Raw genomic sequence first — 56,081 nt, forward strand, 5'->3', positions numbered from 1 at the left:
GCCGATCGCGTCCGCCGACGACCTCGCCGACGCGCCTTTCCTTTGGTACACCGAGGACGCGCTGTGCGCCCCCACGCTGGAAACGCTGTTCCGGGCCGTGCCCGCGGCCCGCCCGAAATACCGGGCCGACACCATCTCCGGCCAGATCTGCGCCGCCCGCCAGGGGCTGGGATTCGCCTTTCTGCCGTCGTGGATCGGCGACCGCACCGCCGGGCTGCGGCCGGTCGAGACGTTTCCGCATGCGGTGCCGCACAGCTATTGGCTGCTTGTTCCGCACGCGCTCGCCCGGCTGGCCCGCGTGCGCGCCATGGCGGCGGCCATCGACGGGCTGGTCCGGGAACGCGCCCTTCTCGACTGTCCATGATAAACCGGCGGCGGGTAACAGCTGCTCGCTCCTCCTCCCCCGCCAACGCGCCCTCCTCCACTGTCCTCAATAGACCGACGACCAACCCTGTGCGAATCTGCACAGCACTGCGGAAAACTGGTCGTTGATCGCCGCCGAACCCGCTGTTTTCCTGGTGTCACCGCACTTCCACCGACCACAGAACGGTGAGAACCATGGCGCAGGCAACGACGCGGCGCACCCCCTCGGCACGCATGGTCGCGCTCGGCAGTTTCATCGGAACCACCATCGAGTGGTACGACTTCTTCCTCTACGGCAGCGCCGCGGCGCTCGTATTCGGCCCGCTCTTCTACCCCGGCGCCGACCCTTCGCTCGGGCTGATCGCCGCGTTCGGCACCTACGCGGTCGGGTTCCTGGCCCGACCGCTCGGCGCGCTCGTGGGCGGGCACGTCGGCGACCGGATCGGGCGCAAGGCGATGCTCGTCGCCTCGCTGCTGATCATGGGCTGCGCCACCGCGCTGGTCGGGCTGCTTCCGACGTACGCCTCGATCGGCGTCGCCGCGCCGGTGCTGCTCGTGTTCCTGCGGCTCGCCCAGGGCTTCGGCGTCGGCGGCGAATGGGGTGGCGCGGCGCTGGTCTCGGTCGAAAGCGCGCCCTCCGGACGGCGCGGGTTCTACGGCAGCTTCACCCAGATCGGCGTCTCCGCGGGCATGCTCATGGCGGCCGGCGCGTTCACCCTCGGCCGGACGCTGCTCACCACCGAGCAGTTCCTCTCGTGGGGCTGGCGCGTCCCGTTCCTCGCCAGCGGCGCGCTCGTCGCGGTCGGCCTGCTGATCCGCGCGAAACTCGCCGAGCCCGAGTCGTTCGTCCGGATGAAACAGGAGAACCGGCTTCCTGAACGCCCGCTCGCCGAGTTGATGCGGACGCAGCGCCGTCCGGTCTGGCTCACCGCGGGCATGCGGCTGTCCCAGAACGCGCTCTACTACCTGTACACGACCTTCGGCATCGCCTACATCGCCCGCTCCGCCGACGACGAGGTCGGCCTCCGGGCGGTGCTGGTGGCGTCGGCGCTGAGCCTCGTCACCGTCCCGGCGTGGGCGTGGCTCTCCGACCGCTACGGCCGCCGCCCGCTGTACCTCTTCGGCACTGTCACGAGCGCGGTGTTCATCGCACCGTTCTTTCTCTTGGCGGACACCGGGAATCCGCTGTTGGTCACCGTCGGCATGGTCGTCGGGATCAACCTGTTCCACGACGCCATGTACGGGCCGCAGGCCGCGTTCTTCGCCGAGATGTTCCCGGCGGGCGTGCGCTACAGCGGCGCGTCGATGGGCTACCAGTTCGGCTCCGTGCTGTCCGGCGGCCTCGCCCCGCTGATCGCCAGCAGCCTGCTCGTCGCGAACAACGGCAGGCCGTGGCTCGTCGTCGGCTACTGCCTGGTGCTCAGCGTCATCACCGGCGTCTGCGCGTACCTCGCGCCCGAAACCTTCCGCACCAGCACGGAACACCCCGCTGTCGCTGCTGGACCCCGCGACCGCACGAGCGAAATGGGAGAACTCCGATGACTCAGACCGCCCCCGCCCCCAACGGAATCGACCGCGACGCACTCGCCGCCACCGTCGAGGCCGTCCGGCAGCAGCCCGAACTCGCCCAGGTCACCTTCGCCCTCAACGCGGACTGGCAGCACGGCTGCCACCAGCGCGCCACCACCGGCGACCTCCGCCAGGCCGGTGCCGTGGTGCCGGGCCGGACCGCCCGCTACGTCCTGGAATCCGACGAGCCCGCCGCGCTGCTCGGCACCGACCTCGCGGCCAGCCCCGCCGAGTACATCCTCCAGGCGCTGGCCGGGTGTTACTCGGTCACCTTCGCCGCCAACGCGACCGCCCGCGGTATCGAACTGTCCTCGCTGCGTCTCGAGCTGGAGGCGGACTTCGACCTCCAGGCGTTCCTCGGCCTCGACGACGACGCCCGGCCGGGCGCCCGCCAGATCCGCGTGACCGTACACGCCGCCTCGCCCACCGCGACCCGGGAGGAACTCGCCGAACTGACCGCCGCGGTACAGCGCCGGTCGCCGATCCGCGACACCCTCGCCGGCCCGGTGGAGGTCACCACGACGCTGGCGGAATCATGAGCGTCCCGCTCACCCTCGCCCATCTCGTCTGGCGGATGAAGCACGTCCACCCCGGATCCGAGGTCGTCGCCGACGGCACCCGGCTCCGGTTCGCCGAGCTCGCCGACGCGATCGCCCGGATGGCGGCGGGCCTGCACCGGCGGTACGGGATCCGCCAGGGCGACCGCGTCGCGGTGCTGTCGTTCAACACCCTCGAACACCTCCAGCTGATGTACGCGGTCCCGCTCCTCGGCGCGACACTCACCAGCCTGAACCTCCGGCTCGACAGCGCGGCGATGGTCGCACGGGCCGATGGCTCGCGGACCGATCTGCTGGTGGTCGGCCAGGAAGCGCTCGACCATCGCTCGGTCGGACCGGCGGTCCGGGCGGCGGCCGCCGAACTCGCCGGCCACGGGATCACGGTCGCCGCTGCAGCAGAACTCGCCGCGGATGTCGAAACCGAACTGCCGGACCTGCGCGAGGACGTCACCTCGTTCCGCTTCCACACCAGCGGGACGACCGGTCCGGCCAAGAGCTACGAGGTGACGCATCGGGACGTCGTACTGCACGCGCTCAGCCAGAGCGCGGCCGACGCCTCCGGGCTGCGGGCCGGGGACCGGGTGCTGCCGCTGGTGCCGTTCTGCCACGTCAACGGGTGGGGCCTGCCGTTCGTCGCCGCGCTCACCGGTGCCTCGCTGGTGCTCCCCGGCCACGACCTCGCACCGGCGCGAATCGCCGCGATGCTGAGTGCCGAACGAGTCACGGTGGCCGCGGCGGTGCCGGCCGTGTGGTTCGACGTCTGCCGCCATCTCGCCGAACTGGGCACCGCGCCGCCGGCCGCGCTGCGCGAAGTCCTCACCGGCGGCAGCGCGGTCCCGCGTTCGGTCGTCGACCTGGTCCGGGACGTCCTCGGCGCCGGAGTCGCGACTGCCTGGGGCATGACCGAGACGCTCGCGGTCAGCACCTACGAACGCACCGACCCGAGCGTCCGCGCCGGAAGGTTCGTCCCGCTGCTGGAGGCACGGATCGACGGGAATTCCGGGTCGCCCGGCGAACAAGGGACGCTCCAGGTGCGCGGACCGTTCGTCGTCGGCGACCGGGACGGCTGGTTCGACACCGGCGATGTCGCGTCGCTCGACGAAGAAGGGCGGCTGGCGGTGCACGACCGCGCCAAGGACCTCATCAAGTCCGGCGGCGAATGGATCGTGTCCGCGCAGCTCGAACAACACCTCTGCACCCACCCTTCGGTGTCCGCCGCGGCCGTCGTGGCGCGCGCCGATCCCAAGTGGACGGAGCGGCCGGTGGCCGTGCTGGTGCCCCGGCAAGGCCGCCTGGTCGACGAAACCGAGCTGCGAGCCCATGTCGCCGAACGATTCCCGGCGTTCTGGGTGCCCGACGCGTTCACCTGCGTCGAGCGCCTGCCGCTGACTCCCGTGGGCAAAGTGGACAAACGCGCCCTGCGCGCCCGCCACGCCGACGGACCTGTCCTCTCCCCCGACACCCCTGGAGGCACCCGATGACAAGCTTCATCCGAACCGAACGTCGCGGCGAAACCGCCTGGATCTCCATTGACCGGCCGAAAAAGCTCAACGCCTTGTCCGTCGAGCTCATGCAGGAACTGACCGCGGCGCTGGACGAGGCCGAACAGGACGGCACGGTCAAGGTCGTCGTCCTGCGCGGCGGCGAGCGGGCGTTCAGCGTCGGCTACGACATCTCGCAGGAGGTCGAAGCGGGGATCTCGACGGCGGAGCAATGGCACGCCGGCCTGGAGAACAACATCGGGCTGACCATGAAGGTGTGGGGGCTCGGAAAGCCGGTCGTCGGCGCGGTGTCGGGCTGGTGCCTCGCCGGCGGCTGCGAGCTCGCGATGGCGTGCGACCTGCTCGTCGCCGCCGAGGACGCGCACTTCGGCGAACCCGAGATCCGCTTCGGGTCCGGTCCGGTGACCTTGCTGATGCCGTTCCTGCTCGGCCAGAAGGCGACCAACGAACTGCTGTACACCGGCGATGTGGTGGACGCTCGGCGCGCGCTCGAACTCGGCATGGTGAACCGCGTCGTGCCCGCCGCCGAGCTGGAGTCCACTGTGGACAAGCTCGCGCGGAAGATCGCCCTGACCCCGCTGTCCATTTTGCGCTACACCAAACGCGCGCTGACCCGAGCGTACGAGGCGATGGGACTGCGCGACGCCGTCGCCGCGAACCACGACATCGCGGCAGTGCTGAACTCAGCCTCGACGCCCGAGCGGGCGGAGTTCACCGAACTCGTCGCGACCCGCGGCCTCGGCGCGGCCCTCGCGTGGCGGGACCGCCGGTACGCCGACTTCGACTGATCCTGCCGGGTGCCCGTCCAGCACGGGCACCCGGCAACATCATCGCCCTCGCCTGGCGCCTGACAACACGGCGACCACCGTCGCGCGGGTCGGCAGCTCGTCGGGTCGTCCCGAATTCGAGGGACCATCGGCGTTCACGGAACCGGCCTGCGGCTTTGACGCACCCACCGCTCGCCCAACACCTCAGCGACCCCGCGCCGCAGACTCGCCGGAGCCACCCGCGTCGAACGGCCCAACCGCAGCAGAGCCTGCGGAAACCCAGCGAGCCGATAGTCCTCGCACAGCGCTGACCGGACCCCCGGCACCCGCAGCGGCTGGGTCAGAACCGCGCCAGCGAGGCCGAGGGTCACCCCTTCGAGCCAGCAGCGCTCCAGTGCGTAACCGGCCCGGATGTGGTCGATGCGCGCGTCGCCGGGCGACGTGAAAAGCAGCACCGTTTCGGCCTCGAGCCGTTCCCGCAGCAGGAACAGCTCCGGGGCGACGGGCGGCAGCGCGGCAAACCACGTTCCCGCCGCATCGCCCCGGAGCGCCCGGGCGGCGTGGCCGAAGAACCTCGCGAGCCGCTCCACCCCGTCGAGCCGGATCGCCTCCGCCCCGGTCGTCGCCGCGGCCGCCGCGACTCGGGCGGTCTGCTCCGCCCTGACCGGCAGCCCGGTGAACGCCCCGCGGTGACTCCGCCGCACCATGATCGCGCCGTACCGCCGAAGTTCCTGGTCCGTCGGCGGCAATGGCTCCGCCGCCTCGACCCGCGCGACGATGTCGGTCTGCTCCGGGTCCGGCAGCACGGTGATTTCCGCGCGCCTGCCGAGCACCCGGACCGCCAGCTCCAAGTTCGCGAGCGCCGTCCCGCAGGACATCGCCTGATCGCGCCGGGGCAGCGTGACGTCGACGCGCTCACGCAGCAGCACCGCACCGTCGATCAGCTCGACTCGCCAGGGCTGCGTGTCGTGCGCCGAGGGGAAACGCAAGACAGAACGGCCCAGCACCTCCGCCTCGGCGAGCGTCCACTCCCCGGTCGCTGTCTTTTCCATGGCGGCCACTCCTGTCATGGCGAACGACCCGAGCCAACCCCGGCTGCCGCTCTTCGCGCACCGGCCGCAAGCCACCGAGCGCAGGGACCAACGTCACCGGTTGCTTCCGGCGGCGCCTGGCCAGGTGACCTTCGGCCCTAGTCCGCCATTCGCCCGGCGCGCAGCCTGAAGCGGACCGCCGTTCGACGCGGCGGCGGAAACGAGCACCGATGACCGTCCAGCCCTTGACCACCGACCACGAATACCGTCTGATCTGCGGACTGACCGCCTATCTCGACGCGGTGAGCGCCGCGGCGGGCGTCGGCCCGGAATCCTGCACCATCGATCTCGATTCGCCGATGTCGGCCTATCTCGCGCTCGACGGTCACCTCTCCGTCCATCCCGGACGCGACACCGCGCTGCTGTGGGACGAACGGCACGGCTGGTCGTTCGCCATCGAAACCCATTCCGGCGAGGACCTGATCCTCGTGGCTTGCCTCGGCGGGGAGCTAGTCCCCTCTCCGGCCCGAGTCCGGGAATTCGTCCGCGCGGTCCGCGCCCGGACTCAGCACACGCCGCCGCCCGCGCCGCCAGACCTCAGCCAAGGGCGGGCCGACTTGATCGCCCTTCTTCTCGGCTACCGGCAGGAAAACCCGGCCCGCTAACGCGCGTGGCGCGGAGCGGCGTTCTCGCTGAAGTTCCCTTGCCAGCTGGCCCGCGCACCGGAATCGCCGATGCGGTACATGTCGTAGACGGCCGCACCGGCCGCCAAGACCGCGACCACCGCGACGGCTGCCGTGACTTTCGTCGACGCGGGTGCGAGATAAGTCCGGCGACCCGCGACGGGCGAATCGTCGGTATCCGCCGACAAACGGGTGTTTTCCCGCTCCCGCCACCACACCACAAGCGCGAGCACAGCGACCGGGATCGCGACCCAGAGCGCCGTGTCGCCCAGTTCGGTGTGGTCGCGCAGCAACGGTGTCTGCGCAACCCGGCGTTCGAGCCATTCCCCGGCGTTCGTGGTGATCGGGACCAGAATCACCACGACCACGGCCAGCACGGCGTTCGGACCGGCGAGCTTGCCGCGTGCTTTCGGCCAGACGCTGCTCAGCACCAGCAGCAGTGCGCTCAACGGCAGCAGCACGACGATCGCGTGCACGAGCAGGATGTGGGCCGGCAGGCCGTTGACGGTCGTCATGGCGTCCTTAACGTGGTGCGGGTTCGAGAGTGCGCGCTGAACACCCAGCGGCACGACGGTGAGGCTAAGCCAAGAATCCCGGCTTGTCCCCGCGTGGGCGAGGCGGTCACAGTGCGGGCCGGGCAAGCGGCTACAAGCTGCCGCACATCGGACAGCGCCCCAGCGACCGATACCCCCGGGGGCATAGCCAATGCCCCCGGGGGTATGGTGAGGACCGAGGAAAGGAGCCGCCATGGAGCTGGGTTTGTCCCGTACCTACCGAGACGCGGGTTTCGACGACGTGATGACCAAGACGCGAACCGCGCTCGCGGACGCCGGTTTCGGCGTGCTGACCGAGATCGACGTGCAGGCGACGATGCGCGAGAAGCTGGACGAGCGGATGGAGCGCTACACCATCCTCGGCGCGTGCAATCCCCCGCTCGCCCACCGCGCGCTGACCGCGACCCGCGAGATCGGATTGCTGTTGCCCTGCAACGTGGTGGTCCGCGAGAACGGGGCCGAGGGCACGGTCGTCGAGGCGATCAACCCCGCTGTCATGGCCGAGGTCGCGCCGGAGGCAGGCGTCGCCGAAGTCGCCGCGGAGGCTGCCGCGCGGCTCGAATCCGCACTCGACGCGCTCGATCGGGAGCTGACATGACCGACGTGGTGCTCTACGGCGACCCGGTCTGCCCGTTCGCCTGGCTCGCCTACCGCTGGCTCGCCGACACGGGCGCGGAATTCTCCGTGCGGCCGATGAGCCTCGCCGTGCTCAACGAGGGCAACACCGTCGAGGAAGGCCACCGTCAGCGGGTCGAGGACTCGCTGCACGCGGGCCGGGTCCGCGCCGCGATCGCGGACCCGGCCGCCGCCGCCCGGTTCCACGTCGCGCTCGGCCGCCGGATTCACGAGCAGCGGCAGCCGCTGGACAGCGCGCTGCTTCGCGCGGCCTTGCGCGACGCGGAATTGCCGGAAGACCTTGCCCAGCAAGCGAATTCCACCGACGCGGACCCGTCCGTCCGCCGTGCGCACCAGGAGAGCCAGGACGCGCTCGGCGAAACCGGCGGAAGCCCGATCACCGCGATCGACGGCCGGGCGTTCTTCGGCCCGGTGCTCACCGAACTGCCCGCACCGGCCGAGGGGCGCAGCTTGCTCGACGCCCTGCGCGCGACCGCCGCGGTCCCGGCGTTCGCCGAATTCCGCCGTCCGCGCACCGGCACCCCGACGATCCCGGAAGGATGACCATGTGCCGTCCCGTCGCGTGCCGCACCTGCGGCAAAACCACGTGGGCCGGATGCGGCCAGCACGTCGACCAGGTCAAGGCGACCGTCCTGGCCGGACAGTGGTGCCCGGGACATCCCGCCGAACCGCGTCCGCGCCGGTCGTGGCCGTGGCGCAAGAACCGTTCCTGACCACTCGTGACTTCCACCGGCCAACCAGGGAGAGAGCAGCCATGATCGGCGACCAGGACACCGTCACCCAGGTCCGCAACCGGCTCCGCCGCGCGCAGGGCCAGCTCGCCGGGGTCATCGCGATGATCGACGAGGGCCGCGACTGCAAGGACGTGGTCACTCAGCTCGCCGCGGTCTCCCGCGCGCTCGACCGCGCCGGGTTCAAGATCATCGCGAGCGGCCTGCGCGACTGCGTCTCCGCCGACAGCGAAGGCAACCAGGCCGCCATGACCGAGGAACAGCTGGAGAAGCTCTTCCTCACGCTCGCCTGATCCGGATCGCCGAGATCAGGAAGAAAATCCCGCCCAGCACCGCGTATCCGGCCACGGTCGCCAGCGACGGGTTCGGCGCGCCCGCGCTCAGAATGAAGTTCGCCCCGGCCAGCACCGAGATGCCGCCGCTGAGGATCATCGGCCACTGGCCGCCCATCCTCCGCCTGCCGACGGCGACGATCAGCTGGACAAGACCGGCCACCACCGCCCAGGCGCCCCAGACCCGCAGCACCGCCGGGACACCGGACGCGCTGGCGATCGCGAGGCCGATCCCCGCCAGCAGGCTGATCGCGAGGTTCACGTACAACCCGGCGGCACGGGACGAGCGCGCGTCCACGACCGCGGCGGCGACGTCGAACAGCGGATACGCGACGACCAGGACCACCCCGATCGGGCCGACAGCCGTCTTGGACGTGAGGAACAGCAGCACGGCCCAGACGACGGCGAAGGCGAACCGCACGAAGTACAGGCGACGCAACGCCGGAGCGGTTCCGGCGGGCGAGTCGACGATGGTCACGATGATCCTTCCGAGAGCCCAGAGAGATAGAACGTTCGTTCTCTCTGAAGCTTGTCGGCAACCGAGTGGCGGCGTCAACGCCCACCGGTCTTTCAGAAGTGTTACGGGCAATGCCAGGAACTCAAGGCGCAGCAGGTGCATTTCGAGGCGTGTTTGCCCAGTTCGGCGGGGTGGCCGGGCGGGATCTGGGATCAGCGGTCCGTGAAGGGCTCCTTGAGGGAATCTGATTCCCTCAAGGAGCCCTTCACGGACCTCAAGCATCAGTCGGATGATCGTTGATCGGGCAGTTCGGTGCCGTTGGCGTCTCGTGTGGACGGTCAGCGCGCGGAACCAGCACCGCTCAAGTTCCTGGCATTGAGTGTTACGGGCGCTCCGCGGCGCCGAGGCGATGTCGCAGGATGCCGTCGACGCCCTGGAGGAATGTGTCGCCGACCTCGGCCGAGTCCGTCAGGCAGCCCGAGGCCATCGCACCGTCGCGCAGCATCACGAAATGCCGTGCCGCGGGCTCTGGCGCGGACGTGCCGATCTCCGCGAGCAGGTCCGTGACTGTGCGGAGGAACCACTCTCGGTGCGCCAGGACAGCCTGGTGCACGGCATGTGCAGGGTCCGGATACTCCGCCGCGGCGTTGAGGAACGCGCAGCCCCGGAAGTGCGCCGACTGGATGCTCTCGGCGATCCACTCGGCGACGGCGCGCAGGGCGTCGGCCGCGGGCGGATTTCCCGCGAGGATCTTGCCGATCCCCTCGCGCTCCATCTCGGACACGCCCTGGAGATACGCGACGACGAGGTCTTCTTTGCCCGGGAAATGCCGGTACAGCGTGGCCCGGGTGACCTTCGCCTCCGCCACGATCCGGTCGACGCCCACCGAGTGGAGGCCCTCGGCGTAAAAGATCCGGGTGGCCGTCGCGAGCAGCCTCGACCTCGCCTCGGACACCCGGATCTTCTGCACCACAAACCCACGCTAGCAGAGAGAACGGTCTGTCTTATCAGGTCAGATGGTCGCCGATCTGGGCGAACACCGCCTCCAGAGGCGGCACCGGAACCGACGGCGACATCACGTGCGATCCGTAGTGGGCGATCACCAGTTCCCGTCCCGGACTGACCTGCAGCCGCTGCCCGTGGATGCCGCGCGCGCCGAACGTGCCGTGGCCGTCGCCGGGGACCCACCAGAAATTGTGGTACCCGATCGGCCGCGCGGCACCGGTCGGCAGAGCGCGCTGAGCGGGTCCCGGCGGCACGTTGGTCAGGTCGGCGACGATGCGTTCCGGCACGAGCTGCTGGTCACCGACCGTCCCGCCGCGGCGCAGCATCTCCCCTACCCGGGCCAGATCGCGCAAGGTGGCGCTGTAGCGGCCGCACGCGATCTCCGTCCCGGTGGAGTCCAGGCAGTACGCGCCGTCCTCGTCCGCACCCAGCCGGGCCCAGACCCGCTCGCTCCAGAGATCGGCGAGGCTGACCCCGGTGACGCGGCGAAGGGCTTCGGCGACGGCCTCGGTGTTCCCGTTGTCGTAGCGAAATACGGTTCCGGGCGGTGCGACGGCCCGTGCGGTGGCCAGATGTTCCTTGACGCTCGTCGGTCCGGTGAACCCGGCCGGACGAGGCACGATGCCGACCGCGGCGAAATACCGTTGCGCTTCAAGGGGTTTGCAGAACGGCCGACCGCCGTAGTCCATGACGGTGCCCATGTGCAGCAGGTGGTGGATCGTGGCGTCGCCGAATGCCGTGCCGCCGAGTTCGGGCGCGTAGTGGGACAACGGTTGATCGGCGTCAAGTGCGCCTTCGTCGATCAGCAGCGCGGCGAGCAGTCCGGTCCACGACTTCGCCACCGACGCGGACAGGTGCACGTCGTGGGGCCGCATGCCGTGGAAGTACCGCTCGTAGACGATCTTTCCCCGGTGCGCCACCAGGATCGCGTCGGTCTCCGCGGCGGCGAGGAATTCGGTCAGCTTGACGGCCGGGTCACCGGTCCTCGGGGTGACGAGCAGGTTGTCCAGGTCGTCGTGGTCCTCGGGCAGGTCCCAGCGCGGGCCCGCGCCGCGCCACACCCGCCGGGTCGGGCCGGTTTCCCTGGCGCGGGTCATGCCGAGGCGGACGAACGCCGGGTCGACGTAACCGCGGCTCCAGTACGCGTTGTCCACTGTGTACGGGTTGGTCACGGTTTCTCCTTGGCTGCGGCGAGTGCCGCGATGCGCCGGGCGTCGCGTTCCGGACGGACGAAGAACAGGGCGGCCAGCCCGCCCGCCATCATCAGGACTCCGGGAATGGAGAAGGCGGTCGCGAATCCGGCCGCCGGCCCGTCCGCGGCCTCGACCAGCCTGCCGGTGACGTAGGGCGCGAGAAGTCCGGCGATGGTGACCAGCGCGACGCTGACCGACAGCACCGCGCCGCGCTGGGCGGGCGGGCTGATTTCGCTGTTGACCGTCTGGCCGTTGGCGAAGGTGACGCCGTGGAAGCTGAACGCGACCGCGATGAGCACGATCCGCAGCGCGGGCTGCGTGACCGTCGGCAGCAGCACCATCGCCAAGCCCGCCAGGATCAGCACGCACCCGCCGAGAATGCCGCGGGCGATCCGGCTGGGCACGCCGAGATGCAGCAGCCACTGGGTGATCGCGCCGTGCGCGAAGGTCAGGATCAGCCCGGCCAGCCACGGAATCGTCGCGATCGCCGCCGCCTCGCCGGTGCTGTAGCCCAGCGCGGTTTCCAGGTAGGTGGGCAGCCAGGCGACCATCAGCGTGGAAGTCCAGTACGCGCCGAACGCTCCGGTGAACCCGCCGAGCCACGTCCCGGAGAGCAGGATCCGCCGGTACGGGACGCGGGCGGCCGGGACCGGGGCCGCACCGGCCGGGGCGCGGTCGACCGGGCCGTCGCGGCCGATCACCAGCCACAGCACGCACCACACGCAGCCGACCAGGAACATCGCCAGGAACGCGGCCCGCCAGCCGAAGTGCACGATCACCACGGTGAGCAGCGGGGTCGCGATCGCCCCGCCCAGCGCGCCGCCGCCGACGATCAGCGCGCTCGGGATGTTGCGTTTGGCGTTGGGGAACCAGCTGTGCGCGGCGTGCAGCGCCATCGGCTGCGCCGGTCCTTCGGCGGCGCCGAGCGCGATCCGGCTCACCAGCAACAGCCCGATCCCGCTCGCGGCGACAACCGAAACCTGCGTCACGGCCCAGACCAGCGCGAGCACCAGCAGGATCCACCGGGTCGAAATCCGGCTCGACGCGAGGCCGACCGCCAGCGCGCACACGCTGAACAGGAAGAAGAACGAACTCGACAGCAACCCGTACTGCGACGGGCTCAGCCCGAACTCGTGCATGATCGGGCGCGCGGCCAGCCCGAGGACGGTCTTGTCGCCGTAGTTGATCAGCATGAACAGCAGCAGCATGCCCACCACCGACCAGCGGCGCAGCCAAGTGCTCCCCGCGGCCCCGTCCGCCGGCGCGGCCGGACGCGGCCGGGTCCCGGCGGGCTTCACCGCTGCGTCCCGGACGGCTGGAGCAGGGCTTTGGCGATGCCGTTCTTCTGGATCTCCGACGATCCGGTCAGCACGCGGAACATCCGCAGCCGCCGGAACAGCCACTCCACCTCGGCCCCGCGCACGAGCCCGGCCTTGCCGTGGATCTGCACCGCCTCGTCCGCGATGCGGAAGGCGTTCTCCGCCACGAACAGTTTGCACATGAACGCCTCCGTGCTCGGCTTGCTCCCGGAGTCCAATTCGGACAGTGCGTCGTACGTCATCGCGCGGGCCGCGTAGTACGCGGTGGCCATGTCGGCGATCTTGTGCTGGATCGACTGCAGCGCCGCCAGCGGGCCGCCGAACACCTGGCGGGTGCGGGCGAATTCGATGGTGAGTTCCAGCGCGCGACGGGCGTGGCCGAGGACCGTCGGGCAGTGCAGCAGCCGGTTCGTGGTGACCCGGCCGAGCCCGATGCGCAGCCCGTCGCCGACGCGGCCGAGCAGCTGCTGCGGGCCGACGTAGCAGTTGTCGAGGATGATGTCGGACTCGACATGCTGGCCGGACATCGGAACCTCGCCGTCGGCGACCGTGCAGCCCGGCGAATCCAGGTCGACCAGGAAGGCCGAGTAGCTCTCGTCCTCCCCCGCCATCCGGGCGACCAGCACGGAGAAGTCCGCGATCGGGCCCGCCGAGGAGAACACCTTGTGGCCGCTGATCCGCCAGCCGTCGCCGTCCGGGGTCGCCGTGGTGCGCATGGCCCGCACGTCCGACCCGGCATTGGTTTCGGTGAGCGAGAAACAGCACGCGCGTTCCCCGCGGACCACCGGCAGCAGATACCGCTCGCGCTGTTCCTCGGTGGCCGTCGTGAAGATCGCGCCGGCGCGCAGCGGGCCGCCGAAGTCGCCGAGGACGCAGTGGTAGAGGATCCGGCCGGACGCGCCGACCTCCTCCTTGAGCGCAGCGAGTTCGGTGTAGCTCAGGTCGAGGCCGCCGTACTCGCTGGGCAGGTGGACGCCGTAGAAACCCAGTTCGCGACAGCGTTTCCACACCGGTTCGATCATGGCCCGGGTCAGCGGGGTCTCCGGGGTCAGCCCGAGCGTGGCCTCGTAGTCGGCGAGTTCGCCCGCCAGGTATTCGCGCAGCCGGCCGACGAGTTCCGCGAGCCGCGGGTTGTCGTCGTAGGCCGGGGTGAGGGTGAAGGACATGCGGGGCCTCCTCAGTGGACTTTCCGGGCTTCGCCCGCCCAATACCGGTCCCGCACCGCGCGCCGGTCGATCTTGCCGTTGCGGTTCACCGGGAGTTCGTCGGCGAAATCCACCGAGCGGGGTTTTTTGATGCGTGCCAACCGTTCCGCGCAGAACTCGATCAGTTCCTCGGCGGTCGCGTCGGAACGGCGGACGACAACCGCCTTCACCGCTTCGCCCCACTTCTCGTCGGGCACGCCCACCACGCACGCCTCGGAAACCGCAGGATGTTCGTAGAGCACGGATTCCACTTCGGTGCAGAAGATGTTGTAGCCGCCGGAAATGATCATGTCCTTCTTGCGGTCCACAATGAACAGATATCCGTCGGCACGCAGGTAGCCGATATCGCCGGTGTAGACCCAGCCGTCGCGGAACGTCTCCGCGGACAGATCCGGTTCGTGCCAGTACTCGGTCACGCAGTCCGGCCCGCGCACCACCACCTCGCCGAGCTCCCCGGCGGGTACCGGACGGCCCTCGTCGTCGACCACCCGGACCTCGGAGTCGAACAACGGCCGCCCGGCCGAGGACAGCAGCTCCGGGTCCTCCTCGATCCCCCGCACCACGTCGGCGCAGGTCAGCACCGTGACGCCGCTGGTGGTCTCGCCCTGGCCGTACCCCTGCATCACCACCGGGCCGAACGCCGCGACCGCGTCGCGCAACCGCTGCGGCGACACCGGCGCGCCGCCCACCCGCAGGCAGCGAAGCGAGGACAGGTCGAAGTCGCCCAGGCCGGGATGCGACAGCACCATGTTCAGCATCACCGGCACCAGGAACGTCGACGTGATCCGCTCCTTCTCGACCGCTTCCAGAAACTCCACCGCACCGAACCGCGGCAGCACCACCGCGGTCGCCCCGCGGGAAAAGGCCGCCAGCAAACCCATTCCGGTGGCGTGCGTGATCGGACCGGCCGCGAGATACCGCTCCGCCGCGGACGGCGCGCCTTCCGGGCTCATCAGCCGCTTGCGCATGTTCGCCAGCCGGTTCCCGTTCGTCTGCACCGCGGCCTTGAGCTTCCCGGTGGACCCGGAAGTGAAGTGCAGAACCGACGGGTCGTCCGCGCTCACCTCGACCGCGACCGGCTCCGGCGACCCCGCCGCCAGCACGTCGGCATAGGAGCGGGCATCCGGCGTGCGGCCGTCGTAGTCGATCAGCGCGCACGACGTCCCGACCGCCGCCTTCTGTGCCGCTTCGGCGTGCTCGGCGTCGACCAGCAGCACCCGCACGTCCGCGTCCGCCAGGATGTGCTCGACCTCGCCCGCGGACAGCCGCGCGCTGATCGGCACGCGCAGGAAACCGCCCTTGTAGCAAGCGATCTCGGTCTCGACCAGCTCCGCGCTGTTGCCGGAGAAGGTGGCGACCGCCTGCCCGGGCTCGACGCCGGACGCGAGCAGCGCGGACGCCAGCCGGTTGGTCCGCTCCTCCAGTTCGCGGTAGGACCACCGCCGCTCCCCGCACACCAGCGCCTGCTGATCGGGCCAGAACGTGCTGGCACGGGTGACATAGCTGCCCAGGTTCACGCCGACTCCCTGTTTTCCGTCAGATTGACCAATGCTGAACACTGTGTCTATTAACAGTCGCGGTGTCAACAGTTCGCTACACTCGGGCCGGCAACGACCGAAGGGGGCCCCTTGCCGACGACTGACCGACGGACCCGCCGCACCCGCGGGCTGCTCCGCGACGCGCTGGTGTCGCTGGTGCTCGAACGCGGATACGCCAACGTGACGGTGGAGGACATCACCGAACGGGCCGACCTGGGCCGCGCGACGTTCTACAGCCACTACCCCGACAAGGACGCCCTGCTGCGCCACGTCGTCACCGAACTCCAGGAGGAACTGGACGAACGGCTGCGCCCGCTGGTCCCGGCGTCCTCAGTGGGCTTCACCGGCAAACCGGCGCTGGAACTGTTCCGCCACGCCCGCGAGAACCGGGACCTGTACCTGCTCATCCTGCGCGGCGAGGGCGACGGCCGGGCGCTCCGGCAGTTCACCGACGCGCGCATCGACGCGGTGTGCTCGGTGTTCAAGTCCCGGGCCGACCACCACGATGTCAAGCCGCGCATCGACCTCGGCGTGCTGGCCAGGGCATGGGTCGGGGAACAGCTCGCCGTTCTGCGCTGGTGGCTGGAAACGGACCCGGCGCCGATGTCAGCGGAAGAGGCCACCGGGATGCTGCAGAACCTCTCGCTGCGCGGGCGTTACTGGGCGAACGGTTTCGAGGGAGACCCGCCGGATCCCGCGCCTACCGGGGCGGATTCGCCGCAGCGCTAAGGCTTTCAGCACCGCGCCGCGGTCGAGTACAGGTTCCGGTCGACGACGGGAAACTCGTCTCGACAGCACGAAACCCCAGGTCGCCGGTTCCGAAGACCTGGGGTTCGGCCACACCGCACGAGGAGCGAGGTCTGGCCCGGACCGCATCCGATCGCGTGATCAGAGCTTGTCGGTGAAGAACGGCACGACCGTCTTCAATGCTTCGCCAGCCCCGTTCGGGCGGTCGTACAGGTCGTAGTGCGAGGCGCCGTCAAGTTCGAGCAGAGTCTTGTCGGCGGACGCGGCCCGCTTGTAGATCTCGTGGCCGTCGCGGTACGCGCCGAACGCGCCCTGCTTGTTCTTGTCGCCGATCACGATCAGCAGGGGCTGGTCGAGCAGTTCCTCGGCCAGCTGGAACGCGTCCCAGCCCAGGGCGGCCGTGCCGTGTGCCGCTTCGAACAGGACGCAGCCGTGGTCTGCCTGGCCTCGGTCGGTGCGGTAATACTCGAACGCCTCGATGATGTCGATGTCGCCGGTCGCCTGCGCGGCCTCGGCCGTCTCGGGCAGGAAGCCGGCGACTGCGCTCTCTTCGCCGCGTGCCTCCGCGGTGCGCTGCTGGCCGATCGTCGCGAGCGACTTGAGGACGCCGCCGTTCTGGCTCGCCATCTCTCGCTGCAGGCGGCCGAAGTTGGCGCCCGTGACGGACACTACCGCCTTGAAGCGTTTCTCGGTCTTCGCTGCGGCGAGGGTGTAGCCGCCGCCTCCGCAGATGCCGAGCACGCCGATGCGGTCGACGTCGACGTACGGAAGGGTCGCCAGGTAGTCGACGACGCGGCTGAAGTCCTGGACACGCTGGGCGGGGTCCTCGAGGAACCGCGGTTCGCCGCCGCTCGCGCCCTGGAAGCTGGCGTCGAACGCGATGACCACGTTTCCGGCCTCCGCGAGGGCGGGGGCGTAGACGTTGCCGGAGGTCTGCTCCTTGCAGCTGCCGATCGGGTGGGCCACGACGATCGCGGGATAGGTCTCGGACTCGTCGAAGTCCGGCGGGAAGTGCAGGTCCGCGGCGATGTCCCAGTACATGTCGCGGTTGCGGAACTTGACGTGCTCGACGGTGGCCACGAAGCCTCCTCTGTCCGGCCCGGGGCGTTTCCCCGGTCTGACTTCCACACTCGCCCTCGGCACGGAGACGTACCAGTTCGGGTTCTTTCCTAGGAAGGATCTCTCCCAGGATCCATACGCGACCTGGCCTCGGCGGCAACCGGGGCACGCTTTTCCGCACCGGCGCACACCTCGCGAAAAACTACCTGGCACAGCGCCTTCCACTGAATCGCGCCGGGCCGGTTGACACGCACGCTCGCGGCACAGAGAGTAGGACTCTGCATTTTATATTTTACTTCTGACTGACACTCGGCCCCTCAAGGAAGAGCTATGGACCAGCCTCAGCAGACCGCCGGCGTCGAGCCGCCCCGCACCGTCGCGGCGTCCAAGAAGGACATGCGCCGCATCGCGATCGCCAGCAGCACCGGCACGGTGATCGAGTATTACGACTTCCTGATCTACGGGACCGCCTCCGCGCTGGTGTTCCCGCACGTGTTCTTCCCCGCTCTCGGACCCGCCGCGGGCACCGTGGCCGCGTTCGCCACCCAGGGCGTGGCTTTTCTCGGACGGCCGCTCGGCGCGATCCTGTTCGGACACTTCGGCGACCGGGTCGGCCGCAAGAAGACGTTGATCACCACGCTGTTCCTGATGGGGCTTTCGACCGTCCTCATCGGACTCATGCCGACCGCGGGCCAGATCGGCGTTGCCGCTCCCCTGCTGGTCTTGCTGTTGCGCGTCCTGCAAGGGCTCGCGGTCGGCGGCGAATGGGCGGGGGCGACGCTCCTGGCCGCGGAAAGCGCGCCCAAGGCCAAGCGCGGCTTCTACTCGATGTTCGGCTCGCTCGGCGGCGCGGTGGCGGTCGTGCTGGCCAACCTGACGTTCCTCATCGCCGGGCTCACCATGAGCAACGAGGACTTCATCAGCTACGGCTGGCGCATCCCGTTCGTGGCCAGCGTCGTGCTGATCGCCGTCGGCCTCGTCGTGCGGTTGAAGATCGAAGAGTCGCCCGTGTTCCGCCGCGAAGCCAGCCGGTCCGGCACCTCGTCCGCACCGCTCGCGGAAGCGTTCGGCAACCAGCCGCGCCAGATGCTGTTCGGGTCCGGGGTGCTGGTCATGGTCTTCGCTTTCTTCTACCTCAGCGGCAGTTTCCTCGCCTCCTACGGCACCGCCCACCTGCATCTCGCCAAGACCACCGTGCTTTCGATCGGCGTGCTCGCCGGCGTCGTGTGGTGCATCTCGATGATCCTCGGCGCGGTGCTCTCCGACCGGTTCGGCCGGCGGCGGGTCATCCTCGTCTCCACCTTCGTCTCGGTGGCGTGGGCACTCGCCCTGTTCCCGGTGCTGGACATCGGCACCGCCTTCTCCTACGGCGCCGGGGTCTGCCTGACGCTGGTCTTCGCCGGGCTCGTGTTCGGCCCGGTCAGCGCGTTCATGCCGGAACTGTTCATCACCCGCTACCGGTACACGGCGGCCGGATTCTGCTACAACGTCGCGGGCATCCTCGGCGGCGCGGTTCCGCCGCTGGTGGCCGCCCCGATCATCGGCGTCGCCGGATCCCTTGCGCTGGGCGGATTCCTCGCGGTGCTGGCCTTGATCAGCGCGGTGTGCACCCTCGGGCTCAAGGAAACCCGGCACTACGAAATGGACCGGGGCGAACTCGTCGCCGGATGAGTCGCTCAATACGGAGAAGTGCGGGGCTCCCGGCAGATCTGCCGGGAGCCCCGCACTATTTGCGACCTCAGTACGAGCGCGGCAGCCCCAGGACTTGCTGCGAGATGTAGTTCCGCACCATCTCCTGCGAGAACGGCGCGTTGCGCAGCAAGCGAACCTCCCGCCACAGCCGCTCGACGTGGTACTCCTTCGCGTACGCGTAGCCGCCAAGCGTCGAGAACGCTCGGTCGCAGGCCTCGAAACCGCCCTCAGCGCCCAGGTATTTCGCCGCCGCCGCTTCCGGGCCGCACGGCTTGCCTTCGTCGAACAGCCTCGCCGCCCGCATGACCATGCCTTCCGCGGCTTCCAGCCGGATCCACGAGTCCGCCAGCGGGTGCGCCACGGCCTGGTTCTGCCCGATCGGCCGGTCGAACACCACCCGGTTCTTCGCGTACTCAGTGGCGATGTCCAGCGCGGCCCGGCCGAGGCCGATGCCTTCCATGCCGACCACGATCCGCTCCGGGTTCAACCCGTCCAGCAGGTAGTAGAACCCCTTGTCCACCTCGCCCACCAACCGGTCCTCCGGCACGAACAGGTCGTCGATGAACAGCTCGTTCGTATCGATCGCGGCGCGGCCGAGCTTCTCGATCTCCCGGACGGTGATGCGATCCCGGTCCATGTCCGCGAAGAACAGCGACATCCCGTACAGCGGCTTGTCCTCCCGCCGCGGCGAGGTGCGCGCGAGCAGGAGGATCTTCTGCGCGTTCTGCGCGTTGGTGATGAAGACCTTCTTGCCGTTGATCTTCCACCCGCCGTCGACCTTCGTCGCCTTGGTCTTGATCCGCGACGTGTCCACCCCGGCGTCCGGCTCGGTCACCCCGAACGCCATCAGCAACTCCCCCGCCGCCAGCTGCGGCAGGTACTCGCGCTTCATCTCCTCCGAGCCGTACTTGACGATCGGAGCGGGCGGGAACACGTAGAAGTGGATCGCCGAACCACCGGCCATCCCGGCGCCGGACGCGGAGATCTCGCCCATCATCACCGCGGCTTCTTCCAGGCCGAGGCCGATGCCGCCGTACTCCTCCGGGATCATCGCGCCCAGCCAGCCGCCCGCCGCGAACGCCTTCACGAACTCCCACGGGTATTCGTGATTGCGGTCCTTGTCCAGCCAATAGTCGTGGTCGAACTTGCGGGCCAGCTCCCGCGTCGCCTTCCGGACGATCTCGACATTGCTTTCCGGGTCGGTCATTGCGCGTTCTCCTCCGCGAGTACCGGGATGTCTTCCAGCGGCGTGGCCGGGTCCAGCGACGACAGGTCGCCGACCGGCGCCCCGACGAACCGCGCCCGGATGGCGCGCCGCATGATCTTGCCGTTCTTGGTCTTGGGCAGCGTCGGCACGACGTAGACCTCCGGGGCGAACGACTTCCCCGCGTTCTCCAGCGCGACCTCGCGCAGATCTTCGGGTTCCGGACCGGCAGCGCGCAGCACCGCGAACGCCACCGCGCGCTGGCCGCGCAGTTCGTCCGGCGCGCCGATCACAGCGACCTCGGCGATCCGCTTGTCCCGCAGCAGCGCTGCCTCGATCTCCGCGGGTCCGACGCGGCGGCCGGCCAGCTTGAGCGTGTCGTCGGACCGGCCGTGGATCCGCCACTGCCCGCGTTCGTCCACACTGGACAGATCGCCGTGCACCCACACGTCCGGGAACCGGGCCCAATAGGTCTCGAGATAACGCTCGCGGTCGTGCCAGAACGCGTGCGTCATGCCGGGGAAAGTGTTGCGCACGGCCAGTTCGCCGATCGCGCCGGCCACCGGCCGGCCTTCGTCGTCGAGCACCGTCGCGTCCACCCCGGGCAGCGGTCCGGTGAACGCGGCCGCCTCGGCGGGCAGGAACGGGTAGCCGATCAGCAGTCCGCCGCCGACCTCGGTGCCGCCGCTGTAGTTGACGATCGGCACCCGGCGCTTGCCGACCTCGTCGAACAGCCACCACCAGGTCGGCTCGTCCCAGGCTTCGCCGGTGGAGACGAACGAGCGCAGAGTGGACAGCTCGTGCCGGGGCTTCTCGTGCGCGGCACGCAACGCGCGCGCCGCGGTGGGCGCGATGCCCTGCACGGTCACGCCGTTGCGCTCGACCACGTCCCACATCCGGTCCGGCGTGGGATGCGTCGGAAGGCCCTCGATCATCACGATGGTCGCGCCGAGCTGCAGCGGGCCGGTCATCAGCATCGGCCCGACCAGCCAGCCGAGGTCGGTGATCCAGCAGACCACGTCGTCGGCGTGCACGTCGAAGCCGTAGGCGAAATCGACCGCGGTCTTCACCGCGAACCCGCCGTGGGAATGCACGATCCCCTTCGGCCTGCCGGTCGTGCCCGACGTGTAGACGACGGTGAGCGGGTCGTTCGCCTCCGTCTGCGCGGTTTCGACCGGCACGGGCGAAGCGGCCAGCTCATCGAGGTAGGTGTCCCGCCCGGCCGTCATCGGCACGTCGATGCCGAGGTGGCGGACCACCACGACCGTGCGCACCGACGGCGCGTCCGCCAGTGCCGCGTCCGCGGTCGCCTTCAGCGGGACTTCCTTGCCCCGACGGGTCGTCCCGTCCGCGGTGATCAGCGCAACCGCCTCGGAATCCTGCAGCCGGGTGGCGAGCGCGTCCGCCGCGTACCCGCTGAACGTCGGCACCGCGATCGCGCCGAGCATGGCGATCGCCAGGAACGCCACGACCGCCTCGGGCACCACAGGCATGTACAGCACGACGCGATCGCCCCGGGCGACGCCGAGCGCGGCCAGGTTCGCCGCGAACCGGCGGACCTGCTCGTCCAGCTCGCCGAAGGTCAGCGTGCGCCGCTGCCCGGAATCGCCTTCGTAGACCACGGCGGTCTTGCCGGCGAGTTCGCCGCGGGCATGCCGGTGCGCGCACAGTTCGGCGACGTTGACCCGGCCCCCGGCGAACCAGCGAGGGAACGGTTTCCCCTCGGACTCGTCGAGCACCCGCTCGAACGGCTCCGCGAAGGCGACGTCCAGGTCCTCGACGACGGCGCGCCAGAACCACTCCGGGTCGGCGATCGCCCGCCGGTTCGCCTCGGACACGCCATCCGCGTCTCCGGGCAGGCCCCACTTCCGCACCGCGGCGAGGTAGCGGCTGCGGTCCCGCACCTCTTCCGGCGGCACCCAGGCGAAGCCCGTCTCGTCCTCGGCCATGTCCGGTCCCTTCCCGCTCAGCTCTGCGCGGCGGACGCCTCGGCGGCGGACCGCTTCAGCATCAGGCCCGCGCGCAGGGCGTCGCACACGATCTCGTCGCGCTGGTTGATGCCGAGGTGGCGGAACATCACGATGCCGGAATCGCCGCGGCTCTTGGACTCGCGCTTGCTGACGATCTCGGTCCGCACGTGGATCGTGTCCCCGTGGAACACCGGCTTCGGGAAGGTGATCTTCTCGAAGCCCAGGTTGCCCAGAGTCGTCCCCTGGGTCGTCTCCGGCACCGTCACCCCGGACACCAGGCCGAGAATGAACAGGCTGTTCACCAGCCGCTGGCCGTAAATGCTGTCCTTGCTGTACTCCGCGTCCAGATGCAGCGGAGCCAGATTCAGCGTCATGACGCTGAACAGCGTGTTGTCCGCCTCGGTGACAGTGCGGCGGGTCGGGTGGTCGATGACCATCCCCGGTTCGAACTCCTCGAAATACAGGCCTGCCATCCGGTGTCCTCTCCCCGCCGCGCGCGGAGCGCGGCTCCTGGTCGATCCTCTCGTAACAAATATAAAATATACTCTCGACTGGTCACCGTCTAGCCGCGTTGTGCATATCATATATTCTTGACGTCCGTCTGGGACGACCCGAGGAGGCGCCGATGCCTGATCGCCCGCGGCCCGCCGTGCCGCCCGGACCGGTCCGCTTCCGCACCGCCGACCTCGAGACCGCGCGCGAGCAGGTGACGCGCGCCTTCGCGAGCCACGACGTGCGGGTTTCGGACCGCGCGGGCATGCGGTTCCGGCTCGACCTCGCACCGTCGGCGCACCTCACGATCGGCCGGATGGCCTACGGCGCGGAAACCACGATCGTCGGTCCGCCGATGCGGCTGTGCTATCACGTCAACCTGCCCGCCACCGGCACGAGCACGGCGGAGCAGCGCGGCGCGCACCGGACGTTCGCGGCGGGCGAGGCCGGAGTGGCCTTCGTGCCGCAGTCCCCGGTCCTGGTGCGGTGGAGCGCGGATTCGTGGCAGTACCACGTCAAACTGCCGAAAGACCTGCTCGAGGCGCACGCGGCGAAACTGACCGGGCAACCGGTCCGCGAGGAGATCGACTTCGACCTCACGTTCTCCCTGCGGTCCAGCACCGCACAGGCGTTCCTCGCGACAGTGGGCTTCCTCTACGCCGAACTGAGCCGCGACGGCGGGCTCGCCACCGTTCCCGCCGCGTGCCACGAGTTCGAATCGGCGCTGATGACCCAGCTGCTCATGACCGTGCCCAGCAGCCTCAGCGCGAGGCTGCACAGCCGCCCCGCGCACACCCGGGGGTCGCGCATCCGGGAAATCGTCGACTATCTCGACCGAAATCCCGAGAAGCCCCTCACGACCGCGGACCTGGCCGCCATGGCCGCCGTCAGCCCCCGGGCGCTGCAGGCGGGTTTTCAAGAGGCGGTAGGCAAATCCCCGATGGCCTACCTCCGCGCGATCCGGCTCGACCGGGTGCACCGGGAGCTGCTGTCCGGCGCGGCGGACTCGGTCACAGACGTCGCGGCGCGCTGGGGCTTCTACCACCCCGGCCGGTTCGCGCAGCAGTATCGCGAGCGGTTCGGGATGCTGCCGTCGGAAACCGCCCGCCCGCGCTGCTGACGGGCGGTTTCCCGCGGTCAGGCCGACTGCGCCCGGGGTCGCGTCCACGCCGTCAGCAGCCGGTCCAGGTCCAGTACCGCGGCCTCGGGAGCGGACGGCTCGCGCGCCGGAGTCCGGCTGAACCGCGGGGCCGGACGCGGGTGGAGGACGTCGCCGACCCGGTCGAACACTGCCCGTTCGGCGTTGTGCGGATGCTGGGCCGCCTCGTCGAAGGTGAGCACCGGCGTGACGCACGCATCGGTCCCCGCGTAGATGCGAGCCCATTCGTCCCGGTCCTTCGCGGCGAACGCGGACGCGATGAGCGAGCGCAGCCGAGGCCAGGCCGTGCGGTCGTCCTGGTCGGGCCAATCGGTCGTGTCGACGCCGAGGCGGGAGACGAACTCCCGGTAGAAATCGGGCTCCAGCGCGCCGACCGCGACATACCGGCCGTCGGCGCAGCGGTAGGTGTCGTAGAACGGCGCGCCGGAATCGAGGTAGTTCGTACCGGGTTCGTCGGAGTAGCGGCCGGCCGCGCGCAGGCCCTGCAGTTTGGCGGTCAGCAAGGCGACGCCGTCGAGCATCGCCGCGTCGAGCACCTGGCCCCGGCCCGACGACCGCGTTTCGAGCAGTGCGCTCACGATGCCGAAGGCGGCGACGAGCGCCCCGCCCGCGTAGTCGCCGAGCAGGTTGACCGGCGGCCGCGGCGCCTCCCCTTCCCGGGCCATCGCGTGCAGCGCGCCGCTCTGGGCGACGTAATTGATGTCGTGGCCTGCCTGCTGCGCGAGCGGCCCGGACTGGCCATACCCGGTCAGGCGCGCGTACACCAGCGCGGGGTTCCCGGCCAGCAGGACCTCCGGCCCCAGCCCGAGGCGCTCGGCGACGCCGGGGCGGTACCCCTCGATGAACACGTCGGCCGCTTCGGCCAGCCGCCGCACCGCGCGCACGCCGTCGGCCGATTTGAGGTCAGCCTGGACGGTGCCGACGCCCCGGTTGGCGAGATCGTGCTCGGCGGCCATGCCCTCGGTCTGGCCGAGCGCGCGGCCGGACCGGCCGGCCGGACGCGCCACCCGCACGACCTCCGCGCCGAGATCGGCCAGCAGCATGCCCGCGAACGGCGTCGGGCCCATCCCGGCGAGCGCGACGGCTCGCACCCCGGCCAGCGGTCCGGGCGGCGCGGTCTCGGTCTTCATCGGCACTCCTCGGGGATCCACCTCGACATGATTGCATATTATGTATTCTTTGCCGGGCACGGCAAGGGTCGTCGCGCCCGCGGCACGCCAGCTCTCTTCACAACATCACATATAAAATGTTATATTTACCAGGTGACCATGGCCTTCTTCACCGCGGAGCCCGGCCCCGGCGGCGAACTCCTGCACCCGCTGCCCGAAGCACGCGCCAGCTGGGGCGGCGGCAGTCAGCTGCGCGGGATGGCGACCAGCGGGGCACTCGCCCGCGCCGCCGAGAGCGCGGTCGGCCAAGGAGTGTTCCGTCCTGCCCGATGGACGGTCGACCTGTTGCGCCCGGCTGGTTTCGTCCCTTCCGTCGCGCGCGCGGAGATCGTCCGTCGCGGCCGTCGGCTTTGCGTTGTCGAAGCGACGTTGTGGCAGGGAGACATTCTCGTCGGCAAGGCGTCCGGGCTGTTCCTCGCCGCGGGCTCCCCCGCCACCGGCACCGTATGGGCCCAGAGCGAACGCCCGTTGACACCTCTGCCGGACCTGCGTCCCGCGACCGAAGAACCGCGCGTGTTCCACAGCGAAGGCGTCGGCTGGACCGGATCGCCCGAGCCGCACCAGAACTCCGCGCGCAAGACGCTGTGGGTGTTCCCGCAGGAGATCGTGCGCGGCGAACGGCCCACCCCGTTTCAGCACGCGGCGACCGTGGCCGATCTGGTGAACCTCGTGACCAACTGGGGTGACACGGGCTTGGAATTCATCAACGCCGACCTGACGCTCACCCTCGGCCGCGTTCCCGCGGACGACCTGGAGCTGGGCCTCACCGCCGACCACCGCGTCGAGCACGACGGCGTGGCGGTCACGACCGCCGCGGTGTTCGACCGCCGAGGGCCGCTCGGCACGGTCAGCGGGACCGCGCTGCTCGCCGCCGCACCGGTCGATCCCCGGCAGGTCGGTGCGCCCGCGAGCCTGCCCGCCGTGCCATAATCGCCCGCAATCCATATATCATGTTCTTTACTGGACGGTTCTTCTACGGAGGTGGCCCGTGGCCGACGAACTGACCCGGCTGCGCGGCGGCGACCGCCGCCAGCAGCTGCCGGAGGAAGTCGCGACCTACGTCCGGGAACTGATCATGTCCGGGGACGTCAAACCGGGCGAATTCCTCCGCACCGAACCGATCGCCGAGGCGGTCGGGGTGAGCAACACGCCGGTGCGCGAGGGCCTGCTTTCCTTGCGCAGCGAGGGCTTCGTGGAACTCGTGCCGCGCCGCGGGTTCGTCGTCGCGCCAGTGTCGCGCCAGGACGTGCGCGACCTGTTCTGGGCCCAGGCCCAGTTCTCCGCGGAGCTGGCCGCGCGAGCCGCCAAGAAGATCACGCCGGATCAGCTTTCCCGGCTCGAAGCGATCAACGAGGACTTCGCGAAGGCCGCCGACGCCGGCGACCAGGACGCCATCACCCGCCTCGGCCACGAGTTCCACCGCCAGCTCAACCTCGCCGCCGACTCCCACCGGCTGACGCTGCTGCTCAGCTCGGTGGTCAAGCACCTGCCGAACCGCTTCTACGCCTCCATCGAAGGCCACGTCGAGCACACCCTCGCCGATCACGCGGAACTGCTGCAGGCGCTGCGCGGCAGGCACGTCCGCAAGGCGCGCACGATCGCCGAACGGCACATCCTCGACGGCGCGGACAACGTCGTGCGCATGCTCGAAGAACGCGGCCTCTGGGCCGACGACGAAACCGAATAGCCCGCACAAGACGGTGCCGGTTCCCCGCGCGGGAAACCGGCACCGTGCCCGATCAAGCGTTCGCCGCGATCGCCTCCGCCTGCGCGACGATCCCCTCCGCCGTCTTCACGTGCGCGATGTCCACGTGCTGCCCTTCGAAGTCCACCGCCGCGCTGCCCGTCGCCTCGGCCGCGCGGAAGGCGTCGATCAACCGGCGCGAGTGGTCGACCGCCTCGGGCGTCGGCGTGAACACCTCGTTGGCGATCGCCACGTGCGACGGGTGGATGCAGACCATGCCGCGGTAGCCGAGCTGTTTGTTGTCCAGGCAGAACTGGCGGGCGCCGTCGAGATCGCGGATGTCCTGCCATACCCCGGCGACCGGATGGTGCAGCCCGGCCGCGCGGGCGGCGAGCACGATCCGGCTGCGCAGGTAAAGCGTCTCCAGTCCGGCCGGAGTGAACTCGAAGCCCAGTTCACGGCCCACGTCGGCGCTCGGTCCGGTCGCGCCGAGCAGGCTGGACACCCGGGGCGTGGCGGCGGCGATCTCCTCGCAGTGCGCCATCGACGCCGCGGTCTCGTAGCTGACGATCAGCCCGACGCTCCCGGCAGGCAGCCCTTCGCGCGCTTCGAGATGCGTCACGACCGCGTCGATGCGGATCAGTTCCTCGGCGTCGAACACCTTCGGCAGGAACAGCCCGGCCAGTCCGGGCCGGACGACCGCTTCGAGGTCCGCGCCCTGAAGGCCGCTGACCGACGCGTTCGGCCGCACCCAGACGTCCGGGCGGACGCCCTGGGCGTGCAGGCGGTCGATCGTCTCCGCGACGACCGGGCGCGCGTCGTCCTTGCTCGCGACGGGCACGGAGTCCTCGAGGTCGAGGATCAGCGCGTCGGCGCCGGACGCGAGACCCTTGTCGGCCCACGAAGCCTTGTGGCCGGGCACGAAAAGCATGGAACGATACGGCTTCATCAGTGTTCTCCAGTTGTCGGTCAGGATTCGTACAGGACGCCGGCCGCGAACAGCTTTTCGACGTCCTCGGCCGCCAGCACCTCGCTGGCGACCGCACGGGAATCGGCGCCCACCTTCGGCGCGACGGAAGAGCGGTCCGGACGCGCGCCGTCGAACGTCCACGGCGGGCGGAGCAGCGCGAGGCCGTCCGGCCGGCGGTCGGCGATGTCCAAGTGCCGCACCTGCGGGTGGTCGAGGTAGCCGGTCATGGACAGCACCGGCGCGAACGGCACGTCGTGCTCGGTCAGCACGCGCTCCCAGTGCTCCTTGGGCTTGCGCGCGAACTCCGCCTCGACGATCGGGACCAGCTCGAAGTAGTTCGCCTCGCGCGGCCGGTATTCGGCGAACCGCGGGTCCTCCAGCAGGTCGGTGCGCTCCAGCGCGCGGCACAGCGACTGCCAGAACTTCTGCGACGACGACAGGTGCACCGCGAGGTACTCCCCCGTCGACGTGGGCACGCAGAAGTTCTGCGCCTGCGGATGCCTGCTCGTGCGGCTGGGGTCGCGGCCGAGTTCGAAGGCCTGGGTGATGCCGTCGGCGGTCAGGGTGCTGACCGCTTCCATGATCGAGGTTTCCATCCGCTGCGGCTGTCCGGTCTTCAGCCGTCCTACGAGCGCGGCGAGCACGCCGGCCGCCGTGGTCAGCCCGGTGACCAGGTCCGCGCTCAGCCCGCCCGCCAGCTGCGGCTGCCCGTCGTCGCTGAACAGCGAGTAGAGGCCGCCGAACGCGTGCCCGATCGTGTCGTAGGCGGGCCGGTCGGCCAGCGGCCCGGTGGCGCCGAACCCGGTCACCGAGCCGTAGACGAGGTCCGGGCGCAGCGCCCGGCAGTCCTCCGGGCCCAGGCCCATCGCGGCCAGTTTGCCGGGGCGGAGATTCTCCAGGACGACGTCGAAACGCGGCACCAGCGCCTTGACCAGCTCGACCCCTTCGGCGGTCTTGAGGTCGACCGACAGGCTGCGCTTGCCGGCGTTGTACTGCCGGAAGTAAGGGCTGCCGTCGTTCATCCGCCGCCGGAAGTCCTCGCCGTGGACCGGCTTCTCCACCTTGACGACCTCCGCGCCGAGGCCGCACAGCATCGAGGTGCCGAACGGGAGCGAGATGTAGCCCCCGATCTCCAGGATCCGGATGCCGTCGAGTGGCTTGTGCTGCATGTCGCCCGCCTTCGCTCAGGGGTGGGTCTAGATAATATTTTATATTATCTAGCGGTACGCGCGTCAACCCGCCGGACCGGTCGCCCGAAAACCTGGTCTAGATATTTTATATTACGTATGCTTCCGGAAGACTTCCCCGGAACGGCAAGGAGCGTGCCCTGATGCCCGCGCAACCCCCGCTGTGGCAAGGCCACTACGACAAGCTCTTCCTCGACGGCAAATGGGCGGCACCCGCGTCCGGCCAGGTTTTCGACGTGGTCTCCCCCTCGACCGAGGAGGTTCTCGCCCAGGTCGTCGAGGGCACCGAAGCGGACATCGACACCGCCGTCTCCGCCGCGCGGCAGGCGTTCGACCACGGCCCGTGGCCGCGGATGGCGCTCGACGAACGCATCGCCGTGCTGCGCAAGCTCAGCGCCGCGCTCGCCGAGCACGAAACCGACATCGCGCATCTGGTCAGCGCCGAGATGGGCTGCCCGATCTCGCTGTCGACGAAGATGCAGGCGATCGGCCCGCGGCTTCTCCTCGACGCGTTCCTCGATCTCGCGCCGGACTACCCGTGGCAGGACACCCGCCGCTCGGCGACCGGGCACGCGCTCGTCACGCGGGAGCCGGTCGGCGTGGTCGCCGCGATCGTGCCGTGGAACGCGCCGCTGCTGATCACGATGATCAAGCTGGCCCCCGCGCTGCTGGCCGGGTGCACCGTGGTGCTCAAACCGTCCCCGGAGACGCCGCTGGACGCCTACCTTCTCGGCCACCTGCTGGAACGGATCGGACTGCCCGACGGGGCGGTCAACATCGTTCCGGCGGGGCGGGAGGTCAGCGAATACCTGGTCCGGCACCGCGGCGTGGACAAGGTGTCGTTCACCGGTTCCACCGCGGCCGGACGCCGGATCGGCGCGCTGTGCGGGCAGGACCTGCGCCGGTGCACGCTCGAACTCGGCGGGAAGTCCGCGGCGGTGCTGCTCGGCGACGCCGACCTCGACGCCGCGATCGCCGCGGTCCGCGCCGTGTCGCTGCGCAACACCGGCCAGGTCTGCAGCAACAAGACCCGCATCGTCGTCGCCCGCTCGCGCCGGGACGAACTCCACGACCGGCTGGTGGACCTCGTCGCGTCGATGCCGGTCGGCGACCCGTTCGACCCGGCGACCGAGATCGGCCCGCTCGCCAGCGCGGCCCAGCGCACGCGCGTCGAGGGCTATCTGGCCGACGGCAAGGCGTCCGGCGCGTCGCTGCTGACCGGCGGCGGACGGCCGGAAGGGCTCGAGCGCGGCTGGTACGTCTCCCCCGCGGTCTTCGCCGACGTCGACCCGGACGCGAAGATCGCCCAGGAGGAGATCTTCGGCCCCGTCCTCACCGTCCACACCTTCGACACCGAGGACGAAGCGGTCGCCATCGCCAACAACTCCGACTACGGACTCAACGGGTCGGTGTTCTCCGCCGATCCGGAGCACGCGCTGGCCGTCGCCCGGCGGATCCGCACCGGCACCGTCGAGGTCAACGGCAACCCGGTCGGCTTCACCGCGCCGATCGGCGGGTTCAAAAACAGCGGCATCGGCCGCGAGGCGGGTCCGGAGGGCTTCGACGCCTACGTCGAACTCAAGTCCTACGGCCTGCCCCTCTCCTGAAAGGCACCCACAGTGAGCACCTTCTCGCCGGTCGAAGAAGCCGCCGCCCGGCTCGTGACCGACCTGACCTTCGAGGCGATCCCGGCCGAAGCACTCGCCGGGGCCCGCAGGCTGCTGCAGGACCAGCTCGCCCTGCAGGTCGGCAGCGCGGCCCTGCCGTGGAGCCAGGCCGTGCTCGACGTGACCCGGGCGTCCCACGCGCCGGGGACCGCGCACGTCGTCGCGAGCGGCGACGCGATGAGCGCGGCCGACGCGGCGTTCGTCAACGCGACGTTCGGACACGGCTTCGAGTACGACGACGCGCATCGCGCCAGCTCCGCGCATCCGGGCAGCTGCGTGGTCTCGGCGGCGCTGGCCGTCGGCGAAGAGCTCGGCGCGGACCTGCGCGACGTGCTCACCGCCGTCGTCGCGGGCTACGAGGTCTACACGCGGATCGGCACGCTCGCCAACCCGGACCTCCTGATCCGCGGGTTCCACCCGCACGGGCTCTTGTCCGCCTTCGGGGCCGCCGCGGTGGTCGCCAAGCTGCGCGGCTTCGACGTGGAGACCGCCGGGCACGCGCTGTCGATCGCGCTCAGCCACTCATCCGGCACCACCGAGTACACCTCCGGCGGCGGCTCCATCAAGCGCGTGCACTCCGGCATCGGCACCCGGAACGGCGTCCGCGCGGCAGAACTGGCGGCTGCCGGGATCACCGGTCCGACGACCTTCCTCACCGGAGGCAAAGGATTCTTCCGTGCTTTCGCTGGGCTGGACGTCGGCGACGAGGCGGCTGTCCACTTCGGACTCGACCGGACCTTCGAGGTGTCCCGGATCTGGCTCAAGCCCTACTGCTGCTGCGGCATCAACCACGCGTACGTCGATGGCGCGCGGCAGCTGACCGGGAATCCGGACCAGGTCGAGCATGTGCTGCTGGGCATCCAGACCGGAGGCGACGTCATCATCGGCAACCAGAACCGGCACGCCTACGCCCCGACGATCATCGAGCACCTGCAGTACAGCCTGCCGTTCCAGTTCGCGCTCTCGATGCTCGGCCGCGGCAACGGCTTCTCCACGCATCAGGCCTACCTGGCCGGTCAGCTGGACCTCGGCGAGCAAAGCGACGTCGCCGCATTGGCCCGCAAGGTGAAGATCGAGGTGCGACCGGACCTGGACGAGCAGTACGCCGGACGCTGGGTCGCGGACCTGACCGTGTCCTATCGGGACGGCACGACCGAGCACGTGTTCGTGGACAATCCCGTCGGCACCGCGGAAAACCCGATGTCCCAGGAAGACCTGGACGCGAAGTTCCACGACGTGCTCTCCTCGGCGCTGCCCGCGGACCGGCGAGCCGAACTGCTGCACGCGATCAAGGACGGCGACCTCGACCAGCCGGTCGCCGAATTCGCCAAGCTGCTGCGGGTCTGAAGCGACACGAAAGCGCCGACGGGTCTTCAAGAACCCGTCGGCGCTTTCGTGGTTTCAGAACTCGATGACCGCCTTGCCGCCGGTCTGCTTGTCGAACGCGGTGTAAGCCTCGACCACGTCGTCGAGCCGCCAGCGATCGGTGAAGACCCGGTCCGCCTCGACGCCGTGCCGGGCGATGAACCGCGCGCAGTCCGCCTGGCCCACCGGCGAGAACGTGTACGAGCCCATGACCGTGAGCTGCTTGCGGATCAGGTCCGGGCTGACGTCGAGCGTCACCGTCGAGCCTTCGCCGACAAACGCCACCGCGCCCCACTTCGCCGCCGACTTCACCGCCGCGGCCCGTGCGGGCGGCGCGCCGGAGCAGTCGAGCGCCTTGGTCACGCCCTTGCCGCCGGTCAGCTCCCGGATCGCCTCGACCGGATCGGCGGCGGTGGAGTCGATCGCGTGCGCCGCACCGAACTCCTTCGCCCGCGCCACCCGTTCCGCGGCGATGTCGACGGCGACGACCTCCGCGCCCATCGCGGCGGCGAGCTGCACGGCGGCCTGACCGACCGGGCCTTGGCCGAACACCGCCAGCGTGTCGCGCGCGTTCACTTCGAGCCGGGTCAGTGCGCCGTACGCGGTGCCGGTGCCGCACGAGATCGCGGCCCCGGCGGCGAAACTGAGCTCGTCGGGCAGCGGCACGAGCGTTCGCGCGGGAACCTTCAGGTAGTCCGCGTGCCCGCCGTGTGCGGTGGCGCCGTAGATGACGTTGCCGCGTTCGCACATCTGCGGCCAGCCGGTGCGGCACAGGTCGCAGAACCCGCAGCCGTCGTAGTGGTGGACCATCATCCGGTCCCCCACCCGCACCGCGCGCGGATCGACCGCCGAGCCGATCGCCGCGACGACGCCGCAGGGCTCGTGTCCGCCGATGAACCCGGCGCCGTCGCCGGCCATGCCGAACGCGGCCAGCGCCTGTCCGGCGGGAGCCCGGTAGAAGTGCAGGTCGCTGCCACACATGCCGGACGCCTTCATCTCCAGCACCACGTCGTCCGGGCCGGGTTCGGGATCGGCGAACTCCTGGATCTCGACGACCCGGTCGCCTTGGAAAATTGCTCCGCGCATGAGAATTCCGTTCTTGTCAATGCACCGCGGCGAACATGAGGCTTTCCTCGTCGGCTTCCTCCGGGGAGAACTCCGCGGCGATGCTGCCCGCTCGCGCCACGAGCACGCGGTCGGACAGCGCCTGGATTTCCGGCAGGTACGAGGAGATGACCACGACCGCGACCCCGTCGTCGGCCAGCGCCCGGATCATCGCGTGGATCTCGGGGATCGTGCCCAGGTCCACGCCGCGGGTCGGCTCGTCGATGATCGCGACCAGCGGCTTGCGGGTCAGTCCCTTGGCCAGCACGATCTTCTGCTGGTTCCCGCCGCTCAGCTCCTCGACGGTCGCCTTCGTCGGCTGCAGCGTGCGGACCTGGAACTGTTCGACAAACCGCTTCGCGACCGATTTGCGCGAGCCGGGCCGGAAGAAGAACGGCAGGCGCCGCGCACCACAGAGGTGCCCGAGGTAGATGTTGTCGGCGATGGTGAGATGGCTGAAGAAACCGGACGCTTTCCGGTCCTCGGTGATGTAGACGATCCCGGCTTTGCGTGCCTGCCGCGGCGTGCGGAACCGCACCGGCTCGCCGTTCAGCCGCACCCGGCCGCCGCGCAGCCGCCGTCGTTTCAGGATCCCGCTGACGATCATCGCGGTCTCGCTGCGTCCCGCGCCGACGAGACCGTAGATCCCGACGATTTCCCCGGCATAGGCGGAAAACGCCATGTTGCGCACGACCGGCAGCAGCGTCACGTCCTCGACCTGCAACGTCGGTGCCGGCTCGGGCGCGCGGTTCGGCTCCACCCGCCCCATCTCGACGGTGCGGCCGACCATCATCTTCACCACGCGGTCCCGGCTGAACTCCGGCCTCTCCAGGGTTCCCTGGACCACGCCGTCGCGCAGGACGGTGATCCGGTCGGCCTGTTCGAAGGCCTCGTCCAGCATGTGCGTGATGAAGATGACGCCGATCCCGCGCTTGCGCAGCTGCTGCATGGACAGGAACAGCTGAAGCCGTTCCTCCGGCGTCACCGAGGACGTCGGCTCGTCCAGGATCACCAGCTTCGCGTTGCGGTGCACCGCGCGGGCGATCTCCACCATCTGCTTCTGGCCGACGCCGAGCGCGCCGGCCGGAACGTCCGGGCGGATGTGGAAGTTGTGCGATTCCAGCAGCTCCCGCGCGACCACGTTCAGGTGCCCGAGGTTGTTGAACACCTTCTCGTCGCCCATGAACAGGTTCTGCGCGACGGTCATCGACTCGACCAGCGAGCCTTCCTGGTAGACCATCGCCACGCCGGCCTCGACCGATTCGCGCGGGGTGGTGAACGCCCGCGGCACGCCGTCGACCTCCAGCGTGCCCGAGTCGTGCGCGACGGCCCCGGAGACGATCTTGACCATCGTGGACTTCCCCGCGCCGTTCTCGCCGAGCAGCGCGTGGATTTCGCCCGGCCGCACGTCGAAGTCGACGCCGTCGAGCGCGTACGTTCCGCTGTAGCGCTTGCTGACGTTCGTCAGCCGCAACACCGTGCTCATGCGTCCTCCAGCCGCAGCAGGTTCCGGCCGCCGCGGGCGGCGGCGATCACGTGTCCGTTGTGGACGGTCAAGCCGGTGACGCCGTGCCGCGGGCTGTCGACCCGCGCGTGCGCGCTCTCGGCGACGCGGCCGGTGGAGTCCGTCCGGAACACCAGACCGCACGAGCGCGCCGGTGCCCAGCTTTTGACCACGCCGAGCACGCGCAGCTGCCCCATTTGCATCGTGTCGGTGAACGGGTCGCCCGCGCGCAGCCTCGGCACGAACCACTCCTCCGGGCTGATCTTCTCCGTCATCTCCGCCAGCAGCCCGGGTTCGTCCAGGAGCAGTTCGGTGACCCGGTTGCGGATGTAGGGCGCGGCGAACCACCAGTCGTCCCCGGCGACGTGCACCCGTCCCGGGTAGACCGGCAGATTCGCGCTCAGCACCCGGCCTCGTCCGCCCGGCGCGGAGCGCGCTTCGATGCGGTGGTCCAGGCTCAGCGACAGCAGCACTTCACCCGCCGCCACGCCGACGCCCGACGGCCAGGCGAGACGCTCCGCGACCACCTCCGCCCGCGCACCGTCGACCCGCACCAGCAACCCGGACCGGTCTCCGGAGACCAGCGCCCGGGACCATTCCGAAACCTTCGTCGAGCCGACAGTCGCCAGCAGCGCGGCCCCGTCGGTCGCGAGCGCGGTAACGCCGCCGGCGACCGGCGCGTCCGTGCAGAGATCCTCGGTTTCGCCGGACTGCGCCACCGAAACCAGGCCGCGCCCTTCGACCGCAGCGACGATCTGATCGTCTCGCACGGTCAGCGCCGTCACCGTGCCGCCGAACGAGACCAGCCGCGTCACTTCGTCCGCGCGCACGGCGAAGACGTCGTTGCCGCTGCTGAAAGCCAGCCCGGCGGCTGTCACGACGACGTCGTCCGGCTCGTACTCGCCCGCGGGCAACAGCTCGGCCGCACTGTCGAGGCGGAGGTTCGGCCGCAGCCCGGTGTCCATCGGGGGCACCGTGCGGGCGCGTCCCCAGTTCGGGTTGAGCCATTCCTTCACGGTGTCCAGTACCGGGCTCATCGCACTGCCTCCGCCGCCGCGCGCACGGCTGTCCCGGGGACCGCGGCGGGATCGATGTCGCCGATCTCGCTCGGGTCCAGCTCGAGCCGGCCGATCCGGTTGTTGCTGACGCCGCACAGGTACAGGTGGCCGTCGCGTTCCTTGACCGCGGTCACCATCGGGTAGTTCTCCATCGTCTCGTCCCACAGCACGGCGAGGATCTCGCCGCGGTCGCTGAACTTGACCGCGCAGGAGGTGTTGAGCTGCGGCACCACCCAGTTGTCGACCGCCGCCTCGCGGGTCATCCGCCGCCGCACCGCCGGATAGCGGCCCAGCAGGTCGGACATCTGCGTGCGCATGGCGCACAACGGCATCCAGTAATTGCCGTCGGAGGACCGGTTGATGTTGTCCGGGTAGCCGGGCAGGTTCTCCAGCACCGGTTCCAGCTGTCCCTTCTTGGGCCCGGCGATCCAGAGCCGGTCGACGCGGCACAGCCCGGTGCTGGCGATCAGGATCGATTCGCCGTCGTGGGCGGTGCAGATGCCGTTGGGGAACACGTAGTTGGACACCACGACCTCGGTTTTGCCGTCCGGCGTCACCCGGATCACCCGGCCGTTCGGCCGGAATTCCACCAGTTCCAGCAGGAAGTCGGCGGTGTTCGTGCGGGTGGAGAAGTCCGAGGCGTAGATCGAACCGTCCGGCGCGATGTCGAGGTCGTCGATCGCCCGCAGCCCCGAATCGTCGATCAGCGACAGCGGGCTGCGCTTGACCTTGTTCGCCACCAGCTCGGGCTCGCCGTCGGCGCCGATGCGGTAGATGCCCATGCCGCCGACCGCGACGACCAGCCGCCCTTCGGCGTCCCACGCGTGTCCGCACGGGAAGCCGCCGGTGCGCGAGAAGATCTCGCCTTCGGTGTCCTCCAGGCCGCGGAACCGCCACACCCAGCCGCGCTGGTCGCCGCAGTAGACGTTGCCCTCGGCGTCCACCGCACAGTCCTCCGCGCCGCGGATCTTGCCGAGCCCGACCGGTGGCGCGTCGGTCAGTCTGCGGTTGAGCGACCAGACCGTGCCCGGTTTCGTGACGTCGACCAGCGGACCGAGCCGCAGCCGTGCCGGGTCGATCTTCAGCTTCTCCACCGCGCGCTGCCGGTACTTGCCCCATTTGAGGTCCAGGACGGTGAACACGAGCAGCACCGCCGCGAGGATGACGGTGTAGTACGAGCCCTGCGCGCCGTCCGAGACAGTCGCCTGCTCGATGATCGTCACCACCGCGACGCCGACAGCCGCGCGGAGCACCGAACCGCGTCCGCCCTTGATGCTGACGCCGCCGAGCACCACCGCGGTCAGCGCGATGATCTCCCAGCTGTTGCCGACGTTCGGGTCGGTCCGGGCCAGCCGCGCCGACGTGAGGATCGCGGCCGTCCCGGCGAGCGCGCCGGACAGCACGTAGGTCCAGAACGTCACGGCGGTGACCGGGATCCCGTTGCGCCGCGCGGACCGGCGGTCCGAGCCGGTCGCGGTGACCCACCAGCCCCAGCGCGACCGCGTCAGCGCCAGGTGGACCACGATCAGCACCACCGCGAAGAGGAACCACGCGGTCGGGACGCCCAGCACCCGGCCCTCGCTGAGGAAGTCCCACACGAGCGACGGTTTCGTGACGCCGATCTGCGTGCTGTTCGCGTTCTGCAGCACCGAGGCCGCGCCGCCGAAGGCGATCAGCGTGACCAGGGTGGTGATGAACGGGCGCATCCGCAGGATCGCGATGAGGAACCCGTTCACCGCCCCGAGCACGGCACCCGCGACGATCGCCGCGGGCACGACCAGGGCGGTCGGCCACAGCCACACCCGGTCCGCGACCATCGCGCCCAGCCCGCAGAACCCGACCACCGAGCCGACCGAGAGGTCGATGCCGCCGCCGACCAGCACCACGGTCAGGCCGATCGCGAGCAGCCCGTACTCGGACACCTCGTCCAGCACGAGCGGCGCGTTGGCCGCCCCGACATTGGTCGTGGCGAGCACGTAAAAACACAGCGCGAGAGCCAGCACCAGCGGCACCGCGCCTTCCATCCACCGCTTCTCGAACAGCTCCGAGACGGTGCGGTAGCGGGCGATTCTTTCCGTCGGCCGGCCGCCGGTCATGCCGAAGGCGTCCAGCCCGCGCCGGAACGGAGACGTAGTCATCGGTCCCCGCTCACTTGCTCTGGTAGCACGCGATGGTGGTCTGGTCGATGTTCGCCTTGTCGACCACCGTGCTCGACACGTACCCGACCGGATGCGCGCTGCCCGGCTTCGCCCCGTTGGTGAGCAGGTTCTGCACCGCGACCGCACCGGCCGCGCCGATGCCCTGGACGTCGTAGGCGGCCGAAGCGGTCACCAGGCCTTGCTTGAGCGCGTTGCACCAGTCCGCGTCCGCGTCGAGCGTGTAGACGCCGACCGCGCCTGGTGCCACCTGGCCCCGGCCTTCCGCCGCCTTCACCGTCTGCCCGACGGTGATCGAGTTCAGGTCGAACGTCACCAGGAAACCGCACAGTTTCCCTTGGTGCTGCTGCAGAACCGATTCGGCCGCGGCCTGCGCCTGTGCGTTCTGGAACTGCGAGTGCGCGGTGAGCACCTGGTAGCCCTGCGCCTGGGCGACGTCCTTGATGCCCTGGCCCCAAAGGATCGACGCCGGGTCGTTGCCCGGGCCGTCGATCACCGACAGCGTCTTGGGCGCGTGCCGGGCGTCGCAATCGGAGATCGCGCGCTTGGCGATCGACTGCGCCGCGCCGTAGACGTCGACGCCGACGAACGAGTCGCCGAGCCGGGTGGAGGGCATGTTGAGCACCACGGTGTAGATGCCCGCCTTCTGCGCCCGGTCGATCGCGTTGTCGAGCAGGCCGAGATCCTGGTTCTGCAGCACGAGCACGTCGGCGGCCTTGCGCGCGATGAGGTCGTTGATCGTGCTGATCATCCGGTCGCTGCTGAAGTTCGAGTCGTAGACCTTGAACTCGGCCCCGAGGTTGTCGAACGTGCGCTGCATGGTGGTGCCCCAGTTCTCGGTGAGCTTGTAGCCCTTGTAGAGAATCGGGACGAAGGCGATCCGCTTGCCCTTCAGCGCGTCGTGCGATTTCTGCCGCATCGGCATCAGCTGTTCGTTCGCGCCGAACACCGCGTTCGTCGCGGCGGCCGCCGAATCCGACGACCCGCCGCCGACCGAACAGGCGGACAGGCCCGCCGCGCCCAGCGCCGCCGACGCGGCGAGCACGAGCAGCTTCCTGGTGATCTTCATGTGCTTCTACTTCCGTTCCCCGGCGGCATTGCCGGTCACAGTTCCCCGGATTTCTCGGTTTCCTCGTTGCGCGGACGCAGCCACGCGTCGAACGCGATCGCGGCCGCCAGCACCGCGCCGCGGATCAGGTCCTGCACGGCCGTGCTCAGCCCGTGCAGCACCAGCAGGTTGTTGAGCACGCCCACGAACAGCGCCCCGGCGAGGACGCCCAGGATCGTGCCGCGCCCGCCGGACAGCGAGACTCCGCCGATCACCACCACCGTCAGCGCGGTGAAGAGGATCGGGTCGAAGGACGTCACGGTCGTCTGCACGCTGCCCTGGATCGACACCGTCACGAACCCGGCCAGCGCGGCGAGCAGCGCGGACAGCACGTAGGTGAGGATCTGCAGCGGCCGCACCGGCGCGCCGGTCGACCGGGCGGTCTCGAAGTTGTCGCCCATCGCGCGGATCAGCCGCCCGGGCGAGGTGAAGGCGACGAACAGCCAGGCGAGCAGGAACGCACCCGCCGCGATCAGCACCGGGCGCGGCACGCCGAGCACGGATCCGCCGCTGAGCTGCGCCAGGAACGACCCGGCCGGCACGCCGTAGACGTTCTGGGTGAGGAACAGGATGTCGATCCCGCCGATCGCCAGCATCCCGGTCGCGAGCGTCACGAAGAGCGCGGGCACCTCGAACACGGCGACGAGCACGCCGTTGACGAGCCCGATCGCCAGCGCGAGTGCGGTCATCAGCGCGATCGCCTGCCATTCCGGCATGCCCTCGCTGACGAACGCGAGCGTCGCCTGCGCACAGCCGAGCCCGATCCCGGCCACCGAAAGGTCCAGCCCCTTGCCGAGGATGACGATCGCCTCGCCGATCGCGAGGATGCCGAACGCGGCGGACAGGTTGAGGATGCTGCCGAAATTGCCTGCGGTGAGGAAATTCGTCGTCGTGGCTCCCGCGGCGAGCGCGAGCAGCACGGTGATGACGAGTACCAGATAGGTCTGGTCGAAGCCGCCGAGGCGTGCCCGCAGGGACACGCGTGGCTTCGTTGCCACTGATGCGGTAGTCATGGGATTCCCGGTTCGATGGGTGGACAGCGCGGCCAGTGTGTCCGCGGTCACCGGGCCGCCGCATCTGCCGCCGGTCGTATTCCGCTACCCCGTACGGCCGATCGCCCGGCTGGCCCGCTCGAAGGCTCCGATATATAATATCCGCACTTTCGGCAAGGGAGCTGCCCATGAACGCGACCGGCTTTCCGCGGCTCGACAGCGTCCGTCTCGACGCCGGACTCGCCGAGGAGGTGCGCGCACTGGGCCGGGACGCGGGCGCCGCGCTCGACCGAATGCTGCCGGTCGGCCGCTGCGCGGAGGTGCTGCCCGCCAAACGACTGCTCGGCCAGGTGTGGGACGCGACGATGGCCGAACTCGGCTCGGCTCCCGCCCCCGAGCGGCTGCCCGGGCTGACCGCGCTGCTGGCCCGGGTCCGGGACCTGGAGTCCCGGGTGGACGATGCCCGCGTCGCCGACGGGGTCGCGACGATGCGCCGGGTCCGCCGCGCCCTGACCCGCCTGCACGCCTGCCCGACCGCCGACGAAGTGCTCTCGCGCGCCGCCGAGGAAGCTTGCACGATCGGGTTCGACCGGGTTCTCGTGTCCACAGTGGACGACGCGACCTGGATGCTGCGGCGCATGGTGATCGAGCAGGACCCCCGGCTGGCGGCGGAAATGCTCGCCGCCGGCCGCGAGGCCCCGCCGCGGCTCGACGGCTCGCTGGTCGAATCCGACGTCGTGCACCAGGCCCGCGCCGGCCTCGTCTACGACGTGCAGGAGAACCCGCGCGTGAACCGGCAGCTGGTGTCGATGTCCGGCTGCACCTCGTATGCCATCGCGCCGCTGCAGGCGTACGGGAAAGTCGTCGGACTGCTGCACGCGGACAGCTACTACTCGCCCCGCCGCGAGGTCGATGCCACTGACCGCGCCGTGTTGAACCTCTACGCGGAAGGCGTGAGCGAGACGCTGGCCCGGGTGTCCGTCCTCGAAGGACTGGCGTCACTGCAGCAAGGAATGTCGCGACTGGCCGCCGACGTGCGGATCGGCCCCCCACCGCCCGGCCCGGCGCCGCACCCGCTCCTGTCGGCACGGGAGGCGGAAGTGATCGACCTGATGGCCCGCGGCGACGCGAACCGGGCGATCGCGCGGAAGCTCTCGATCTCGGAGGGGACCGTGAAGACGCACATCACGCACATCCTGCGCAAGCTCGACGCGGCGAACCGCGCGGAGGCGGTGGCGTACTGGCTGCGGAACTGCTGAGAATATATTTTATCCTTACCGGATGAGCCCCGACGAAGCCCTCGAAGACCTGCTCGCCGCCCGGTGGAGCTGTCGCGCCTACCAGGACCGGCAGGTGCCGAAACCAGTCGTCGAGCGGCTGCTGACGCTCGCGCAGCGGACGGCGTCGTGGTGCAACACCCAGCCCTGGCAGGTGATCGTGACCAGCGGCGCGGCGACCGGACGATTCCGCGAGGCGATGACCGGCTGGGCGCGCGACCATCCGGCGGAGTTCGATTTCGCACCGCCCGCCGAATACCGCGGCGTGTACCGCGACCGCCGCCGGGCGAGCGGCTGGCAGCTGTACGAGGCCGTCGGCATCGAACGCGGAGACCGGGAAGCGTCCGCGCGGCAAGCGTTCGAGAACTTCCGTTTCTTCGGCGCCCCGCACGTCGCGATCGTGACCACGGACGCCGTGCACGATGTCTACGGCGCGGTCGACAGCGGGCTGTACGTCGGGACTTTCCTGTTGGCGGCGCAAAGCCTGGGACTGGGCGCGATCCCGCAAGCCGCCCTCGCCGGGCACGCTGCGCTGATCCGGAAGCACTTCGCGATCCCGGAAGACCGGAAGATCCTGCTCGGCATCTCGTTCGGCTACGCGGACGAGGACCATCCGACGAACAGCTACCGCACCCCGCGGGCCGCCCTGGATCAAGTCGTGACCTGGGCCGACGAATAACCGCGGCTCAGGCGCGAGCGCACTCGGCTGGCTGCGGTACTTCTCCGTGTACGCGGCGTCGACGGCGGCGTTCGTGTCGGCGTCTGCCGCGGGGCCCAGCGACGCCGGTCACGCCTCGTCGAAGACCAAAGTGGACGAATCAACCGCAGCGCCGCCGCCGTCCGCGACCAGGACGTGGCCGGTGACCATCGACGCGTCTCCCGAGGCGAGGAACGCGCACACCGACGCGATCTCCTCCGGTTCGGCGGCCCGGCGCAGCGGCACGTGCTTCGTGGTCAGCGCGTACGCCTCGTCGAGCGTGATGCCCTCGCGCTTCGCCAGGTAGGCCATCGCGCCCTCCCCCAGCGGAGTGCGGATCCAGCCAGGGCAGACCGCGTTCACCCGGACGCCCTTCGGGCCGTAGTCCCGCGCGAGCCAGCGGGTGATGCCGATGATCGCCGCCTTCGCCGCCGTGTAGCCGACGGTCCCGGGTGGGCCGGCGATCAGCCCGGCCGTCGAGGCGAACAGCACCAGTGAGCCCTGCTTCCTCACCAGATGCGGCAGCACCTCCCCGGCCAGGTAGTACGAGCCGTGCAGGTTCACGTCCAGCGCCCGCTGGTAGGCCTCCGCGTGTTCGGGCCGCGCGGTGCCCGACACCGCCGCGCCCTGAGCCGCGATCACCGTGTCGAGCCCGCCCAGCCGGGCCGCGGCCTGCTCGACCACCTCGCGGATCGCCGCGCGATCGGTGCCGTCGGCGGGCAACGCGACCGCGCCGAGTTCGTCCGCCAGCTCGTCGAGCCGTGCGGCGTTCAGGTCGGTGAGCGCGACCTTCGCGCCGTCCTCGACCAGCCGTCGCGCGGTGGCCGAGCCGACCCCGCCCGCCGCGCCGGTCACCAGAGCCAGTTCGGGCTTGCGCCGCCGGACCGCGTAGTTCATCGGGTGCCTGCCTCTCCCGGCCGCGTTCCCGCGATCGTGCCGGAATCCGTCGAAGTAGCCAGCTTTTCGTACTTTTCGCGCAACCTGAACTTGAGAACCTTCCCGGACGCGTTCCGCGGCAGCTCCGGCAGCGCGACGAAATACCGGGGCACCTTGTAGGCCGCCAGCTGCTCGCGGCAATACGCGCGCAGCTCCGCTTCGTCCAGCGCTCGGCCCTCCGCGAGGACCAGGACCGCGCACCCGGCTTCGAGGTACTTCGGGTCCGGCACCGCGACGACGGCCGCGTCGAGCACCGCCGGATGCCGCGTGAGGACTCGCTCGATCTCGGCCGGGTACACGTTCTCCCCGCCGCTGCGGATCATGTCCTTCGCCCGGCCCGCGAGGACGAGGAAGCCGTCCGCGTCGACGTAGCCCAGATCGCCGGTGCGGCACCAGCCGTCCGCGAAGGCGTCGCGATTCGCTTCCGGGCGCCGCCAGTACCCCGCGCACACCGCGGGACCGCGGACGAGGATCTCGCCGACCTCGCCGCGCGCGGCCGGTTCGAGCCCGTCGCCCGCGACCCGCACCTCGGTCAGCGGCAGCGGACGGCCGACGCTTTTCGGCCGCGCGTCGAAATCCTCGTCGTCCAGCGTCGTCGCGATCGCGCCGCCCTCGGTCAAGCCGTAGACCTGGGTGAGCCGGACCCACGGCAGCTTCGCGCGCACCTGCTCGACGACCCACGGCATCATCGTGTCGCCGCCGATGACGAAATGCGTCACCGACCTCGGCAGCCGGTCTTCGATCCCGTCCACGCGCAGCAGGTCGTGCAGCATGAACGAGAACAGCAGGCAGTCGGTCACCTGCTCGGCTTCGAGCACTTCCAGCAGCCGGTCGACCGTGAAGTCGCCCGAGCGAAGGCACACGACGGTGCCGTGCACCAGGAACGACGGCGCGCTCATCGCCTCGAACGCGCCCGCGTGATAGAGCGGGCCCGGCACGAGCGCGACGGTCTCCGGCGAGAATCCCCAGCGCAGGGCCTGGGCGGTCGCTGCCGCCACCGTGTTGCCGTGGGTCCACACCGCGCCCTTGGGCAGTCCGGTCGTGCCCGAGGTGTAGAGCAGCGACATCGGGTCCGCGTCGGTCACCTCCGGCGCGTCGGCCAGCGGTTCGCGGCCGAGCAGCACGTCGAACGGAAGCGCCCACTCCGGCGCCGGATCGGCGGAATCCGGCCGGACCACGAACGTCTCGACCCCGGTCTCCGCACGCACCCGCTCGACCCGGTCGAGCAGGCTGCGGTGCACGATCGCCGCCTTGCAGCCGGAGTCGGCGAGGATGAACTTCAGCTCGGCGGGCGCGAGCCGGAAGTTGAGCCGGACCGCGACCACGCCGAGACGCATCGCCGCGAAGCACAGCGGCAGGTACTCCGGGTCGTTGCGGAGCAACAGGCCCAGCCGGTCGCCCTTGCCGAGGCCCAGTTCCCGCAACGCCGACGCGTACCGCAGCGATTTGTCCCGCAGTTCCGCGTAGGTGAGCCGTTCGCGGCCCTCGTAGCTGACCGCGATCCCGTCGCCGCCGGGAGGGGGAAGCTGGTCGGCGACCGCGTCGAGAATCCGGGTGAACGTCATGACGTGCGGTTCGAACGGAAGAACGGGCTGGCGGGCTTGAGGAACATCGTCGCGAACGGCGGGATCATGAAGTCCGGCAGCACCATTTCGCCGGAAATCAGCTGCCGCTTGACCTCGGCTCGGAACCCTTCGAGGTCGCCGGCGGTCTCGTAGATCGCCAAATGCCCCTCGTCGACCGGCTTGACGCCGGGCAGCGGCTTCACATCGGAGACCTCGAACCGTTGCGCGCGAAGCATTCCCGGCGCCGACATGATCTGCGGGATGTGCTCCTGGTCGTACCACTTCGCGAACGTCGCGTCGTCGCCGGTGTGCCGGCTCCACGCGAAGAACAAATGCCGATCGTCCAGGTTCTCCGCCGCCGCGAACCGTTCGGTGTGGAACGGTTCGCTCACCGGTTTCGCGAAGAGCGCCTGGAAGGGCTGCACCATGTACTCGGGCAGCACCATTTCCCCGGAGATCAGCTTGCGCTTGACCTCGTCCCGGAATCCCTGCGGACTGCCGTCCATTTCGTACAGTGCGAGGTGCCCGAAGTCGAGCGAGCGCACGCCCGGCAGCGGTTTGGTCTCCGAGAGCAGGAACCGCTGCGCGCCCGCCATGCCGGGCGCGTCCATCACCTGCGGGATGTGCTCCTCGTCGTACCACTTGGCGTACGTCGCGTAGTCCGTGGTGTAGGTGCTCCACGCGAAGAATAGATTCCGATCCCCGAAAACCGGGACAGCGGCGGAAACCATCAGCTCACTCCTCGTTCGTTCGTCCGGCCGGAACGCAGCCGGGCAGTCGCTTCCTCGTCGACGCGCAGTCCCTCGGGGTCGTAGTGCGGGTCGCCGACGACGACCACGCCGTAATCCCGCACCGCGCCTTCGACGCTCACGTATTCGTCGCGCACATCGGCGAGCACCTTCTCCGGCGCGCGGTCGAACGGCGACCCCCATCCGCCGCCGCCGTTCGTCAGGCACCGCAGGACCGAACCGGCCTCGGTCAACCACGCCTTGCGGCTCGCGAAGTAGTGATAGACCCCGCCGTCCGGGTCCAGCGCCTTGGTTTCCGGGTCGAGCACCCCGGCGACGGGCGTGCTCCCGGAGTAGACGCCGGGGGAAACTCCCAGCAGCCCGTCCGGCCCGGAGGTCCCCTCCCGCGGCGGGAAAATCCACATCGCGCCGGTCGGTCCCGGTTTGCCGCCGTCCGCGCCGACGCCGCTGGGCTCCTTGGTCCGGAACGGGGACAGGTGCTGCGCGGCCGCGGTCAGCCAGAGCGTGTCCTTCAGGTTCGCCGCTCCGCCGCGGTGCTTGCCCGGCCCGCCGGTGTCGATGGCGTGCTCCTTGCGCAGGAGGACGACTGGCGAATCGTGCTCGATCGTCTCCGTGGCGGGGTCCAGATTGTTGAGGTTATACAGCACGGTGTAACTGTCGCCGTCGCCCTCTTTGGTGGCGCCCCACGGTCCGTGCTCGCCGCCGCACTGCGTCGCGCTCGTCCACGGGGTGCCGTCCGCCCGAACGCCACTCGCGTTGTGCGTGTTGGTGGAGCCGTAGTCCCCGCCGATCGCGCGTTCGCCCAGCACCGGGTTCAGCGCTTCGAAAATCGCGGAGATCAGGGCCCCGGACGGCTCCCAGAACATCATCGGCGCACCCTCCGGCGGCAATGCGCTCAACATTGTCCCCGGCGGCGCGACCAGGTCGACGTTCCGCCAGGTGCCCGAGGTGAACGGGATCGCCGGATCGAGCAGCATCGTCAGCGCCACGCCCAGCGCGGTTTTCGCGTCGAGAACGCCGCAGTTGATGCAGGTGCGGGCTTGCGCCGAGGTGCCGGAGAGGTCGGCCTCGATGTCGTTCCCGCGTTTGCGCAGCGTCACGTGCACCTGGTAATCGACCGTGTCGTCGAGCCCGTCCGCGTCGATCAGCGCGCGGCCGGTGTAGTCGCCGTCCGGAATGCTCGCGATCGCTTCGCGCATCTGCTCGGCGGACGTGTCGCACGAGTACCCGAGCGCGCCGAGGAACGCGTCGAGGCCGTAGCGCTCGATGTTCTCCCGCACCAGCCGCTCGCCCAGCTGCAGCTGCTGGTGCATGCTGTGGAAGTCCGGCAGCAGCAGGCCGCCCCAGCGGGTGTTGTCGAAGATCAGGCTGAACGTCGACCGCACCGGCCGGTCCTTCGCCCACAGCAGCATCGGCGGCAGCACGAGGCCGTTCTCGTAGACGGTGGTCTTCGTCGCGGAGAACCCGCCGGGAACCGTGCCGCCCATGTCCAGCTGGTGGGCGCACATCGTCACGAACGCGACGATCTCGCCGTCCGCGAACACCGGCCGGGTGAACAACACGTCGTTGACGTGCCGTCCGCCGCGGTACGGGTCGTTGCAGATCAGCACGTCGCCCGGGGACAGGTTCTCCGGGCCGAATTCCTCGACCGCGTTGCGGGTGGCGTCGGGCATCGTGCCGAGGAACGGCGTCAGGCTGTTGCTGACGACGGCCATCCGGTAGTCCTGGGACGGCGGTCCGCTGATGGTGCACGCGAAGTCGTACCAGTCGCGGATGATCGGCGAGAACGCTTCCCGCAGGAACGCGGTGCTCATGTGGCCCACTGCGTACTTCAGCCGGTTCACGATCACCGACGCGGTGAAACGGTCGGTGCGGTAGGCGCCGGCGAACTCCCCGTCCGCGAGATCGCGGATGCGGACCGGCGGCGTGTCCAAAGTGGTCATGACGCTCACTTCTTCCGGATGACGAGTTCGCCGTAGCGGCCGACGACGAGATGCTGACCGCCGCCGACGTGGGTCGTGGACAGTCCTTCGTGGACGATCGCCGGGCCTTCGAACTCGTCGCCCGCCCGGAGCGCGGCGCGGTCGTACACCGGCGCTTCCTGGTCGTCTTCGCCCTCGCCGAGGTATCGCAGGGTCGCCGTGCGCACCGGCCGGAGCGGCTCGTCCTCGGCACGGGCCGGAAGCTCCGGGTACTCGACCTTCGCCGTGTCCAGCACCGCGCGGACCCGGAACGTGACGCCCTCCACCGGGACCATTTCGAAGCGATTGCCCGACCGTTCCTGGTAGGTGTCGTGGAACGACGCGATCATCGCCGCGACCGCGGGCCCGTCGAGGGTCCCGGCGGGCACCGGCACGAACGGCGTGTCCCAGCTCTGCCCGACGAGATGCCCGTCGTAGCTGCGTTCGAAGGCCACTGCGGCGTCCGGGCTCAGCCGTTCGCGCAACTGCTCCTCCATCTCGGCGAACAACCCGTCGATCCGCTCCGCCACGTCCGGGGTCAGCACGGTGTAGGCGCTGCGGTTCACGGTGAAGACCTGGTCGGCCGAGAGAAGGCCCAGCGCGGAGAACAGCCCCGGGTTCGGCGGGACGACGACCTGCTTGCAGTGCACCGCGTCCATCGCCGCGGGCAGCAGCATCGGCCCGGCGGCGCCATAGGCGATCAGGGTGTAGTCCCTCGGGTCGACGCCGTTCTTGATCGCGACGTTGAAGACGCCCTCGGCGATGTTGTGCACCGCCATCTCGTAGGCGTAGCGCACCCGCTGAGCCAGCGTGAAGTCCGAGTCGAGGTTCTCGAACGCCTGCCGGGCCAGTTCCGGATCCAGCGTCAGCTCGCCGTCGGCGAAGGTCCCCGGGTCGAGGATGCCGATCAGCAGACAGGTGTCGGTAGTCGTCGGCTGGGCGCCGCCGCGGCCGTAGCAGGCCGGGCCGGGCGTCGAACCGGCGCTGCCGGGGCCGACCTGGATCTCGCCGGTCTGGCCGATCGTCACCAGGCTCCCGCCGCCCGCGCCGATCGCGCTGACGTCATTGGCCAGAGCGTTCACGACGAGATCGTGCTCCAGTTCGAACGTGGTGTCGACGAACGGCTCGCCGCCGGTGACCACGCTGATGTCGCACGACGTGCCGCCGACGTCCGCGCACAGCAGGTGGCGCTCGCCGATCAGCGAACCGAAGTGCGCGCTGGCGACGGTGCCCGCGGCGGGCCCGGAGAACACGATGCGGAACGGTTGTTCCATCGCGCGGTGCGACGGCACGAGCGTCGCCGCGCAATCGGCGAAGTTCAGCTGCCCGGTGAAGCCCAGTTCGGCCAGGCCCTTTTCGAGCCGTGCGGTGTAGTCGGCGTAGATGAGCTTCATCAGCGCGTCGACCATCGTCGTGGACGCCCGCGCGTACTCCTTGGCGAGCGGGGACACCTCGCTGGACAACGAGCAGGGCACGTCGCCGAGCACCTCGCGGACCAGGTCGCGCAGGCGGAGTTCGTGAGCCGGGTTCACGTAGGCGTTGATCAGGCAGACGGCCACGCCGGTCACGCCGCACTTGCGCAGCACCTCGAGTTCGGCTCGCGCCTGCGCCTCGTCCAGTTCGAACAGCACGTCGCCGGTCGCGGTGAGCCGCTCCCGGATTCCCCGGCGCAGGTACCGCGGCACCAGCGGCCGCGCGGCGTCGCCGAAACTGCGTCGCCAGCCGGGGTCCAAGATGGCCTCCGCGGGCCGCCACACCCGGCCCATGTCCAGGATGTCGCGGTGTCCCTCGGTCGTCAGGAACCCGATTTTCGGGACGTCGCGGGTGATCACCGCGTTCAGCCCGTGCGTGCTGGCGTGGTTGAACACCGACGCCCCTGCCACGCCGAGCAACGCGGCGCCCTCGAGCACCGGGCGCGTCACGTCGGTGTAGTCGGTGGAAACCTTGGCGGTGCGGATCTTCCCGTCCCGCAGGGCGACCACGTCGGTGAAAGTGCCGCCCACGTCGACTGCGATCATCGTCGGTCCTTTCGCTACACGAGGTCGGAGAGCAACTGGATCGGCCCGAGCCGAGGGCCGCGCTCCCGGCTGACGGAGAACAGGCAGGCCTGGCATTTCACGACGTCGAACCAGCCGCCCTCGGAATTGACCGGATAGCGGGACAGCTCAGCGGCCCGGCATCGCGGGCAGGTGCCCTCGACTGGTTCCCGCTCAAGGGAAGGCGGGTTTGTTTTCTGGTCCATTTCGGCGCAACTCCATTGTCGGCTCGATCAGTGCGGCGCTGCCGCACCTCCGAACGGTAAGCCGGGTGAGACCGGCGCGACAGCCGCTCACCGCACGGCCGAGTCCGCAAAACGAAGCGGCAGCACGGGCAGACATGGAGACGGGCGGTACAGCGGCCTGTTCAGCCGCTGTACCGCCCGTTGCTTTTTCTTTTCAGGCCGCTGCGCCGGCCGCCCCCAGCGCTGCCGCACCAGCCGGCGTGAGGCGGGCGCGGACCCGCTTCCCGAGCACAGCCGGTCCGATTTGGACGATCAGCCCCCGATGGGCGAGCGCGTGCGCGGTGTACTGGTCGCAGCACGCCACCCCGTCGACGAACATGTCCGGCTCGCGGCTGCACGTGATCTCGGCCCGCCCGGCGGCCACGACGCGGAGGAGGGCCACTGCCCGGCGGCTCAAGTCCGGATCTGTCCGAGGCGCCATCGCGCACCTCCTTGGCCGAGGATAATATTTTATATTAAACTTGCCCGGCGGTGCGGTCAAGCGCGCCCTGTCGCCCGCCGACGGGAGAAGGGTGCCCAGTCTGAGCGGCCGGGCGGTGGAAGGGCACTCAGGACGCGCGGCCACGACATCGGACGGTGCCCGGCCGCAGGGCCGGGACGGGGCGGGACGGCGGCCCCGACGGCTGCGGCGGAAGGGCACCCAGCCCGCGCGAGCGCCACGGCGGCCGGAAAAGGGTGCCCCACCCGCAGGGCCGGAACGGCCGCGGTCAGGAGAGGCCAGGTCCGAGCAGGATCTGCTTGGTTTCGGCGAATTCCCGGATTCCCTCAGGCCCGCCTTCCCGTCCCCAGCCGGACCCCTTCCGTCCTCCCCACGGCGCGGCGACGCTCGGGCCGAACGAATTCAGTGCGACCGAGCCCGCGGTGATGCGGTCCGCGCAGTACTGGCCGCGTTCGAGGTCGGTCGTGTAGACCGTCGCGGCGAGGCCGTAGGAGGTGTCGTTGGCGAGCGCGATGCCGTCGTCCAGATCGGTGTAGGTCAGCACCGCCGTTACCGGGCCGAAAACCTCGTTCCGGGCGAGGTCCGACCCCCGCTGGACGTCGGTCACGATGGCGGGCTCGAACCACCACCCGGGACCAGGCGGTCGCTCTCCCCCGGCCACGACGCGGCCCCCTTCGGCGACGGCGCGCTCGACGGCCCGTTCGGTGCGCGCGAGGGCAGCCGCGTTGGCGAGCGGGCCGATGTCGGTGCCGCGGTCGAGCGGATCGCCGATCTTCAGCCGCGACCACGCGGCGGTCATCGCGTCGACGACTTCGTCGTGCCTCGATTCGGGGACGAGCACGCGGGTGAGCAGGGCGCAGACTTGACCGGTCCCGCCGGTCGCGCCGGGGACGAGGCTGCGCAGCACCTTGTCCAGCGGGGCGTCCGGCAGGATGAGCGCGGGCGATTTCCCGCCGAGCTCCAGATGCGTGCGGGCGAACCGGCCGCGGGTCGATTCGATGATGTCCTGCGCGGCGACACGTCCGCCGGTCAGGGAGACCAGGTCGACGCGCGGGTCCGCCGACAACGCACGAGCGACGTCAGTGTCCCCGGCCAGAATGGACAGTGTCCCGGGCGGGAAGCCGGCCGCTTCGGCGCACTCGGCGACCAGGCGCATGATCAGCTGCGACTCCACCGCCGCTTTCACGATCACCGGGCACCCGGCGAGCAGCGCGGGGATGATCTTGGTGGCCATCGTGACCAACGGGCCGTTGTAGGCCATGATCCCCGCGACCACCCCAGCCGGCTCGTGCTTCACGAGCACGTCGCCGAGCGGGGTGCTGCGCCGTTCCGGCCGCAGTGCGTCCTCGGCCTGGTCGAGTGCCGCGGTCCACGCCCCGACGGCACCGAAACGGTGCAGGGTCGCGCTGTAGCGCACCGGCATCCCGGCTTCGACCGCCCACACCGCGCCCATCTCCGGGAGCCGTTCTTCCATGGCCGCACAGAAACGCCGGACGGCCTCGACTCGGTCCGCGACTGGCAAGCGGGCCCACGAGGTCAATCCCCGCTCGTGCGCCGCGCTCACCGCCGCCTCGGCCTGATCCGTTCCCGGCAGCCCGACTTCGGCGACGACTTTTTCGTCCGCGGGCGACACGATCTCGTACCGGCCGCCGCTCGCGGGCAGCCATTCGCCGCCGACGTACACCTCGTCCGGGTGCCCGACCTCGGCACCCGCGATCTCGATCGAGTTCGACAACTCGCCGTCTCCGTTCTCGTCCGGTCGCCGGCTCAGGACATGACCAGCGACGCCCGGGCAGCTTTGCCCGCGGCCTGGTCCGCCAGCGCTTCGTTGATCGCTTCCAGCGGGTAATCCGCGGCGGCCCGCGCCAGGGGCAGGTCCCCCGCGCGGCGCGCGAGGAAAGCCAGGGCCCCGGCGAGGCTGCGCGCGTCGTAGAAGGACACCGCCTGCAGCGTGATGTTGTTCATGACCAGGTAACCGGGGTCCACCTCGACCGGCGTGCCCTCGTAGAAGGTGCCCAGCTCCAGGTACTTCCCGCCGCGTGCGGTCATCCGGATCCCCTCCGGGATCGCCGACGGGTGCCCGGCGAGTTCGAACACGACGTCGCCGCCGCCGTCGGTGAGTTCCCGCACCCGGGCGGCACGGTCCTCCGGCGACCCGAACTCGCGGAAGTCGACTGTCTCGTCGGCGCCCATCTGCCGCGCCAGAGCCAGCCGCTCGTCCGCTCCGTCGATCACGACGACCTGGCCCGCGCCGCATTCCCGCGCGAGCGCGGCGCCGTAGAGACCGAGTCCGCCCGCGCCCTGGACGACAACGCGGTCCCCCATCGACACCTGGGCGCGGTCGAACGCCATCACCATCTGGGCGAGCGCGCAGTTCACTCCAGCGGCCAGGACGTCGCCGACCTCGTCCGGGACCTTGAACACGGCCATCGTCGGGCGCACGTAGAAATAGTCCGCGAACGCGCCGCGGAAGTGCGGGAACTCCGACGGTTTGCCGACGAACGCGCGGTGCTGCCGCAGACACGCTTCGGCACGGCCCCGCAAGCACGGCCGGCACCGCCCGCAGGGCGCGAAGTACTGGCACACGATCCGGTCGCCCGGCCGCAGGGGCGCACCGGACCAGTCCCGGTCCACGCCCGGCCCGAGACTGTGCACGACGCCGGTCATCTCGTGGCCGATCACCCGGCCGTCCTCGCGGCGGCCCCGGTCGGCGAGCGCTCCGTCGCCGCGCCAGATGTGCACGTCCGAACCGCAGATGTTCGCTCGGGTCACGCGCATCACCAGCGCACCGGGCTCCGGTTCGGGAACGGGGAGTTCGGCCAGTTCGAGTTTCGCGCCGGGCCCGAAGAACAGGGCCGCTCGGCCGGTCTGGGTCATGCCGGGTCTTCTCCTCCCGCGGGAGCGCCGGGGCGCTCGCCGAGGTTCGCGTAGGTTTCCTTCATCAGGTACTTCACAACTTTTCCGGAGGCGGTGCGCGGGAGTTCGCGAACGAAGGCGAAGTACCGGGGGATCTTGTACTTCGCGAGCCGTTCGGCGAGGTAGCGCCGCAGGTCCTCTTCGCACGGCGACGCACCGGGTTCCGCTACCACGACCGCGCAGCCGACCTCCGCCAGTTTCGCGTCGGGCACGCCGATCAGCGCGGCGTCGTGCACTCCGGGATGACCGGTGAGGACCTTCTCCACCTCGGCCGGATAGACGTTCTCGCCGCCGGTGCGGATCATGTCCTTGGCCCGCCCGGCGAGCGTCACGAACCCGTCGGCGTCGACCCGGCCGAGGTCGCCGGTGCGGCACCAGCCGCCCGCGAACGTCTCCGCGGTCTCCTCCGGGCGGTTCCAGTAGCCGATGCCGACCCCGGGGCTGCGGAGGTGGATTTCGCCGACCTCGCCGGTCGGCACCTCCGTCCCGAGCGGGTCGACGATGCGCACCTGGGTCATCGGCTGCGGCACGCCGACGCTCGTTTCCCTGCCCCTGGCGACCGTGTGGTCCAGGTGCAGCGCGACCGCCCCGCCTTCGGTGAGGCTGTAGGACTGGGTCAGGTTCACGCCCGGCAGCCGCTTCTCGACCACGTCGTACACCCACGGCATGATCGTGTCGCCGCCGGTGACGATCCGGCGCAGGGACGGCGGAACCAGCGCCTCCAGCCCGTCGATCCCGCCGAATTCGGCGAGCATGAACGAGTAGACCAGCATGGCCGTCGCCGAATGGCGGCGGGCCGCCGCGAGCATCGCTTCCAAGGTGAATCCGCCGGACGGGAAGGTGACGGCGGTCCCGTGTCTCAGCAACGCGGGCAGGAGCAGCACCTCGAAACCGCCGGCGTGGAACAGCGGACCCTGGGTGAGCGCGACCGTGGTGCGGTCGAACTTCCAGCTCAGGGCCTGGATCGTGCCGATCCACACCGCGTTGCGGTGCGAAAGCAGCGCGCCCTTCGGGCGGCCGGTGGTGCCGGAGGTGTACATCAGGGTGAGCGGCTCGTCCGCGCCGACCTCGGGGAACTCGCCGTCCGCCCCGCCGAGGGCGAATTCCTCCAGCGGCACGGCCCAACCCGGTGCGGCAGCGTCCGAGCCGGCCCGCGCTACGTACGTCCGGGCAGGCACCTCGTCGCGGATCCCGGCGAGCCGGTCGCCGAACTCCGCGTCGAAAATCACGGTGCTCGCGGCGGAATCCCGCAACTGGTAGCTCAATTCGGCCGCGGTGAGCCGCCAGTTCAGCCGCACCGAAATGGCCCCGATCCGGCCGAGCGCGAGATAGAGCGCCACGTAATCGGTACAGTTGCGCAGCAGCAGCGCGACCCGGTCGCCGGGGCGCACGCCGTCGCGCCGGAGAGCTGTCGCGAGCACCAGCTCGCGTTCCCGCAGTTCCGCGTAGGACAGCGGGTCCGCGGTGCCGATCGCCAGCGCCGGACTGTCCGGCGGGACGCTCGGGACCTGCCCGGCGACCGCGTCCGTAATCCACGAGATGTTCATGTCCACCGCTCCGTCCGCATCGGCAAAGGCACTCTCACGCGCGGTTCAGGTCCGCCGCGCTCGTGATTTCTCCCTTGGCCGGGCGGAACTCCGCCCAGTCCTGCGGATCGTGGCTGATCCAGACCGTCGTGCCCGGCTGGGTGCCCAGCAGCTTCACCTTCTGCAGAGAAGCGTTCTTGTTCAGCCGGTCGACGTCGAACGGCATCCCGACCGTCGCCGCCACGTTCGCCCGCTTGTGCGCCGCGTCGCTGGTCAGCACCAACGTGCTCTCGTCCGGCAGCCGTATTTTCAACCCCAGGGTGCCGGGGGTGTGCCCGTGCAGGGACAGCAAGACCACGCTGCCGTCGCCGAACACGTCGTGGTCGTACCCGGCCGGGACCTCGTTCCAGGCGATCTTCCCCGCCGCCGCGATGTCCTCCTCGCGGAAGAACCCCGCGTCGAGATCGGACGGCGTGCGCGCGTACCGCAGCTCGCCGGCGCCGATGAACCCCTCCGCGCCCGGGAACAGGTCGAGCCCGCCGGTGTGGTCGAAATGCATGTGGGACAAGACGATCCGGCGCACGTCGGCCGTCTTGTACCCGATCGACCCGAGCTGGCGGTCCAGGCGGCAGTGCTCCGGGATCGAGATCTTGAAAGCGTCGGCGAGCGGCCCGTACGCGGCCGCCGGGTCGCCCGCGCCGGAGGTCGCCAGTCCGGTGTCGAACAACAGCAGGCCCTCGGCGTGCTCGACGAGAAAGGACGGCGACGGGATCGTGTCCTCCTGGCCGCCGGTGCCGAGCATCAGGATGCCGCAGTCCACGGTCAGTTCCGGCGCGTCGAGCGCCCAGACGCGGCGCACGGTCGAAGATACGGGCATCGCATGGCTCCCAGGGTGTGCGGGGAAACGGATTCAGCCGAGCGGAGTTCCGGCAGGGGCCGCGCCGGTCGCGTACCGGGGATCCGGGACCCGTGCAGCGTCGGCCGTCCGCCCTCAACTGCGGATAATATATTCTATTCTCCGCTCAGTTTTCAACCCGTGCCTCGAATTCCGTGCGCGGCGCGAACATCCTGACCAGAGTCAGGGACACCTCGTCGGCGAACCCTTCGACGCTCAGCTCCCCTTCCGCGTCGTACCACTCGCCGACGAGCGCCATCCCGCCCAGCGCGAGGTTCAGCGTCGGACGCGGCCGGCCCGAGGCCGCGCGGCCGTCCAGTTCGTCGACGACTTCGCGGAAGATGGCGGTCTGCTCGCGCCGCAGTTCCCGGCGGCGCCGTTCGAGCGCCTCGATCGGCACTCGCACCTTGAGGAAGAGCGGGATGAACTCGGGGTACTCGCGAAGCGTGATCACGACTTCCTCCCGGAACATCGCCCGCAGCCGCGCCAACGGCGGGCCTTCGGACCGGGCGATGTCCCGCAGCCGGGGAAACACCTCGGCGGCCGCGTGCTCCATGCAGCGCAGGAACAGCTCTTCCTTCGAGGAGAAGTAGTAATAGAGGCTGGTCCCGCGCATGTCGACGGCCGCGCCGATGTCCTCGAAGTTCGCCGCCTCGTACCCGCGCTCGGCGAACAACCGGGCCGCGGTGTGCTCGATGAGCCGCATCCGGATCGCCCGCTTGCGCGCGGCGCGGGTCTCGGCCGGGTCAGCGTCGTCCCCGCGCCGCGGAAAGGCCTCGCGCACAGTCACTCTCCTCCGTGCCGGACGACGCAGGAAGCGCCTGCTAAGCCCGGAAAATCGTCTTGTACTCCAGGTACGCGTCCACGCTCTGCGGCCCCAGCTCCCGGCCGATCCCGCTGTTCTTGACGCCGCCGAACGGCGTCTCGATCGGCAGGGTCGAGGTGTTCACGCCGACGCTGCCGGTCACGATCCGGCGGGCCACCTCCGTCGCGCGGTCCCGGTCCGGCGAGAACACTCCGCCGCCCAGTCCGTACTCCGAGTCGTTCGCGATGGCGACCGCTTCGTCCACCGTCCGGTACGGCATCACGGTCAGCACCGGGCCGAAGATT

The 56,081-nt window shown here is 70.1% G+C and carries 53 protein-coding genes (2 of these 53 running past the window's edge); 19 read left to right on the plus strand and 34 right to left on the minus strand.

The window, feature by feature from the left end; translation table 11 throughout:
• The 5 genes from EIZ45_RS15100 to EIZ45_RS15120 all read left to right on the plus strand — a co-directional run.
• A protein-coding gene (locus EIZ45_RS15100) for a LysR family transcriptional regulator (protein WP_134662869.1) crosses the window boundary here: on the plus strand, window positions 1–364 show its 3' portion. 527 nt of this gene lie to the left of the window's left edge; only the last 364 of its 891 coding nucleotides appear in the window; its start codon lies off the left edge, out of view; it ends in the stop codon at window positions 362–364.
• Window positions 365–558: 194 nt separating this feature from the next.
• The gene (locus EIZ45_RS15105) at window positions 559–1,905 is read left to right on the plus strand and encodes an MFS transporter (RefSeq protein WP_199817159.1); all 1,347 of its coding nucleotides are present in this window, start codon (window positions 559–561) and stop codon (window positions 1,903–1,905) included.
• The gene (locus tag EIZ45_RS15110; protein ID WP_134662870.1) at window positions 1,902–2,471 is read left to right on the plus strand and encodes an OsmC family protein; all 570 of its coding nucleotides are present in this window, start codon (window positions 1,902–1,904) and stop codon (window positions 2,469–2,471) included. Before EIZ45_RS15105 ends, EIZ45_RS15110 begins: the two co-directional genes overlap by 4 nt.
• Window positions 2,468–3,970, plus strand: a complete 1,503-nt coding sequence (locus tag EIZ45_RS15115; protein WP_134662871.1) for an AMP-binding protein — start codon at window positions 2,468–2,470, stop codon at window positions 3,968–3,970. The genes EIZ45_RS15110 and EIZ45_RS15115 overlap by 4 nt, the downstream gene beginning before the upstream one ends.
• Window positions 3,967–4,779 (plus strand): enoyl-CoA hydratase/isomerase family protein, encoded by an 813-nt coding sequence (locus tag EIZ45_RS15120; protein ID WP_134662872.1) that lies wholly within the window; start codon window positions 3,967–3,969, stop codon window positions 4,777–4,779. Before EIZ45_RS15115 ends, EIZ45_RS15120 begins: the two co-directional genes overlap by 4 nt.
• A 134-nt stretch (window positions 4,780–4,913) precedes the next feature.
• Here EIZ45_RS15120 and EIZ45_RS15125 read toward each other — a convergent pair whose 3' ends face one another.
• A complete protein-coding gene (locus tag EIZ45_RS15125; protein ID WP_134662873.1) occupies window positions 4,914–5,810 on the minus strand; it encodes a nitroreductase in 897 nt (298 codons plus the stop codon).
• Window positions 5,811–6,019: 209 nt separating this feature from the next.
• Between EIZ45_RS15125 and EIZ45_RS15130 the strand changes: the two genes are divergently transcribed.
• A complete protein-coding gene (locus EIZ45_RS15130; RefSeq protein ID WP_134662874.1) occupies window positions 6,020–6,454 on the plus strand; it encodes a DUF6292 family protein in 435 nt (144 codons plus the stop codon).
• Here EIZ45_RS15130 and EIZ45_RS15135 read toward each other — a convergent pair.
• Window positions 6,451–6,987: a DUF2231 domain-containing protein gene (locus tag EIZ45_RS15135; protein ID WP_134662976.1), complete on the minus strand. Its 537-nt coding sequence runs from the start codon at window positions 6,985–6,987 to the stop codon at window positions 6,451–6,453. The two genes, EIZ45_RS15130 and EIZ45_RS15135, sit on opposite strands and share 4 nt — an antisense overlap.
• 232 nt (window positions 6,988–7,219) lie before the next feature.
• Between EIZ45_RS15135 and EIZ45_RS15140 the strand changes: the two genes are divergently transcribed.
• The 4 genes from EIZ45_RS15140 to EIZ45_RS15150 are packed head-to-tail and all read left to right on the plus strand — an operon-like array spanning window position 7,220 to window position 8,686.
• Entirely contained in the window at window positions 7,220–7,624 is a 405-nt protein-coding gene (locus tag EIZ45_RS15140) for a DUF302 domain-containing protein (protein ID WP_134662875.1), read from the plus strand.
• Window positions 7,621–8,205: a disulfide bond formation protein DsbA gene (locus EIZ45_RS15145; RefSeq protein ID WP_134662876.1), complete on the plus strand. Its 585-nt coding sequence runs from the start codon at window positions 7,621–7,623 to the stop codon at window positions 8,203–8,205. Before EIZ45_RS15140 ends, EIZ45_RS15145 begins: the two co-directional genes overlap by 4 nt.
• A 2-nt stretch (window positions 8,206–8,207) precedes the next feature.
• Window positions 8,208–8,375, plus strand: a complete 168-nt coding sequence (locus EIZ45_RS46120; protein ID WP_167756452.1) for a hypothetical protein — start codon at window positions 8,208–8,210, stop codon at window positions 8,373–8,375.
• Window positions 8,376–8,416: 41 nt separating this feature from the next.
• The gene (locus tag EIZ45_RS15150; protein ID WP_037806392.1) at window positions 8,417–8,686 is read left to right on the plus strand and encodes a metal-sensitive transcriptional regulator; all 270 of its coding nucleotides are present in this window, start codon (window positions 8,417–8,419) and stop codon (window positions 8,684–8,686) included.
• Here the strand turns inward: EIZ45_RS15150 and EIZ45_RS15155 are convergent.
• From EIZ45_RS15155 to EIZ45_RS15180, 6 genes are all read right to left on the minus strand, one after another.
• On the minus strand, window positions 8,673–9,203 hold the full coding sequence (locus EIZ45_RS15155; protein ID WP_134662877.1) for a hypothetical protein: 531 nt from the start codon (window positions 9,201–9,203) through the stop codon (window positions 8,673–8,675). The two genes, EIZ45_RS15150 and EIZ45_RS15155, sit on opposite strands and share 14 nt — an antisense overlap.
• Before the next feature lie 361 nt (window positions 9,204–9,564).
• Window positions 9,565–10,137: a TetR/AcrR family transcriptional regulator gene (locus EIZ45_RS15160; RefSeq protein ID WP_037806781.1), complete on the minus strand. Its 573-nt coding sequence runs from the start codon at window positions 10,135–10,137 to the stop codon at window positions 9,565–9,567.
• A 52-nt stretch (window positions 10,138–10,189) separates the two neighbouring features.
• Entirely contained in the window at window positions 10,190–11,359 is a 1,170-nt protein-coding gene (locus EIZ45_RS15165; protein ID WP_134662878.1) for a serine hydrolase, read from the minus strand.
• Window positions 11,356–12,678 (minus strand): MFS transporter, encoded by a 1,323-nt coding sequence (locus tag EIZ45_RS15170; RefSeq protein WP_037806397.1) that lies wholly within the window; start codon window positions 12,676–12,678, stop codon window positions 11,356–11,358. The genes EIZ45_RS15165 and EIZ45_RS15170 overlap by 4 nt, the downstream gene beginning before the upstream one ends.
• The gene (locus tag EIZ45_RS15175; protein WP_134662879.1) at window positions 12,675–13,865 is read right to left on the minus strand and encodes an acyl-CoA dehydrogenase family protein; all 1,191 of its coding nucleotides are present in this window, start codon (window positions 13,863–13,865) and stop codon (window positions 12,675–12,677) included. The genes EIZ45_RS15170 and EIZ45_RS15175 overlap by 4 nt, the downstream gene beginning before the upstream one ends.
• Before the next feature lie 11 nt (window positions 13,866–13,876).
• Window positions 13,877–15,421 (minus strand): long-chain fatty acid--CoA ligase, encoded by a 1,545-nt coding sequence (locus EIZ45_RS15180; protein ID WP_134662880.1) that lies wholly within the window; start codon window positions 15,419–15,421, stop codon window positions 13,877–13,879.
• A 111-nt stretch (window positions 15,422–15,532) separates the two neighbouring features.
• Here EIZ45_RS15180 and EIZ45_RS15185 point away from each other — a divergent pair, with 111 nt between their 5' ends.
• Window positions 15,533–16,171 carry a TetR/AcrR family transcriptional regulator gene (locus EIZ45_RS15185; RefSeq protein WP_134662881.1) on the plus strand — a complete coding sequence of 213 codons (639 nt, stop codon included), beginning with the start codon at window positions 15,533–15,535 and terminating at the stop codon, window positions 16,169–16,171.
• Between the two features lie 159 nt (window positions 16,172–16,330).
• Here EIZ45_RS15185 and EIZ45_RS15190 read toward each other — a convergent pair whose 3' ends face one another.
• On the minus strand, window positions 16,331–17,269 hold the full coding sequence (locus EIZ45_RS15190) for an alpha/beta hydrolase (protein WP_205669899.1): 939 nt from the start codon (window positions 17,267–17,269) through the stop codon (window positions 16,331–16,333).
• A 309-nt stretch (window positions 17,270–17,578) separates the two neighbouring features.
• Between EIZ45_RS15190 and EIZ45_RS15195 the strand changes: the two genes are divergently transcribed.
• Entirely contained in the window at window positions 17,579–18,919 is a 1,341-nt protein-coding gene (locus EIZ45_RS15195) for an MFS transporter (protein WP_134662882.1), read from the plus strand.
• Between the two features lie 67 nt (window positions 18,920–18,986).
• Here the strand turns inward: EIZ45_RS15195 and EIZ45_RS15200 are convergent, their stop codons facing one another.
• Genes EIZ45_RS15200 through EIZ45_RS15210 form a run of 3 tightly spaced genes read right to left on the minus strand, consistent with a single transcriptional unit; the run spans window position 18,987 to window position 22,587 of the window.
• On the minus strand, window positions 18,987–20,147 hold the full coding sequence (locus tag EIZ45_RS15200; RefSeq protein WP_134662883.1) for an acyl-CoA dehydrogenase family protein: 1,161 nt from the start codon (window positions 20,145–20,147) through the stop codon (window positions 18,987–18,989).
• Window positions 20,144–22,093 (minus strand): AMP-binding protein, encoded by a 1,950-nt coding sequence (locus EIZ45_RS15205; protein ID WP_134662884.1) that lies wholly within the window; start codon window positions 22,091–22,093, stop codon window positions 20,144–20,146. The genes EIZ45_RS15200 and EIZ45_RS15205 overlap by 4 nt, the downstream gene beginning before the upstream one ends.
• Window positions 22,094–22,110: 17 nt before the next feature.
• Window positions 22,111–22,587, minus strand: a complete 477-nt coding sequence (locus EIZ45_RS15210) for a MaoC family dehydratase (RefSeq protein ID WP_134662885.1) — start codon at window positions 22,585–22,587, stop codon at window positions 22,111–22,113.
• 152 nt (window positions 22,588–22,739) lie between these two features.
• On the opposite strand from EIZ45_RS15210, the gene EIZ45_RS15215 reads away from it, so the two are divergent.
• Window positions 22,740–23,726, plus strand: coding sequence for an AraC family transcriptional regulator (locus EIZ45_RS15215; RefSeq protein ID WP_134662886.1), 987 nt, complete (start codon window positions 22,740–22,742; stop codon window positions 23,724–23,726).
• Between the two features lie 17 nt (window positions 23,727–23,743).
• On the opposite strand, the gene EIZ45_RS15220 is transcribed toward EIZ45_RS15215, so the two are convergent.
• Window positions 23,744–24,895 (minus strand): CaiB/BaiF CoA-transferase family protein, encoded by a 1,152-nt coding sequence (locus EIZ45_RS15220; RefSeq protein WP_134662887.1) that lies wholly within the window; start codon window positions 24,893–24,895, stop codon window positions 23,744–23,746.
• Between the two features lie 138 nt (window positions 24,896–25,033).
• Here EIZ45_RS15220 and EIZ45_RS15225 point away from each other — a divergent pair, with 138 nt between their 5' ends.
• Both EIZ45_RS15225 and EIZ45_RS15230 read left to right on the plus strand, forming a co-directional pair.
• Entirely contained in the window at window positions 25,034–25,864 is an 831-nt protein-coding gene (locus EIZ45_RS15225) for an acyl-CoA thioesterase domain-containing protein (protein ID WP_240690624.1), read from the plus strand.
• A 58-nt stretch (window positions 25,865–25,922) separates the two neighbouring features.
• Window positions 25,923–26,621, plus strand: coding sequence for a GntR family transcriptional regulator (locus EIZ45_RS15230; protein ID WP_205669900.1), 699 nt, complete (start codon window positions 25,923–25,925; stop codon window positions 26,619–26,621).
• Window positions 26,622–26,673: 52 nt separating this feature from the next.
• On the opposite strand, the gene EIZ45_RS15235 is transcribed toward EIZ45_RS15230, so the two are convergent.
• Together EIZ45_RS15235 and EIZ45_RS15240 are read right to left on the minus strand one after the other, a co-directional pair.
• Window positions 26,674–27,567, minus strand: a complete 894-nt coding sequence (locus tag EIZ45_RS15235; RefSeq protein ID WP_134662889.1) for a CoA ester lyase — start codon at window positions 27,565–27,567, stop codon at window positions 26,674–26,676.
• 20 nt (window positions 27,568–27,587) lie between these two features.
• Entirely contained in the window at window positions 27,588–28,757 is a 1,170-nt protein-coding gene (locus EIZ45_RS15240; RefSeq protein WP_134662890.1) for a CaiB/BaiF CoA-transferase family protein, read from the minus strand.
• 161 nt (window positions 28,758–28,918) lie between these two features.
• Here EIZ45_RS15240 and EIZ45_RS15245 point away from each other — a divergent pair, with 161 nt between their 5' ends.
• Complete coding sequence (locus EIZ45_RS15245) at window positions 28,919–30,382, plus strand: aldehyde dehydrogenase (RefSeq protein WP_134662891.1); 1,464 nt, start codon at window positions 28,919–28,921, stop codon at window positions 30,380–30,382.
• A 12-nt stretch (window positions 30,383–30,394) separates the two neighbouring features.
• Window positions 30,395–31,789 (plus strand): MmgE/PrpD family protein, encoded by a 1,395-nt coding sequence (locus EIZ45_RS15250; protein ID WP_134662892.1) that lies wholly within the window; start codon window positions 30,395–30,397, stop codon window positions 31,787–31,789.
• Between the two features lie 54 nt (window positions 31,790–31,843).
• Here EIZ45_RS15250 and EIZ45_RS15255 read toward each other — a convergent pair whose 3' ends face one another.
• Genes EIZ45_RS15255 through EIZ45_RS15280 form a run of 6 tightly spaced genes read right to left on the minus strand, consistent with a single transcriptional unit; the run spans window position 31,844 to window position 39,717 of the window.
• Window positions 31,844–32,893 carry a zinc-binding dehydrogenase gene (locus EIZ45_RS15255; RefSeq protein WP_134662893.1) on the minus strand — a complete coding sequence of 350 codons (1,050 nt, stop codon included), beginning with the start codon at window positions 32,891–32,893 and terminating at the stop codon, window positions 31,844–31,846.
• A gap of 16 nt (window positions 32,894–32,909) precedes the next feature.
• Entirely contained in the window at window positions 32,910–34,397 is a 1,488-nt protein-coding gene (locus tag EIZ45_RS15260; protein WP_134662894.1) for a sugar ABC transporter ATP-binding protein, read from the minus strand.
• A complete protein-coding gene (locus EIZ45_RS15265) occupies window positions 34,394–35,452 on the minus strand; it encodes a hypothetical protein (RefSeq protein WP_134662895.1) in 1,059 nt (352 codons plus the stop codon). The genes EIZ45_RS15260 and EIZ45_RS15265 overlap by 4 nt, the downstream gene beginning before the upstream one ends.
• Window positions 35,449–37,611, minus strand: a complete 2,163-nt coding sequence (locus tag EIZ45_RS15270) for an SMP-30/gluconolactonase/LRE family protein (RefSeq protein WP_134662896.1) — start codon at window positions 37,609–37,611, stop codon at window positions 35,449–35,451. The genes EIZ45_RS15265 and EIZ45_RS15270 overlap by 4 nt, the downstream gene beginning before the upstream one ends.
• Before the next feature lie 10 nt (window positions 37,612–37,621).
• A complete protein-coding gene (locus tag EIZ45_RS15275; protein ID WP_134662897.1) occupies window positions 37,622–38,698 on the minus strand; it encodes a substrate-binding domain-containing protein in 1,077 nt (358 codons plus the stop codon).
• 35 nt (window positions 38,699–38,733) lie between these two features.
• Complete coding sequence (locus EIZ45_RS15280; RefSeq protein WP_167756454.1) at window positions 38,734–39,717, minus strand: ABC transporter permease; 984 nt, start codon at window positions 39,715–39,717, stop codon at window positions 38,734–38,736.
• A 200-nt stretch (window positions 39,718–39,917) separates the two neighbouring features.
• Here EIZ45_RS15280 and EIZ45_RS15285 point away from each other — a divergent pair, with 200 nt between their 5' ends.
• Together EIZ45_RS15285 and EIZ45_RS15290 are read left to right on the plus strand one after the other, a co-directional pair.
• Window positions 39,918–40,988, plus strand: coding sequence for a LuxR C-terminal-related transcriptional regulator (locus EIZ45_RS15285; protein ID WP_134662899.1), 1,071 nt, complete (start codon window positions 39,918–39,920; stop codon window positions 40,986–40,988).
• A 22-nt stretch (window positions 40,989–41,010) separates the two neighbouring features.
• Window positions 41,011–41,685, plus strand: a complete 675-nt coding sequence (locus EIZ45_RS15290; protein ID WP_134662900.1) for a nitroreductase — start codon at window positions 41,011–41,013, stop codon at window positions 41,683–41,685.
• A gap of 108 nt (window positions 41,686–41,793) precedes the next feature.
• Here EIZ45_RS15290 and EIZ45_RS15295 read toward each other — a convergent pair whose 3' ends face one another.
• The 13 genes from EIZ45_RS15295 to EIZ45_RS15355 all read right to left on the minus strand — a co-directional run.
• The gene (locus EIZ45_RS15295) at window positions 41,794–42,600 is read right to left on the minus strand and encodes an SDR family NAD(P)-dependent oxidoreductase (RefSeq protein ID WP_134662901.1); all 807 of its coding nucleotides are present in this window, start codon (window positions 42,598–42,600) and stop codon (window positions 41,794–41,796) included.
• Window positions 42,597–44,204 (minus strand): class I adenylate-forming enzyme family protein, encoded by a 1,608-nt coding sequence (locus EIZ45_RS15300; protein WP_134662902.1) that lies wholly within the window; start codon window positions 44,202–44,204, stop codon window positions 42,597–42,599. Before EIZ45_RS15300 ends, EIZ45_RS15295 begins: the two co-directional genes overlap by 4 nt.
• Window positions 44,201–44,935: a hypothetical protein gene (locus tag EIZ45_RS15305; protein WP_134662903.1), complete on the minus strand. Its 735-nt coding sequence runs from the start codon at window positions 44,933–44,935 to the stop codon at window positions 44,201–44,203. Before EIZ45_RS15305 ends, EIZ45_RS15300 begins: the two co-directional genes overlap by 4 nt.
• A complete protein-coding gene (locus EIZ45_RS15310; RefSeq protein WP_134662904.1) occupies window positions 44,935–46,896 on the minus strand; it encodes a hydantoinase B/oxoprolinase family protein in 1,962 nt (653 codons plus the stop codon). Before EIZ45_RS15310 ends, EIZ45_RS15305 begins: the two co-directional genes overlap by 1 nt.
• Window positions 46,897–46,901: 5 nt before the next feature.
• Window positions 46,902–48,932 (minus strand): hydantoinase/oxoprolinase family protein, encoded by a 2,031-nt coding sequence (locus tag EIZ45_RS15315; RefSeq protein ID WP_134662905.1) that lies wholly within the window; start codon window positions 48,930–48,932, stop codon window positions 46,902–46,904.
• 14 nt (window positions 48,933–48,946) lie between these two features.
• Entirely contained in the window at window positions 48,947–49,156 is a 210-nt protein-coding gene (locus EIZ45_RS15320; protein ID WP_134662906.1) for a hypothetical protein, read from the minus strand.
• A 193-nt stretch (window positions 49,157–49,349) separates the two neighbouring features.
• Window positions 49,350–49,616, minus strand: coding sequence for a hypothetical protein (locus EIZ45_RS15325; RefSeq protein WP_134662907.1), 267 nt, complete (start codon window positions 49,614–49,616; stop codon window positions 49,350–49,352).
• A gap of 286 nt (window positions 49,617–49,902) precedes the next feature.
• Window positions 49,903–51,369, minus strand: a complete 1,467-nt coding sequence (locus EIZ45_RS15330) for an aldehyde dehydrogenase family protein (protein ID WP_167756455.1) — start codon at window positions 51,367–51,369, stop codon at window positions 49,903–49,905.
• A gap of 32 nt (window positions 51,370–51,401) precedes the next feature.
• Window positions 51,402–52,511, minus strand: a complete 1,110-nt coding sequence (locus EIZ45_RS15335; protein ID WP_134662909.1) for a zinc-binding dehydrogenase — start codon at window positions 52,509–52,511, stop codon at window positions 51,402–51,404.
• Window positions 52,508–54,097, minus strand: coding sequence for a class I adenylate-forming enzyme family protein (locus tag EIZ45_RS15340; protein ID WP_134662910.1), 1,590 nt, complete (start codon window positions 54,095–54,097; stop codon window positions 52,508–52,510). Before EIZ45_RS15340 ends, EIZ45_RS15335 begins: the two co-directional genes overlap by 4 nt.
• A gap of 34 nt (window positions 54,098–54,131) precedes the next feature.
• Window positions 54,132–54,953, minus strand: coding sequence for an N-acyl homoserine lactonase family protein (locus EIZ45_RS15345; protein ID WP_134662911.1), 822 nt, complete (start codon window positions 54,951–54,953; stop codon window positions 54,132–54,134).
• Window positions 54,954–55,098: 145 nt separating this feature from the next.
• Window positions 55,099–55,755 (minus strand): TetR/AcrR family transcriptional regulator, encoded by a 657-nt coding sequence (locus tag EIZ45_RS15350; RefSeq protein ID WP_134662912.1) that lies wholly within the window; start codon window positions 55,753–55,755, stop codon window positions 55,099–55,101.
• A gap of 40 nt (window positions 55,756–55,795) precedes the next feature.
• Window positions 55,796–56,081, minus strand: partial view of an aldehyde dehydrogenase gene (locus EIZ45_RS15355; protein ID WP_134662913.1) — the 3' end only. 1,073 nt of this gene lie beyond the right edge of the window; the window shows 286 of its 1,359 coding nt (coding positions 1,074–1,359); its start codon lies off the right edge, out of view; the stop codon is at window positions 55,796–55,798.

Source organism: Amycolatopsis sp. CFH S0740 (assembly GCF_004522315.1).
In the GTDB taxonomy this organism is placed as follows: domain Bacteria; phylum Actinomycetota; class Actinomycetes; order Mycobacteriales; family Pseudonocardiaceae; genus Amycolatopsis; species Amycolatopsis nivea.

Bases quoted from the DNA above. Each gene is read 5' to 3' on its own strand.
- EIZ45_RS15105 (WP_199817159.1), top strand. From the start codon at position 559: ATGGCGCAGGCAACGACGCGGCGCACCCCCTCGGCACGCATGGTCGCG.
- EIZ45_RS15110 (WP_134662870.1), top strand. From the start codon at position 1,902: ATGACTCAGACCGCCCCCGCCCCCAACGGAATCGACCGCGACGCACTC.
- EIZ45_RS15115 (WP_134662871.1), top strand. From the start codon at position 2,468: ATGAGCGTCCCGCTCACCCTCGCCCATCTCGTCTGGCGGATGAAGCAC.
- EIZ45_RS15120 (WP_134662872.1), top strand. From the start codon at position 3,967: ATGACAAGCTTCATCCGAACCGAACGTCGCGGCGAAACCGCCTGGATC.
- EIZ45_RS15125 (WP_134662873.1), bottom strand. From the start codon at position 5,810: ATGGAAAAGACAGCGACCGGGGAGTGGACGCTCGCCGAGGCGGAGGTG.
- EIZ45_RS15130 (WP_134662874.1), top strand. From the start codon at position 6,020: ATGACCGTCCAGCCCTTGACCACCGACCACGAATACCGTCTGATCTGC.
- EIZ45_RS15135 (WP_134662976.1), bottom strand. From the start codon at position 6,987: ATGACGACCGTCAACGGCCTGCCGGCCCACATCCTGCTCGTGCACGCG.
- EIZ45_RS15140 (WP_134662875.1), top strand. From the start codon at position 7,220: ATGGAGCTGGGTTTGTCCCGTACCTACCGAGACGCGGGTTTCGACGAC.
- EIZ45_RS15145 (WP_134662876.1), top strand. From the start codon at position 7,621: ATGACCGACGTGGTGCTCTACGGCGACCCGGTCTGCCCGTTCGCCTGG.
- EIZ45_RS46120 (WP_167756452.1), top strand. From the start codon at position 8,208: ATGTGCCGTCCCGTCGCGTGCCGCACCTGCGGCAAAACCACGTGGGCC.
- EIZ45_RS15150 (WP_037806392.1), top strand. From the start codon at position 8,417: ATGATCGGCGACCAGGACACCGTCACCCAGGTCCGCAACCGGCTCCGC.
- EIZ45_RS15175 (WP_134662879.1), bottom strand. From the start codon at position 13,865: ATGTCCTTCACCCTCACCCCGGCCTACGACGACAACCCGCGGCTCGCG.
- EIZ45_RS15195 (WP_134662882.1), top strand. From the start codon at position 17,579: ATGGACCAGCCTCAGCAGACCGCCGGCGTCGAGCCGCCCCGCACCGTC.
- EIZ45_RS15200 (WP_134662883.1), bottom strand. From the start codon at position 20,147: ATGACCGACCCGGAAAGCAATGTCGAGATCGTCCGGAAGGCGACGCGG.
- EIZ45_RS15205 (WP_134662884.1), bottom strand. From the start codon at position 22,093: ATGGCCGAGGACGAGACGGGCTTCGCCTGGGTGCCGCCGGAAGAGGTG.
- EIZ45_RS15210 (WP_134662885.1), bottom strand. From the start codon at position 22,587: ATGGCAGGCCTGTATTTCGAGGAGTTCGAACCGGGGATGGTCATCGAC.
- EIZ45_RS15215 (WP_134662886.1), top strand. From the start codon at position 22,740: ATGCCTGATCGCCCGCGGCCCGCCGTGCCGCCCGGACCGGTCCGCTTC.
- EIZ45_RS15220 (WP_134662887.1), bottom strand. From the start codon at position 24,895: ATGAAGACCGAGACCGCGCCGCCCGGACCGCTGGCCGGGGTGCGAGCC.
- EIZ45_RS15225 (WP_240690624.1), top strand. From the start codon at position 25,034: ATGGCCTTCTTCACCGCGGAGCCCGGCCCCGGCGGCGAACTCCTGCAC.
- EIZ45_RS15235 (WP_134662889.1), bottom strand. From the start codon at position 27,567: ATGAAGCCGTATCGTTCCATGCTTTTCGTGCCCGGCCACAAGGCTTCG.
- EIZ45_RS15240 (WP_134662890.1), bottom strand. From the start codon at position 28,757: ATGCAGCACAAGCCACTCGACGGCATCCGGATCCTGGAGATCGGGGGC.
- EIZ45_RS15245 (WP_134662891.1), top strand. From the start codon at position 28,919: ATGCCCGCGCAACCCCCGCTGTGGCAAGGCCACTACGACAAGCTCTTC.
- EIZ45_RS15255 (WP_134662893.1), bottom strand. From the start codon at position 32,893: ATGCGCGGAGCAATTTTCCAAGGCGACCGGGTCGTCGAGATCCAGGAG.
- EIZ45_RS15260 (WP_134662894.1), bottom strand. From the start codon at position 34,397: ATGAGCACGGTGTTGCGGCTGACGAACGTCAGCAAGCGCTACAGCGGA.
- EIZ45_RS15265 (WP_134662895.1), bottom strand. From the start codon at position 35,452: ATGAGCCCGGTACTGGACACCGTGAAGGAATGGCTCAACCCGAACTGG.
- EIZ45_RS15270 (WP_134662896.1), bottom strand. From the start codon at position 37,611: ATGACTACGTCTCCGTTCCGGCGCGGGCTGGACGCCTTCGGCATGACC.
- EIZ45_RS15275 (WP_134662897.1), bottom strand. From the start codon at position 38,698: ATGAAGATCACCAGGAAGCTGCTCGTGCTCGCCGCGTCGGCGGCGCTG.
- EIZ45_RS15285 (WP_134662899.1), top strand. From the start codon at position 39,918: ATGAACGCGACCGGCTTTCCGCGGCTCGACAGCGTCCGTCTCGACGCC.
- EIZ45_RS15290 (WP_134662900.1), top strand. From the start codon at position 41,011: ATGAGCCCCGACGAAGCCCTCGAAGACCTGCTCGCCGCCCGGTGGAGC.
- EIZ45_RS15295 (WP_134662901.1), bottom strand. From the start codon at position 42,600: ATGAACTACGCGGTCCGGCGGCGCAAGCCCGAACTGGCTCTGGTGACC.
- EIZ45_RS15300 (WP_134662902.1), bottom strand. From the start codon at position 44,204: ATGACGTTCACCCGGATTCTCGACGCGGTCGCCGACCAGCTTCCCCCT.
- EIZ45_RS15305 (WP_134662903.1), bottom strand. From the start codon at position 44,935: ATGGTTTCCGCCGCTGTCCCGGTTTTCGGGGATCGGAATCTATTCTTC.
- EIZ45_RS15310 (WP_134662904.1), bottom strand. From the start codon at position 46,896: ATGACCACTTTGGACACGCCGCCGGTCCGCATCCGCGATCTCGCGGAC.
- EIZ45_RS15315 (WP_134662905.1), bottom strand. From the start codon at position 48,932: ATGATCGCAGTCGACGTGGGCGGCACTTTCACCGACGTGGTCGCCCTG.
- EIZ45_RS15320 (WP_134662906.1), bottom strand. From the start codon at position 49,156: ATGGACCAGAAAACAAACCCGCCTTCCCTTGAGCGGGAACCAGTCGAG.
- EIZ45_RS15325 (WP_134662907.1), bottom strand. From the start codon at position 49,616: ATGGCGCCTCGGACAGATCCGGACTTGAGCCGCCGGGCAGTGGCCCTC.
- EIZ45_RS15335 (WP_134662909.1), bottom strand. From the start codon at position 52,511: ATGACCCAGACCGGCCGAGCGGCCCTGTTCTTCGGGCCCGGCGCGAAA.
- EIZ45_RS15340 (WP_134662910.1), bottom strand. From the start codon at position 54,097: ATGAACATCTCGTGGATTACGGACGCGGTCGCCGGGCAGGTCCCGAGC.
- EIZ45_RS15345 (WP_134662911.1), bottom strand. From the start codon at position 54,953: ATGCCCGTATCTTCGACCGTGCGCCGCGTCTGGGCGCTCGACGCGCCG.